At 49.9% G+C, this 57671-nt stretch carries 55 protein-coding genes, 12 tRNA genes and 1 rRNA gene (1 of these 68 running past the window's edge); 4 read left to right on the top strand and 64 right to left on the bottom strand.

The genetic code is table 11. The features are described from left to right. Positions 1-414, top strand: the end of a protein-coding gene (locus tag BN3772_RS01520; RefSeq protein WP_042195919.1) for a KamA family radical SAM protein. It extends 750 nt beyond the left edge of the window; only the last 414 of its 1164 coding nucleotides appear in the window; the start codon falls outside the window, past its left edge; the stop codon is at positions 412-414. A 74-nt stretch (positions 415-488) separates the two neighbouring features. Here BN3772_RS01520 and BN3772_RS01515 read toward each other — a convergent pair whose 3' ends face one another. From BN3772_RS01515 to melA, 9 genes are all read right to left on the bottom strand, one after another. Beyond that, positions 489-1388 carry a DUF6612 family protein gene (locus tag BN3772_RS01515; RefSeq protein WP_042195917.1) on the bottom strand — a complete coding sequence of 300 codons (900 nt, stop codon included), beginning with the start codon at positions 1386-1388 and terminating at the stop codon, positions 489-491. 199 nt (positions 1389-1587) lie between these two features. Beyond that, positions 1588-4641, bottom strand: a complete 3054-nt coding sequence (lacZ, locus tag BN3772_RS01510) for a beta-galactosidase, LacZ type (protein WP_042195915.1) — start codon at positions 4639-4641, stop codon at positions 1588-1590. Positions 4642-4674: 33 nt separating this feature from the next. Next, a complete protein-coding gene (locus BN3772_RS01505; protein WP_039877315.1) occupies positions 4675-5499 on the bottom strand; it encodes a carbohydrate ABC transporter permease in 825 nt (274 codons plus the stop codon). Further along, on the bottom strand, positions 5499-6386 hold the full coding sequence (locus BN3772_RS01500) for a carbohydrate ABC transporter permease (protein ID WP_042183316.1): 888 nt from the start codon (positions 6384-6386) through the stop codon (positions 5499-5501). The genes BN3772_RS01505 and BN3772_RS01500 overlap by 1 nt, the downstream gene beginning before the upstream one ends. Positions 6387-6504: 118 nt before the next feature. Next, positions 6505-7815, bottom strand: coding sequence for an ABC transporter substrate-binding protein (locus BN3772_RS01495; protein WP_042195914.1), 1311 nt, complete (start codon positions 7813-7815; stop codon positions 6505-6507). 277 nt (positions 7816-8092) lie between these two features. Next, a complete protein-coding gene (locus tag BN3772_RS01490; protein WP_086074344.1) occupies positions 8093-9850 on the bottom strand; it encodes a sensor histidine kinase in 1758 nt (585 codons plus the stop codon). 33 nt (positions 9851-9883) lie between these two features. After that, the gene (locus BN3772_RS01485) at positions 9884-11425 is read right to left on the bottom strand and encodes a response regulator transcription factor (protein ID WP_042195908.1); all 1542 of its coding nucleotides are present in this window, start codon (positions 11423-11425) and stop codon (positions 9884-9886) included. Positions 11426-12044: 619 nt separating this feature from the next. Continuing rightward, complete coding sequence (locus BN3772_RS01475; protein ID WP_042195903.1) at positions 12045-12659, bottom strand: sugar O-acetyltransferase; 615 nt, start codon at positions 12657-12659, stop codon at positions 12045-12047. A gap of 12 nt (positions 12660-12671) precedes the next feature. After that, positions 12672-13973, bottom strand: a complete 1302-nt coding sequence (melA, locus tag BN3772_RS01470) for an alpha-glucosidase/alpha-galactosidase (protein WP_042195901.1) — start codon at positions 13971-13973, stop codon at positions 12672-12674. A gap of 164 nt (positions 13974-14137) precedes the next feature. On the opposite strand from melA, the gene BN3772_RS01465 reads away from it, so the two are divergent. Beyond that, positions 14138-15010, top strand: coding sequence for an AraC family transcriptional regulator (locus BN3772_RS01465; protein WP_042195898.1), 873 nt, complete (start codon positions 14138-14140; stop codon positions 15008-15010). 107 nt (positions 15011-15117) lie between these two features. Here the strand turns inward: BN3772_RS01465 and BN3772_RS01460 are convergent, their stop codons facing one another. The 42 genes from BN3772_RS01460 to BN3772_RS01255 form a co-directional block, all read right to left on the bottom strand. Then, complete coding sequence (locus BN3772_RS01460) at positions 15118-15687, bottom strand: histidine phosphatase family protein (RefSeq protein WP_042195896.1); 570 nt, start codon at positions 15685-15687, stop codon at positions 15118-15120. A 306-nt stretch (positions 15688-15993) separates the two neighbouring features. Continuing rightward, positions 15994-17058, bottom strand: coding sequence for a suppressor of fused domain protein (locus BN3772_RS01455; protein WP_042195894.1), 1065 nt, complete (start codon positions 17056-17058; stop codon positions 15994-15996). Positions 17059-17298: 240 nt separating this feature from the next. After that, positions 17299-17808 (bottom strand): DUF1572 family protein, encoded by a 510-nt coding sequence (locus BN3772_RS01450; protein WP_052380327.1) that lies wholly within the window; start codon positions 17806-17808, stop codon positions 17299-17301. Between the two features lie 264 nt (positions 17809-18072). Continuing rightward, positions 18073-20406 carry a histidine kinase gene (locus tag BN3772_RS01445; RefSeq protein WP_042195892.1) on the bottom strand — a complete coding sequence of 778 codons (2334 nt, stop codon included), beginning with the start codon at positions 20404-20406 and terminating at the stop codon, positions 18073-18075. A gap of 4 nt (positions 20407-20410) precedes the next feature. Next, a complete protein-coding gene (kdpC, locus tag BN3772_RS01440) occupies positions 20411-21043 on the bottom strand; it encodes a potassium-transporting ATPase subunit KdpC (RefSeq protein WP_042195889.1) in 633 nt (210 codons plus the stop codon). A gap of 31 nt (positions 21044-21074) precedes the next feature. Beyond that, positions 21075-23108, bottom strand: a complete 2034-nt coding sequence (kdpB, locus tag BN3772_RS01435; RefSeq protein ID WP_042195887.1) for a potassium-transporting ATPase subunit KdpB — start codon at positions 23106-23108, stop codon at positions 21075-21077. A 15-nt stretch (positions 23109-23123) separates the two neighbouring features. Beyond that, entirely contained in the window at positions 23124-24800 is a 1677-nt protein-coding gene (kdpA, locus tag BN3772_RS01430) for a potassium-transporting ATPase subunit KdpA (protein WP_042195885.1), read from the bottom strand. Positions 24801-24839: 39 nt separating this feature from the next. Then, positions 24840-24917 carry a K(+)-transporting ATPase subunit F gene (gene kdpF / locus BN3772_RS31670; RefSeq protein ID WP_086074343.1) on the bottom strand — a complete coding sequence of 26 codons (78 nt, stop codon included), beginning with the start codon at positions 24915-24917 and terminating at the stop codon, positions 24840-24842. 298 nt (positions 24918-25215) lie between these two features. Next, complete coding sequence (locus tag BN3772_RS01420) at positions 25216-25530, bottom strand: DUF1048 domain-containing protein (protein WP_042195883.1); 315 nt, start codon at positions 25528-25530, stop codon at positions 25216-25218. Positions 25531-25539: 9 nt separating this feature from the next. Then, entirely contained in the window at positions 25540-25887 is a 348-nt protein-coding gene (locus BN3772_RS01415; RefSeq protein WP_042195881.1) for a DUF1048 domain-containing protein, read from the bottom strand. After that, on the bottom strand, positions 25884-26192 hold the full coding sequence (locus BN3772_RS01410) for a PadR family transcriptional regulator (protein WP_042196019.1): 309 nt from the start codon (positions 26190-26192) through the stop codon (positions 25884-25886). Before BN3772_RS01410 ends, BN3772_RS01415 begins: the two co-directional genes overlap by 4 nt. Before the next feature lie 163 nt (positions 26193-26355). Then, positions 26356-26982 carry a lysozyme inhibitor LprI family protein gene (locus tag BN3772_RS01405; protein ID WP_042195880.1) on the bottom strand — a complete coding sequence of 209 codons (627 nt, stop codon included), beginning with the start codon at positions 26980-26982 and terminating at the stop codon, positions 26356-26358. A gap of 337 nt (positions 26983-27319) precedes the next feature. Beyond that, positions 27320-29152, bottom strand: coding sequence for a glutamine--fructose-6-phosphate transaminase (isomerizing) (glmS, locus tag BN3772_RS01400; protein WP_042195878.1), 1833 nt, complete (start codon positions 29150-29152; stop codon positions 27320-27322). 606 nt (positions 29153-29758) lie between these two features. Continuing rightward, a complete protein-coding gene (glmM, locus tag BN3772_RS01390; RefSeq protein WP_042195874.1) occupies positions 29759-31099 on the bottom strand; it encodes a phosphoglucosamine mutase in 1341 nt (446 codons plus the stop codon). A 169-nt stretch (positions 31100-31268) separates the two neighbouring features. Next, positions 31269-32717 carry a CdaR family protein gene (locus tag BN3772_RS01385; protein ID WP_042195872.1) on the bottom strand — a complete coding sequence of 483 codons (1449 nt, stop codon included), beginning with the start codon at positions 32715-32717 and terminating at the stop codon, positions 31269-31271. Beyond that, the gene (cdaA, locus tag BN3772_RS01380) at positions 32710-33540 is read right to left on the bottom strand and encodes a diadenylate cyclase CdaA (protein ID WP_042181019.1); all 831 of its coding nucleotides are present in this window, start codon (positions 33538-33540) and stop codon (positions 32710-32712) included. The genes BN3772_RS01385 and cdaA overlap by 8 nt, the downstream gene beginning before the upstream one ends. A 209-nt stretch (positions 33541-33749) precedes the next feature. Further along, positions 33750-34364 carry a zf-HC2 domain-containing protein gene (locus tag BN3772_RS01375; RefSeq protein WP_042195870.1) on the bottom strand — a complete coding sequence of 205 codons (615 nt, stop codon included), beginning with the start codon at positions 34362-34364 and terminating at the stop codon, positions 33750-33752. 120 nt (positions 34365-34484) lie between these two features. After that, a complete protein-coding gene (sigW, locus tag BN3772_RS01370; RefSeq protein WP_042181023.1) occupies positions 34485-35051 on the bottom strand; it encodes an RNA polymerase sigma factor SigW in 567 nt (188 codons plus the stop codon). Between the two features lie 407 nt (positions 35052-35458). Further along, positions 35459-38251: a phosphoenolpyruvate carboxylase gene (gene ppc / locus BN3772_RS01365; protein WP_042195868.1), complete on the bottom strand. Its 2793-nt coding sequence runs from the start codon at positions 38249-38251 to the stop codon at positions 35459-35461. Between the two features lie 353 nt (positions 38252-38604). Then, positions 38605-38886, bottom strand: coding sequence for a holin (locus tag BN3772_RS01360; protein WP_244444650.1), 282 nt, complete (start codon positions 38884-38886; stop codon positions 38605-38607). A 56-nt stretch (positions 38887-38942) separates the two neighbouring features. Further along, positions 38943-39635, bottom strand: a complete 693-nt coding sequence (locus BN3772_RS01355) for a M15 family metallopeptidase (RefSeq protein WP_042195865.1) — start codon at positions 39633-39635, stop codon at positions 38943-38945. After that, positions 39607-39999, bottom strand: a complete 393-nt coding sequence (locus BN3772_RS30475) for a hypothetical protein (RefSeq protein WP_157643522.1) — start codon at positions 39997-39999, stop codon at positions 39607-39609. The genes BN3772_RS01355 and BN3772_RS30475 overlap by 29 nt, the downstream gene beginning before the upstream one ends. Beyond that, positions 39986-40183 (bottom strand): hypothetical protein, encoded by a 198-nt coding sequence (locus tag BN3772_RS01350; protein WP_039877352.1) that lies wholly within the window; start codon positions 40181-40183, stop codon positions 39986-39988. Before BN3772_RS01350 ends, BN3772_RS30475 begins: the two co-directional genes overlap by 14 nt. A 1-nt stretch (position 40184) precedes the next feature. Beyond that, a complete protein-coding gene (locus BN3772_RS01345) occupies positions 40185-40484 on the bottom strand; it encodes a hypothetical protein (RefSeq protein WP_042195863.1) in 300 nt (99 codons plus the stop codon). A gap of 104 nt (positions 40485-40588) precedes the next feature. Beyond that, the gene (locus tag BN3772_RS01340) at positions 40589-40870 is read right to left on the bottom strand and encodes a hypothetical protein (protein ID WP_086074339.1); all 282 of its coding nucleotides are present in this window, start codon (positions 40868-40870) and stop codon (positions 40589-40591) included. Positions 40871-40884: 14 nt separating this feature from the next. Next, positions 40885-42552 carry a pyocin knob domain-containing protein gene (locus tag BN3772_RS01335; RefSeq protein WP_052380326.1) on the bottom strand — a complete coding sequence of 556 codons (1668 nt, stop codon included), beginning with the start codon at positions 42550-42552 and terminating at the stop codon, positions 40885-40887. Positions 42553-42563: 11 nt separating this feature from the next. Continuing rightward, positions 42564-43175, bottom strand: coding sequence for a putative phage tail protein (locus BN3772_RS01330; protein WP_042195861.1), 612 nt, complete (start codon positions 43173-43175; stop codon positions 42564-42566). A 2-nt stretch (positions 43176-43177) separates the two neighbouring features. Then, positions 43178-44077, bottom strand: coding sequence for a hyaluronate lyase N-terminal domain-containing protein (locus BN3772_RS30845; RefSeq protein ID WP_167336646.1), 900 nt, complete (start codon positions 44075-44077; stop codon positions 43178-43180). A 12-nt stretch (positions 44078-44089) separates the two neighbouring features. After that, entirely contained in the window at positions 44090-45112 is a 1023-nt protein-coding gene (locus tag BN3772_RS01320; RefSeq protein ID WP_042195858.1) for a DUF2793 domain-containing protein, read from the bottom strand. A 1-nt stretch (position 45113) separates the two neighbouring features. Next, positions 45114-45527: a hypothetical protein gene (locus tag BN3772_RS01315; protein ID WP_039877357.1), complete on the bottom strand. Its 414-nt coding sequence runs from the start codon at positions 45525-45527 to the stop codon at positions 45114-45116. 3 nt (positions 45528-45530) lie between these two features. Further along, complete coding sequence (locus tag BN3772_RS01310) at positions 45531-46589, bottom strand: baseplate J/gp47 family protein (protein ID WP_042195856.1); 1059 nt, start codon at positions 46587-46589, stop codon at positions 45531-45533. Further along, the gene (locus BN3772_RS01305) at positions 46582-47013 is read right to left on the bottom strand and encodes a DUF2634 domain-containing protein (RefSeq protein ID WP_042195854.1); all 432 of its coding nucleotides are present in this window, start codon (positions 47011-47013) and stop codon (positions 46582-46584) included. The genes BN3772_RS01310 and BN3772_RS01305 overlap by 8 nt, the downstream gene beginning before the upstream one ends. After that, positions 47010-47303 carry a DUF2577 domain-containing protein gene (locus BN3772_RS01300; RefSeq protein ID WP_039877360.1) on the bottom strand — a complete coding sequence of 98 codons (294 nt, stop codon included), beginning with the start codon at positions 47301-47303 and terminating at the stop codon, positions 47010-47012. The genes BN3772_RS01305 and BN3772_RS01300 overlap by 4 nt, the downstream gene beginning before the upstream one ends. Positions 47304-47309: 6 nt before the next feature. Next, positions 47310-48272 carry an XkdQ/YqbQ family protein gene (locus tag BN3772_RS01295; protein WP_042195851.1) on the bottom strand — a complete coding sequence of 321 codons (963 nt, stop codon included), beginning with the start codon at positions 48270-48272 and terminating at the stop codon, positions 47310-47312. An 11-nt stretch (positions 48273-48283) separates the two neighbouring features. After that, the gene (locus BN3772_RS01290; protein WP_042195849.1) at positions 48284-49051 is read right to left on the bottom strand and encodes a LysM peptidoglycan-binding domain-containing protein; all 768 of its coding nucleotides are present in this window, start codon (positions 49049-49051) and stop codon (positions 48284-48286) included. Between the two features lies 1 nt (position 49052). Then, entirely contained in the window at positions 49053-50993 is a 1941-nt protein-coding gene (locus tag BN3772_RS01285; RefSeq protein WP_042195847.1) for an MFS transporter, read from the bottom strand. Between the two features lie 191 nt (positions 50994-51184). Next, a complete protein-coding gene (locus BN3772_RS01275) occupies positions 51185-51607 on the bottom strand; it encodes a phage tail assembly chaperone (protein ID WP_042195844.1) in 423 nt (140 codons plus the stop codon). A gap of 109 nt (positions 51608-51716) precedes the next feature. Further along, a complete protein-coding gene (locus BN3772_RS01270; RefSeq protein ID WP_042195841.1) occupies positions 51717-52187 on the bottom strand; it encodes a phage tail tube protein in 471 nt (156 codons plus the stop codon). Position 52188: 1 nt separating this feature from the next. Further along, positions 52189-53511 (bottom strand): phage tail sheath family protein, encoded by a 1323-nt coding sequence (locus tag BN3772_RS01265; RefSeq protein WP_042195839.1) that lies wholly within the window; start codon positions 53509-53511, stop codon positions 52189-52191. Further along, entirely contained in the window at positions 53511-53687 is a 177-nt protein-coding gene (locus BN3772_RS30470; RefSeq protein WP_157643521.1) for a hypothetical protein, read from the bottom strand. Before BN3772_RS30470 ends, BN3772_RS01265 begins: the two co-directional genes overlap by 1 nt. Next, a complete protein-coding gene (locus BN3772_RS01260) occupies positions 53684-54109 on the bottom strand; it encodes a phage tail terminator family protein (protein ID WP_042195838.1) in 426 nt (141 codons plus the stop codon). The genes BN3772_RS30470 and BN3772_RS01260 overlap by 4 nt, the downstream gene beginning before the upstream one ends. A gap of 439 nt (positions 54110-54548) precedes the next feature. Continuing rightward, positions 54549-55061, bottom strand: coding sequence for an ArpU family phage packaging/lysis transcriptional regulator (locus BN3772_RS01255; RefSeq protein ID WP_042195836.1), 513 nt, complete (start codon positions 55059-55061; stop codon positions 54549-54551). A gap of 294 nt (positions 55062-55355) precedes the next feature. Between BN3772_RS01255 and BN3772_RS01250 the strand changes: the two genes are divergently transcribed. Both BN3772_RS01250 and BN3772_RS01245 read left to right on the top strand, forming a co-directional pair. Next, the gene (locus BN3772_RS01250; protein WP_042195832.1) at positions 55356-55820 is read left to right on the top strand and encodes a helix-turn-helix domain-containing protein; all 465 of its coding nucleotides are present in this window, start codon (positions 55356-55358) and stop codon (positions 55818-55820) included. Between the two features lie 43 nt (positions 55821-55863). Then, on the top strand, positions 55864-56277 hold the full coding sequence (locus BN3772_RS01245; protein WP_042195830.1) for an ImmA/IrrE family metallo-endopeptidase: 414 nt from the start codon (positions 55864-55866) through the stop codon (positions 56275-56277). Positions 56278-56381: 104 nt separating this feature from the next. Here BN3772_RS01245 and BN3772_RS01240 read toward each other — a convergent pair. The 13 genes from BN3772_RS01240 to rrf all read right to left on the bottom strand — a co-directional run bounded on the left by BN3772_RS01240 (position 56382) and on the right by rrf (position 57582). Next, positions 56382-56455, bottom strand: a tRNA-Pro gene (locus BN3772_RS01240). 16 nt (positions 56456-56471) lie between these two features. Continuing rightward, positions 56472-56545 (bottom strand) — tRNA-Gly (locus BN3772_RS01235). Positions 56546-56556: 11 nt separating this feature from the next. Then, positions 56557-56630 (bottom strand) — tRNA-Pro (locus BN3772_RS01230). Positions 56631-56635: 5 nt separating this feature from the next. Continuing rightward, a tRNA-Arg gene (locus BN3772_RS01225) sits at positions 56636-56712 on the bottom strand. 8 nt (positions 56713-56720) lie between these two features. Next, positions 56721-56795 (bottom strand) — tRNA-Gly (locus tag BN3772_RS01220). An 8-nt stretch (positions 56796-56803) separates the two neighbouring features. Then, a tRNA-Leu gene (locus BN3772_RS01215) sits at positions 56804-56887 on the bottom strand. Between the two features lie 20 nt (positions 56888-56907). Further along, positions 56908-56980 (bottom strand) — tRNA-Lys (locus BN3772_RS01210). Between the two features lie 5 nt (positions 56981-56985). Next, a tRNA-Gln gene (locus BN3772_RS01205) sits at positions 56986-57059 on the bottom strand. A gap of 46 nt (positions 57060-57105) precedes the next feature. Then, a tRNA-Val gene (locus tag BN3772_RS01200) sits at positions 57106-57181 on the bottom strand. Between the two features lie 35 nt (positions 57182-57216). Next, positions 57217-57291, bottom strand: a tRNA-Glu gene (locus tag BN3772_RS01195). Between the two features lie 12 nt (positions 57292-57303). Beyond that, positions 57304-57379, bottom strand: a tRNA-Thr gene (locus BN3772_RS01190). A gap of 1 nt (position 57380) precedes the next feature. Next, positions 57381-57456: transfer RNA gene (locus tag BN3772_RS01185), tRNA-Asn, on the bottom strand. A 9-nt stretch (positions 57457-57465) separates the two neighbouring features. Next, positions 57466-57582 (bottom strand): 5S ribosomal RNA (gene rrf / locus BN3772_RS01180). Positions 57583-57671: the final 89 nt, after the last annotated feature.

The following is a 57671-nucleotide window of genomic DNA, read 5'->3' as shown; positions in this document are numbered from 1 at the left end:
CTGGGCGAGCTGCTCGACCGCCTGTCCTGGGCCGGAATTACGCCCTATTATTTCTTCATTAACCGGCCGATTGCCGGCAACCGTGAGTTCGTCCTGCCGCTTGAGCAGGTGTACCGGATCGTTGAAGAAGCCAAAGCCAGAACCTCAGGCCTCGGCAAAAGAGTCCGGCTCTCCATGAGCCACTCCTCCGGCAAAATCGAAATTCTGGCCATCGAGGATGGCAAAGCCTATCTTAAATACCATCAGTCCCGTGATCAGGAATATGGAAAATTTATGATTCTCGACTGCCCGGAAGATGCCGAATGGTTCGATGACCTGCCCGGGAATGAGCAGTATTGGAGCAGACCGGTGAAGAAAAGTGCAGGTGCACTGCCGGCTGATATAACGTTACAAGAGACTGTTACTGCAAAGTAAGGCTGACTATTGAAATAACAACAGCCCCGGGGATCAGACTATCCCGGGGCTGTTCAGTATATCTTGTATAAATTCTACTCAAGCTCAGCCGGCTTAACAATTGCCGGGATCTTATTGTTCTTGGAGTATTTCGCTTCAATCTTAGTGGTGTATGTATCCTTTGCTCCGTCGGCTGCAAGTACATAGCTCAGGTCAACAGTCAGCTTCTCTGTCTGCCATGTCTTGGTGTTGACGAATACCTTCCAGGTTACACTCTTAGGCTGCAGGGTCTCTCCATCCCAAAGATTCTCCTGGTCATATAAGGTAATGACCGCCTTAGCTGCAGCCGGATCAGTCAGTGTAAACTGCATAACAGTCTGCGCTCCGGCAATGCTTACCTTCATGGATTTTTTGTAGGCTTTGACGGAATCCAGCATAGCTGCAGGATCATACTGGCCTTTGGAGTAAAATGTGTCCCACTCTTCCTTCTCCAGGTCAATCCAATACTGCGCGTCCGGATCGATTGGCTCTCCGTCGCCGTCCGTTACAGCATCAGTATTGCTGAACTCTTCACTATCCTCATAGCTTCCTTCAGAATCTGCAATAAGCTCGCTTCCGTCTACCAAATAGTAAGACTCCTTAGCATTAGCGTACAGCTCGTAAGAAGTCTCCAGCAGGCTGACTTTTACACTACCCGCTGCAGCAAAAGCCGGCAGACGGTTGATATCCAGATTCAGCGTGTTGGTATTGCTGATCTTCACGCCGCCGCTCTGCACATCCTGTTTCTTGGTCACATCAATGTGAAAATTCTTTAGTGTCTTCGCTGCAGCAGTTACCTTGCTGATCACCTGATCGGCCGTTAACGCCTTAGCCGCAGGAGCCTTGGCAGCCGCTGCCGATACTGTATCAAAACCGGACACCCCTCCAGTCGCTCCCGACAGCAGCACAGCCCCCGCAACCAGACTTGTGCCGATTGTTTGTAGTACCCTTTTCATCCCGAATCTCCCTCTCGGATTGCAATTCCCGCCACAGCAAGCCTCTCCCAAGACTGCCCCTCCGGGTATCCGATCATATTATAATTGCCATGGGCACTTGTCCCTTCCATAATCTATCATGGAGATAATTTCCTGTAAATGATCAAAAAACAGCCCCTCTCTGAATACCATCAGAACGGGGCCGGCTTCTTTTACAATATTATCTCTCTCCCAATCCCACACTGGACAGGATGAATTCATATTCCAGCGGCTGATCCGCAGGAGTTCTGTATTCCGGATGAACCGGTGCGCCCCAGCTGTCGTCGCCGCCGACGCCCATTTGTCTGCCTGCAACAGTCACTACAGTGTAGTGAACCTGCGGAAGCTCAAACGGATGAGCAGCATGCTCCAGCTCGAATGCAGTGTAAGGCGACAAAGTGCATTCTACAGGCGCGCTTGCCGGAGCTGTAATCTGCAGCCCGACTCCCGCTTTATCGGTGATGCTCACCCGGCGGACGCCGGTACGGTTACCCGATTCCTGCGGTACAAGGTAAGGGGACGGCAGGTCCTGCACCTTCCGGCTGAACACGCCGAGTCTCGCGCCGAACGCACGGTCGATGTAGTTCTCCTCAGGTCCCATCGCGTACCACTCGGACTGCTCATAGTCAGCCGACATTTTGAAGGACAAGGCCACAATCGGCACATCCGGAAGTCCGGCAGCACCGGAATAGCGTGTACGTACTTTTACCGATCCGTCGCCGTATACGGTATAGGCCGTTTTGAACGCCAGCTCTTCATGAATGCTGAACCGGTAGTCAAAGCTTACTGTAACAGAGCCTTCCTGCTTCTCCAGGCTGACCTCTACGCATTTGCGGGCCAGGCTTGCCGCATACCAGGCTCCGCCGTGGTAACCGAGCTGAGTCCCTTTGTCGTTGTCGGTAGTTGCCCGCCAGAACAGCGGAGCTGGAGGAGCCTCAATCATCTCATGTCCGTTATAGTTCAGCGACACCAGTGATCCGACCTGCTTGGAGAAGATTACAGTGAAGCCTTCGCCCATTACGCCGATCTGCACATCTCCTTCTACTACATTCAGTGCGCCTGCCGGCAGTTCTGCCTGCCCGGCTTCCACGTTAAAGATATGCTCGCCAAAGGCAATTTCATATCCGGCTTCGGCCCAAAGCTCAGCTTCCTTCAGCACCAGGGAAGCCTGGATGCTGTATTCGCCCGGCGTTCCTTCTGTCTGCGGAAGCTCAACCGGCACAAGGACTTCGCTTTGCGGAGCAGCGTCAACCTCTTTTGTCCACTTGCCCAGCAGCTCGCCGTCACAGTACAGGCTGTATTCCAGTGCCAGATGATCGGTTCCTGCGAACAGGCTTTCATTAACTACGCGGATGCCTGTCTGATCAGGCGTAAGCTTGTAGTTCTGGTACAGGAACTTAACCTCCTGCATCTTCGGCGTCCACTTGCGGTCTGCGAAGACAATGCCGTTACCGCAGAAGCTGTAATCTGTCGGACGGTCGCCGAAGTCGCCGCCGTATGCGAAGAACTCGTTACCATAGCGGTCCTTCTTGAGAATGGACTGGTCAATGTAATCCCAGATGAAGCCGCCCTGATACATCGGGTACTTGTTCTCAAGCTCGGTATATTTATGCATACCGCCGACAGAGTTACCCATTGCATGCATGTATTCACAGCTCAGATACGGCTTGTCCGGGTTGCTGTTCAAATATTCCTCAATGTCGGCCGGCTTGGCGTACATCCGGCTCTCCATATCGCTTGTATCATTATAATTGCGGTCATAGAACACACCTTCATAGTGCACCAGACGGCTGTTGTCCCGGCTGCGGAACCAGTTCGCCACATCCAGAATGACTTGACCTGCATACGATTCGTTCCCGCAGGACCAGATCAGAATGGACGGATGGTTCTTGTCCCGCTCCACCATATTGACCGCACGGTCCAGCACGATATCATGCCATTGCGGATCATTGTGCGGAATATTCCAGGACGGCTCAACCGCGCCCATCTTCTGCCAGGAGCCGTGGGTTTCCAGGTTCATCTCGTCGATGACATAAACCCCGTATTCATCGCACAGCTCATACCATAACGTCTGGTTCGGATAATGCGAGGTACGGACGGCGTTGATGTTGCTTCTCTTCAGTGTCTCAATATCCCACAGCATATTCTCACGGGTAATATTGCGGCCGCTGCGGCAGTTGAATTCGTGACGGTTAACACCTTTGAAAACAATACGCTTGCCGTTGATGCACATCAGCTTGCTCTTCATCTCGAACCGGCGGAAGCCTGCTTTCTGTACAACAGCTTCCGCAACCGCTCCGTCTGCAACCGTCAAAGTAAGGCATACGGTATAGAGATATGGATTCTCTGCACTCCAGGTCAGAACATCGGCAACGTCTCCTGAGAGCGTAAGCTCCTGCCCGTTAAAGGTGCCTTCAGTGCTCAGGCGAATTTCCCCGTCCCGGTCCTTCAGCTCTAGCTTCGCGCTGACTGTATCCTGCGGCGTGTCCAGCAGGCGCATGGTTACGTTCAGGCTGCCTTGCGTATAAGTATCGTCCAGCTCAGCCCGTACTTCAAGATCACGGATGTGGACCTTTGGAACTGTATATAAGTAGACTTCGCGGAAAATCCCTGAGAAGCGCCAGAAATCCTGATCCTCCAACCAGCCGCCGGTGCTGCGCTGGTATACTTCAACAGCCAGCTTGTTTTTGCCTGCCCGCATAAACGGAGTCAGGTCAAATTCCGATGGAGTGAAGCTGTCCTCGGCATAACCGACGAACTCTCCGTTCAGCCAGACATAGAACGCTGATTCTACACCCTGGAAGGAAATAAACAGCGGCCCGTTCTCCATATTCTCCGGCAGGCGGAACTCCTTAACGTAGCTGCCGACCGGATTATGGTCCGGAGAGATATGCGGCGGACGGAGATCAATCAGCCCGTCCCAAGGATACATTGTATTTACATATTGCGGACGGCCGTAGCCCTGCAGCTGAATATGCCCGGGAACCTGAATATTGTCCCAGCCTGTGCAATTGTATTCTTCCTTATAAAAAGCTTCCACACGGCTTGCCGGATTCGGCGCATAGCTGAATTTCCAGCTTCCGTTCAGGCTGAAGCGCATATCCATCGGCGCTCCGGCCTCCGCCTCAGCCATGTTTGTATAATATCGGTGATCCGAATGAGCTTCCACCCGGTTTACCTTAAAGGTTCCCGGATCTTCCAGCCAGCTCAGGCTTGGGGTAACTGCCAATTTCATTTCCTCCTCAGATAGAAAGTGAATTTTAAATGTTTACTTCACTGATCCCACCATACCGGCAACGAACTGCTTCTGCATCAGGAAGAAGACGAGTGCTGTCGGAAGTGTCGAGATAACGACTGCGGCCATAATAACGCCGAAATCCGGGGAGTAGCTGGAGCCCAGGTTCGAGATCAGCAGCGGAATGGTCCGTTTTTCCGGAGTCTGCAGCACGATCAGCGGCCAGAGGTAGTTGTTCCAGCTGGACATGAACGTGATGATTGCAGCGGCGGAATAGGTCGTCTTCATCGTCGGCATATAGATTTTGAAGAACAGGCCCAGTTCCGATAGTCCGTCAATCCGTCCGGCCTCAAGCAGCTCCCGCGGGAACATCTTTGAGCTCTGCCGGAAGAAGAAGATCAGGAACGCCGTCGTAAAGGTCGGAAGAACCACAGCAGCGACTGTATTAACCCCGATCAGCGGAGCAGCAGCCGACAGCTTGGAGAACATCTGATACAGCGGAACCATCAGCGCGGCAAAAGGGATCATCATGGATAATAATAACAGATTGAAGACCATATCCTTCGCTTTGCTGCGGTAAATTTCAAATCCGTATCCGGCCAGGGAAGCAACCAGCAGGGCCAGAACGGTTGTTGTCAGGGCGATTTTGAGCGTATTCCAGAGCGCAGGCACAAGGTTAATCGATTCCGTCAGCTTTCTGATATTGTCGAACAGGGCTGTACCGGGCAGCATTCTGCCCTGCGTAACGTCAACCGAAAGGTTAGTGGCGCTGATAATCATCCACAGAAACGGGAAAATCGAAACGAAAGCTACAATCGACAGAAAAATATAAATCGGGGCACGGCGTAAGCTTCTCATTATTTATCATCACCTGCCAGTTTAATTTGAAGGAAGGCCAGTACAACAATCATGGCTACGATAGAATACGACACGGTAGCGGCATATCCGAAGTCAGGCGTGTACTTGAACGAAAGATTATAAATATATTGGGAAATGGAGAGCGTCGCGTTGCCGGGACCTCCCTTAGTTATATTCATAATTTCATCGAACAGCTGCAGGGTACCAATCGTCGAGGTAATCGACGTAAACAGAATGATTGGCTTGAGGAGCGGCACGGTAATCGCGAAAAATTGTCTCGGACCCGAGGCACCGTCAATTTTTGCAGCTTCATAAATAGAATTGTCGATGTTCTGCAGTGAGGAGAGGAAGAAAATCATATTGTATCCCGTCCAGCGCCAGGTAATGGCGATAATAATGGTAACCTTCGCCCAGAAGGGATCGGAGATCCACTGGATCGGTTCAGACAGGATGTGCATATTCATTAAAGCCAGGTTAATCAGGCCGTCGTTGCCAAACAGATATTTGAACACGACAGAGTATGCTACCAGTGAGGTAACGCAAGGCAGGAAGATGGCTGTACGGAAAAAGCCTTTGAAGCGGAGCTTGCTGTCATTCAGCAGTACCGAAATCATCATCGCAAACACGATCATCACCGGTACCTGTACAATCAGGAACAAGAAGGTATTCTTTACCGCAGTAAAAAAGGTTTTGTCGCTGAGCAGGCGTTTGTAGTTGGATAAACCATCAAAATGAAGATTAGCCCCTGCACCCGTTTTGAACGAAAGCAGCAAGGCTTGAATCATCGGATAAAAATAAAACAGACAGATCATGAGGACGGCTCCTGCAATAAACAGCCAGCCGGTAAGCTTAGCGCGGTTGCGCATGGTATGGTTCACAGCTCTCATTCCTTTCTCTATAACAGGCATAAATCGTTAAAAAGGAGAAGCCGCTGTCCTCCGTCCTGGCTCTAGACGGCAGGTAGGGAGGACAGCGGATCATTCAGATATTTACAGGTACCGGATATTACTGGATTTGGGATTCAGCCTGGGATTGTGCATCGGCAAGCGCTTTGTCCAGATCCGTACCGTTCAGGAAGTTCTGCATTTCAACCTTGAGAATATCCTCAAGTGCATAAGTGTGCAGGCCGTAGTTTACGTTAGGGATTTCAGCTGTCCATTTTGCAAAGTCAGCGATAACCTTTTGTCCGCCGAAGAATTCATCAGCCGCACCATAGGCTTCGCCTTCAGCAGCAGGCTTGTAAGTACCTACAACGCCTACATCTGTTACAAGCTTCTGGTACAGATCAACATCGGAGCCGAGCGTTGCACCCAGGAATTCAATCGCTGCTTCTTTACCGTCATTGTTCAGCACATACCAGGAGCTGCCCCCGAGGTTAGATGCGTGTACAGAGTTAGCTGCATTCTTCAGTTTCGGGAAAGGTACTACTGCCCATTTGCCGGACTGGTCAGCTGTAGCTTTTACAGAAGGTGTGATCCAGTTACCGGTAGGAACTGAAGCAACGTCACCGCTGTTGAAGCCTGCCAGGAAGGAGCTCCAGTCGGAGTTGACTTTAACGATATTAGCAGTCATCAGCTCTTTGTAGCTTTCGAAGGCTTCCTTCAGAACCGCATTATCTTTCAGGTCAGGTGTAGTGCCGTCTTCCTTCAGATACCAGGAGCCTGCGGATTGGATCATCATGCGGATCAGTCCCAGATCGTTAGGGTCCTGTGTCAGCATATCTTTACCTGTTTTCTCTTTGATTGCTTTACCGATTTCAATGTACTGCTGCCAGTCAATGTCCTGAAGATCGTCAACCGTGTAGCCAGCTTCCTGCAGATAATCGGTACGTACATACAGGCCTACAACACCGGAGTCGAACGGTACGCCGTATTGCTTGCCGTCAAAGCTGGTTGGTCCAAGCTTGTATTCAGCGAAATCAGCAGTGTTAATAGCATCGCCCAGCTCCTGAAAAGCATCTGGATACGTTTGCAAGAAGCTTTGTGCACGGTAATCTTCAATCAGAACGATGTTCGGCAGGCCGGAAGCAGATCCCGAGTTAAGCCCTGTATTCAGCTTCTGGATGATGTCATCCTGGGCATATTCAACAACATCGATTTGAGCATCTGCATTTTTTGCCACATAAGCGTCCTTAGCCAGGTTCATTGCAGCGATATTGAAGTTTTTGTCCCAGGCCCAAACGGTGATTTTTTGGTTTCCTCCGGCTGTATTTCCTTCGGATCCTGTATTGGCTTGGTTATTCGTATTTGCGTTACTCGAGCATGCTGTCAGAAGTGTAAATCCGGCGAGCAGAAGCGCGGTAGCTTTTTTCTTCATGATGTAAATCCCCCTAACATGTATTTGAAAGTGCTTTCTTTATCAAGAATATCATCCCGGATGATCATTTCGTTAGAAATGATTTTAGTTAAAATAGTGATAATATTGTGTTCTGTATCCGCTTCCACGGTCCGCGGATTAGCATTATTTTTCTCCTTTCGCACTTTTTTTAGGTATAACGGGCCGCACAGATGCAAGAAGCCGACGCCGTTATGCGGCGCCGGCTTGCGGCGTAGCTGTTATAGTATGCTGCAAAGGCAGCGGTTCAATGCGTTTTTCAGCAAGGAATTCTGATAGAGACCTTCGTTCCCTGGCCCGGAGTACTGGTGATGGTAACGCCATATGGCTCACCGTACAGCAGCAGCAGACGGTCATGGACATTACGGATGCCGATACCGCTGAACAGCTGACGGCTGCTCATGGACGCGGGAATCGCCTCTTTGTTGTCCAGATCCATCCCGTCGCCTGTATCGACAACCTCACAGTGCAGCATATCCCTGTCCTTCATGATGGTAACATAGATATAACCCGAGGTTTTGATATTGAAGGCGTGGAAGAAGGCATTCTCAATAAACGGCTGCAGAATCAGCTTTGGCACTTTAGCGCTCATACAGTCCGGTGAGACAAAAGTCTCTACCTTGACCCGGCTGCCATTTCGGACCTGATTAATAAAGACGTAATGCTTCAGGTTAATCAGCTCGTCCTCTACCGTAATCGTCTCTTTCACATTGCTGATCGTATTCTGCAGCAGCGAGATCAGGGCATGGATTGTCTCCGTCGCCTGCTCCTTGCTGCCCCGCTGCACCAGAATATTCACTGAAGCCAGTGTATTGTACAGAAAATGCGGATTGATCTGCTGCTGCAGTGCAGCCAGCTCAGCATTCCGCTGCTCCTTTTGCGTCTCCACCAGCTGGGCGACATAGTCATTCAGCTCTTTAAGCATATAGTTGAAGGCCGTGCTTAGCTGCCTTGTTTCATAGCTGCCGGTGACGGACATATAGTTATGAAAATTCTTTTTGGTCACATTGGACATTTTTTTGACCAGAGTGCGCAAGGACAGCGTCAGCCGCTTGGTGAGGAAGTAGATGACGAGTACCGCTACTGCAGCGATGGCTGCACCGATCAGAAAAAGCGTTTTTCTATCGAACAGCGTACCGATGGTCTCATTTTTATCAATCAGGTTCACAATATAAAAGTTGTAGGACGGCAGATAATCAGCCAGCACGATCACTTCACGCCCGTCAATTGTCAGCTCCTGGCTGGCAAGGCCCGCCTCGGCAATCTGCTTGGCACTGTTTAGAAGATCAGGCGAATAGCTTCCGATCTGCTCCGTACGGTTGCTAGACACAATCCGGGACGACGTATCGAGGAACATGACATCATTCCCCTGGCTGGTAAAGCTGGCATAATTTTTGCGGAAGTCACTCTCACGCGTGAACATGTACAGCGTCCCGTAAGGCTCGGCAAGTCCCGGTGCAGTCAGCGTCTTGGCCGCAACCAGCATCCGGTTCTGTGAATTCAGCGGACTTGCATCCATATAGCTGTATACAAGCCGGCCCCCCTGCTCCTGAACCGCCGCTGAAACCGGATTAGCCTTCAGCTCACCGGCAGATCCGGACCAATAGGTGACATCACTGGTATAGCTTCTGCCGTTCCCTCCCAGAATAGACAGGCCTATATTGGCAGCCCCGATTCCGGACTGAATCCGGTCCATCTGGTCGCGCATGCTGTAATACCGCCGGAAATTGGCCAATGAGCTTCCGTCCTGCTCCGTCATGAAGCTGCGGATGACCCCGCTTTGCCCAACGTTGATTGCAGTATTGACTGTAGTGTAGTGAGAGTTATCGAGTGCGCTTTTAATCTGGTTAATGATTTTGGAATTGGTGATACTGAAGGTCTGTACAAACAGCGTCTGCGACATTTGCGCCGTCACTGTGGTAATCAGTACGGTTACAAGCACAATGCTGATGACCATAACGACGAAAATTTTGCTGAACAGGCTCTGGTTCTTGAGCTTACTGAGCCATTTCTCCATTAGTCCCATTGCGGACTCCTTCCTGCTGCTGCATTATCCCTTCCGGTACTGGCTTGGCGATACCGCCATCAGCTTGCGGAACACTCTGGTGAAATAGCTGTGGTCAGAGTAGCCGACAAGGCTGCTGATTTCGGAAATAGACAGGTCCGGACTCTCCTTTAGCAGCAGACAGGCCTTTTCGATCCGTGCCCGGTTCAAATATTCATTGAAGCCCTCTTTGTTATGCAGTGCAAAGTAATTGGATAAATAAGACGGATTAAAATGAAACTCCTTAGCTACCTCGGTCAAGGTAATCTGGCGTGAATAGTTCTCATCGATGTACAGCAGGATCTTCTGCATGGCCGGTGTTCCGCCGCGGTTCTTCATGAAGCATTCTGTTGCATCCTGCAGGAATTGTATCAGCCGCGCCTCTGTCTCGGAGATATGCCGGGCTTCGTGAATGGAGCGGAAATACTCATACTTGCTCTCATCCAGCGCCTTGGCTTCATAATGAAAATGCAGCAGCATCCCGATGACCTGGAAAATGCTGTGGCACAGGAAGGACTTGAACTCGGACACTCCCGTATCGCGGCGGCCGGACATTGAGGATACATAGGCACTCAGCCGGGCAAACGCCTGGTCGAACTCCTGCCGGTTAAGCTCTGCTGCAAAGGCATCCTGGTCAAATGCCGCCCCCTGCTGCACCTCTCCGCCGCTATCAACCAGCAGCGAATGCTCCGGCAGGAAGAACCGGTGGTCCAGCAGCTTCATCAGCTCCTGTGAGTAGACCGTATGCAGCTGCTCAAGGTCCGTAAGACTGCGGCTGACCGCCAGACTCTGAAACATATGGGCTCTGATACCGGCAGCAAAAACCTGCTCTGCCATACGGATCAGCGCTTCCCGCCCGTCCACATTCAGATTAAACAGCAGCCGCACATGCCCCTCTACTGTGGACAGCCTCCGGAAGACCAGCGGCATTCCGCCGCTCTGCAGCAGCGAACGGATACTGTTCTCCAGCCATTCTTCCTTACGGCCTACGGATGCCGCTTCCTCTCCGGTCTCGGCAATGACCAGCGCGAAGTCCGCATACGGGAAAATGCCCTGAAGCACCTCGGCCTCATACTCCACCGGATAGCCGGATATCAGCTTGTCCAGAATATAATCGGCAGACTGCCGCTTGTCATTCCTCCAATCCACCTGCTGCAGCACCGGAATCCGCTGCGCGGTTTTCTTGAGCACTGCAAGCAGCGATGCCGCATCCAGTCTCGGCTTCAGAATATAATCGGCCACCCCGCTCTGGAATGTCGAGCGCACATATTCGAACTCGCTGAAGCTGCTCAGCACAATGACTTCAATGTCCGGGTACATGCCCTTGACGAGCCGGATCAGCTCCTCCCCGTCCATCACCGGCATCACAATATCCGTCAGGATAATATGCGGCCGCTGCGACTCAATCAGCTCAAACGCCTCACGGCCGTTGGATGCCTCCCCGACGATCTGAAAGCCTTCCCCCTCCCAGTCCAGCAGATGAATAATGCCCTGCCGCACCAGCATCTCATCGTCCACCACTACAATTTTACAGAACGTTGTTTCCATGGCTTCTCCTTTTTGGAACAAAAGTACGACAAAAAACAAAATGAAACCCGCTTCAATAAAGGGGTTCCATCTTACGTAAATAGTTTAGCTATCGGAATGTGAAACAGCTTTCATTAATGATTTAAATTATAGGTATGTGGTGGGAGGCTGTCAATTGGGGGATAAAGTGGATTATCTATTCGTAAATACTTCTCTGTAAGTAACTAAAAGACGTGTAGTAACCATGTGCTCTATATGATGCACATGATTACTACACGTCATTAACGGGCATGCTCAATTGGTTTTATGTTGCGCAGTAAGAGGCACCCGCCGAGATTACATCATCTTGATTATGCGTAGTACAGACAGATTCTGCTTCATCCAATATAGTTATTATAGCAAACACACGGTTAATTGACGTCTCGGCTTTTATCACAACACCAGAATGTTTATTAGCTGCAAAATTATTAGCAATGTTCCTTTCCATATGAAACTTCACCTCTTGCATGACTTAAACTAAAATCCTTTGAATACATCTACGAGTTGTGCCGGAGAATTATGACTGCATATACATGTAACGGCCCCGGTCTCTATAATTACAGGAACGGGGCCGCTTAGGCTTAACAAAATTGACAATCTCCTACACCAAATCCTCCCTGACAATCCGCCGCCCTTTAAAATAAAACTGCTCATCCTGTTCATTAATCTCACGCAGCACCTTGCACGGATTACCGACTGCCACAACGTTGGATGGAATATCCTTGGTTACGATACTGCCCGCACCGATCACCGTATTATCGCCGATTGTAATACCCGGGAGAATAATCGCGCCGGCACCAATCCAGCAGTTTGTCCCGATCGTAACGGATGCGTTATATTGATAGGCCTGTTCACGAAGCTCAGGAAGGATGGGATGTCCGGCTGTGGCTACAGTCACGTTCGGGCCGAACATCGTGTAGTCCCCGACGTATATATGGGTATCATCCACCATCGTCAGATTGAAGTTCGCATATATATTTTTGCCAAAATGAACATGTCTCCCGCCCCAGTTCGCATGAAACGGCGGTTCAATGTAGCAGTTCTCGCCAATCTCCGCAAACATCTCCCTCAGCATCGCCATTCTTCTGTCATATTCACTTGGCCGGGTACGGTTGAAGTCATAGAGCAGTTCGAGGCAAAGCGTCTGTGCTTTCATCAGCTCCTCATCTCCGGGCAGGTACAGGCTTACATCATGGAGCTTGTCTTTTATACTCATCTCTTAATCCCCTTAATTAAATTTAGGCAGCCAGCTGCCGTGGGCTTCAATCAGATCATCACACAGTGCCACAATGTCATCCAGTGACAGCTCGGCAGCCGTGTGCGGATCAAGCATCGCCGCATGGTAGATATGCTCTTTTTTGCCGGTTCTGGCGGCTTCTATTGTTAATAGCTGAGTGTTGATATTCGTTCTGTTCAGTGCAGCCAGCTGCGGCGGAAGGTCACCGACATAGGTAGGGCTAATCCCATTCCGGTTAACAAAGCACGGAACCTCGACGCAGGCCTCATCCGGAAGATTCGTGATTAAGCCGGTATTCAGCACATTCCCGCCGATCATGTAAGGGACATCCGTCTCGATGGCTTCAAGGATATAGGATGCGTATTCATGCGACCGCTGATGCTCCAGGTTAACATCCCCCACAAGCTCATCTCTCATCTTGGTCCAGTTGCTGATCTGCTCGCGGCAGCGGCGCGGATATTCATCCAGCGGAATGTTCAACTGGTCAATCAGCTCCGGGTAATTTCTTTTGATAAAATAAGGATGATACTCCGCGCTGTGCTCAGAAGATTCCGTAACATAGTAGCCGAATTTATTCATCAGCTCGAACCGGACCATGTCGGAATGCTTGCCTGCCTTCTGTTTCTCCTGGGCTCTTCTCTTGATCTCAGGATACAGATCGACCCCGTCACGCGAAACCTCCAGCAGCCAGGCCATGTGGTTAATGCCGGCAATCCGCGATTTGACGCCCTGATCATCCATCCCCAGTGATTTGAAAAGCTCCGGCACACACACCTGCACACTATGGCATAACCCGACCGTCTGCACTCCGGCATACCGGCTCATATAGTTGGTCAGTACCGCCATGGGATTAGTGTAATTCAGGAACAGCACATCCGGGCAGACCTCGCGGATATCCGCTGCGAACTCGTCCAGCACAGGAATCGTCCGCAGATTCCGGAAAATCCCGCCGATCCCAATCGTGTCTGCAATAGTCTGACGGAGGCCGTATTTCTTGGGAATTTCAAAGTCGGTAATAGTACACGGATCGTATCCGCCGACCTGAATGGCATTGATGGCATACTTGGCTCCGCGCAGTGCTTCTTTCCGGTCTGAATATGCCTTTATGTTGCATCTGCTTCCAGAAGTTATACGAATATTGTTCAGCATAATTTCTGAGTCGCGCAGGCGCTCGGGATTAATATCAAACAAGGCAATCTCAAAATCCTGCAGTGCCGGCGTGAGCAGACAGTCACCCAGGACATTTTTAGCGAAAACAGTGCTTCCAGCTCCTAAAAATACAATTTTGCTCATCGATCATACGCTCCTTTTGCTCATTACCCTTTGGGTTGATAATGATTTGTATATCCCTTACTATAAAATCACAGCGGCAAAATAGGCATGGAACATTGCCACCTCTACATGGAGATTTGTAGTATCATTCGCTTTCATCCATTTCAACAGCCAGGAGAGCTAATATGGAAAACCCGGAACATTATGAGTACAGGATACAGATTAATCCCTACTTATTGAATGAGGATCTGAATATAACCTTTGCCGGTGCCGCCAGGCCCGAGCCCGGTCATAAAATCGGCCCAGCCGTCCATCCTTACATCCTGATTCATACAGTACAACGCGGATACGGCACCTTTGTCTGGCAAGGGAAGAGCTGCCGGCTAGGTCAGGGTGATACCTTTGTTATTTTTCCCGGAGTATTATTTAGCTACCAGGCAGATCATGCCGAGCCCTGGAGCTACTGCTGGGTAGCTGTTCAAGGCCCCCAGGCTTTAGAATTGCTGAAAAAAACTGGTGTTAGCACTACAGACCCCATTGTCAGAGGCGCTGATCCGGAACATCTGGCGAGCCTCTATGAAACCATCGAGCGGGTGCTGGAGCAGCAGTTAGGTGAAGCTGTAACGGCCTTGGCTACGGACGGCTGGTTCCGACTCCTTCTGGCCGAATTTGCCCGTCTGAATGCCCATAAGCTGCGTTACTCTTCAGCTGAACCCTTAACCGACTCCGAACGTGTAGTGGAGCAGGCGATCCGCTGGTTTCAGACCCAGTACATGCTGCCGGTCTCAATTGAACAATTGGCCGCCTCCCTCGGCTATCACCGGACCCATTTCACCAAAGTATTCAAGCAGCTGACCAGCCTCTCCCCCAAGCAATATATCAATCAGGTGCGCATGGAACGGGCCAAGGAGCTACTAAGGACGAACCTAAGCATCGAACAGGTGGGTAACTCCTGCGGCTTCACCGATCCCCTGTATTTCTCCAAGCAGTTTAAGCACTGGACCGGAGAGTCGCCGAGCCGGTTTCGGGAGGGATTAAGGCGGGGCGCAGACGGGTAGAACCTACGCCAATAAGCCCGAATGAGCCGTAGCGGGCTCTTTCAGGCTTGGATCAGGCACTTACAGATTGTGGGGCAGTAAGCTGGTTCGAGTATGTTCGAGTAATACTAATAACTCTGTTCGCTCCACTCTCTCGTTATCCTCTTTAACTGCAGACTGGTGAACTCCGCCTTATAAATGTCCGGCATGGATGCAGACTGCCAGAAGCCAAAACCATAATGCGGATCAAAATAATTCAGGAGAAGCGTCATTATATCTCCATGCGTTCCGATCACGATGCTGTCTCCGGCATGTTGGATGAGCAGTTGCTCCACTACCCGGACAGCACGTTTCTGTGCTGCTGCAGAAGACTCTCCCTCTGGAAAAGAAAATGTGAAGTCCTGATAGACTGCGCGTTTAGCTTCATAAAAGCCGGTACCGGTTATATCCCCGATTGTCCTTTCCCTAAGGTCATTGATAAGCTGTATAGTCTGTTTTCGTTCCTCCGCCAGCGGCCTAATCGTCGAGACTGCCCTTGCGTACGGGCTGGAGTAGAACTGATTTATTTTTTCATTATGCAGAATTAGTTTTACTCTTTCCGCATCCTCCTGCCCTTTAGGCGAAAGGCCTCTTTCCAGCTCCTCCCCCGCTATATATGGAGATTCAGCGTGACGGATAAGATAAAGGATCGTGTCCAAGGTTACTCCTCCCGGTGCTTTGGCAGAATTCGTTAATGTTTGATCGTGCCAGCCAGTTTAACTGCAGTTTGTGCAATTAAAACCAGTATAGAATTAAATTTTCACTGTTTAAGTGTATTTCGTACAACTATAATGAGGCAAACGGCAGCATTCAGCGCTTTTTCTCACAAATAAGTGTACAGAATACATTTAAATGCTATTTATACAAAAAAAACAGGTGTTTTAGATGTACAAAGTACACTTAAAACACCTTCGAGCTATTGAGAACCTGCGATGCTCCCTGCAACCTGCTCAATAGTCTAGATCTCAGCCAATCGTGTCAACAACCTGACCATCCTGATCCTTAATATACGTTTTATTAACTCTTACAATCAGCCCTTTGTCAGAGGACAGCTTATACTCACCCTCTACAGGCAGAAGTATCGCTGACAGCTCCCCGACAGCCGCCCCACTTAGGCCAATCCGTACAGACTGCTCCTCTTCCTTAAAGGCGGTCTCTGGCGCAGGCTCAAGTATGACCCGCAGCTTCTGGCTGATTAAGGCCAGCTCCTTGCCCTTCGACAAGCGGGCGCTCAGGAGTCTGGCTACCATCTCGGCCTGCTTTGCGCCCATAGTGAGGATAGCCGGCGCTTTCCCGAATAAACGGCTCTTGCCGGGCTCCCATTCCAGCTGGTCCACATAGAAAAAACCTGTGCTGGACCCGTCACGCTCAATCCCTTGCCGCAGCAGATCCCTTATTGCGGGAACCAGCAGCAGTGATTCACGCAAGAGATCAGTAATATAATAGGGAAGCTCTTCCTCAGCCGCATGCAGAAAAGCGTTCGTATTCCACGTAGTCATAGCCTCCAGCTCATCCGCTGTAATTCCGATCATTTGCAGAAACTCCACACGTCCGTTAGGTGTATCGATGGCCGGAAGCTCCGGATCATCCGTAAAAGCAAGCGCCGTCAGCTTGGTATCTGCCCCCAGACAGATCGGGCCGTTCGCATCCAGATAGTGCCCGGACGCAAAAATATTGCCGCTCGAAAACACATATCTCGCCATATTTTGCAGAAGATTAAGCGCCCAGGCCGGCGGCTCCTCCTCATCCGCAGCGCGCACCAACCGGAGGGTCAGCTCAAAGCCGTAGCCGCTGTATTCCGGATCACTGGACTCTTTGGCATACAGCTCCGAGAAACCATACGTTACAAAATGCCAATGGGGATACGGCTTCTCTGCCTTATACGCACTGATTCCCTGCAGCGGGTCCTTACCTCCCAGGCTATAGGGAAGGAGAGCACCATAATGCTTTGGCTCCTGCTCTCCATACAATCTGTTCATCTGAACATCAATGGCATCCCAGCCGGTTGCTTCAATTTCCTCCTGGCTCATGTTGCTCCCTCCCAAAATCAAAAGTTATGTATTTCCAACATTACCCTTATAGCACTTTTATTAAGCAGCTCTGTCCTTATCGTGCGGGTATCCAGTATAAGCTGTACGCTGTTTTCATGTCAGGAGAGGTCTCTCTTAAAATATTCAAGAATCTCAGCATGGATATGTCATTGAATAGACGGTTCTTTGAGGCCTGCAATTCTTTTCTAAAAGCCTGCTCAGTCAGGGTCCCTCTAAGTTTCATGTGTAATCCCACACCAGCTGGCCTTTTCTAATTTTGGCGGCATAAATAATCTGCCCTGTATGAAAATGAATCTCCCGGAACATCGCCATCATAAGATTCAAGGCTGTCGTCTCGTTATCCACCTGACTGTATGTAAGAGGCGGGCGGTGAAGGAAGGGCTGTGACATCAGCAGCTCTGGAGTAGCTTTTAGAAGCTCGAGATACCGGATAAGAATATTAAAGGCGTCTCTTGTTTTGACAAGCGCTTGCTCTTTAGTCATCTGCAGCCCTCTTTCAAATTCCTTATCCCGGTCCCTCGTATCTGAAATATCTAGCAGAATAGTTTCAATACGTGAGTGCACCGCACCGCTGATGTGAGCAACCAGATTGGCAATGCTGTTACTTTCAGTTGATGGCCTGCAAACAATGTCTTCTTCATTTAACTGTTCGATTGCCTGGAGCGTCCATTTCTTCTCTGCCCTAAACTTAATTAACATAATTTCAACAAGCTCTAAAGCGATTTCCATTTCACACCTCCAGTACATATTGTATCATCTTATCCCAGTATCTTATAGTAGAGGAAGAAGATATCTTCCATATGCCTGCCTTCAGGCAAAGACTTAATATTAAGAATTTCCTGAAAAGCTTATACTTCCGCGTCAAATACTACAAGGTGCATGATGATCTCTGTCCCGTTATTGAGCAGACCCTGTATACAGTAGAACCGGTCTACTATACACGATAAGTAACCCCTGGCCCTACAGCAGCAATAGGGCTTCCTCATGGAAACCCTATTGCACTCCATCCCCTATGTCCGGGTCAAAATCAGCGACTATCAGCATATCCATATGGCGGGCGTTCCGGAGCAGATAATGAACGGCACTTTCTTTAAAAAGCGTATACCAGCGCGGTTTACGCGAGTATCCGACAATAAGCTGTGTAGTCTTAAGCTCGTTCATTCTTCTGAGCAAACCGCGATGGACTCTGCGCCGGCCGTTCGTTTCAGCAATCTCCATCCTGCCGCCGAGCCGTTCCGTCAGATGGCGCAGCGCATCCAGCCGCTTCTGCTCCTGCTGTGTCTTCTGTGCACCGCAATGCACATAATGCACGAACCATTCCGCCTTCAGGCGGTGGGCAATACGGAAGCCCCGGCGGATCAGCCTCTCTGAACGGGGGCCCAGGTCCACACAGACAAAGATCACCTCACGCCTGCCCCAAGACCCCCGCAAGGAACCGTCACGGTCCCATGCCTCCAGCCTTTCATCCACATCATCGGCAAGCTCACGCAGTGCCAGCTCTCTTAAGGCAATCAGATTCCCTATTTTGAAAAAAGAGGCCAGTGCCTGATTCACCTTTTCCAGCGCATATATCTTCCCTTCCCGCATCCGTTCCTGCAGCATTGTGGGCGTTACATCAATCAGCTCAACTTCATCCGCCATCCTCAGAACAGCATCGGGAACAGTCTCCCTCACCCGGACGCCTGTCAGCTGCTCGACCGAGTCGTTTAAGCTTTCAAGATGCTGGACATTAACGGTTGTAATGACAGAAATACCACTGTCCAGTAGCCGGATTACATCCTCATACCTTTTCTTTGTCCGGCTTCCAGGCACATTCGTATGGGCCAGCTCATCCACTAATACAACCTCAGGATGACGTTCAATAATAGCATCAGTGTCCATCTCCTCCAGCACGGTATTCTGGTAGCTGATCCTGGCCCGCTGAAGAACAGACAGCTCACCCACCTGCCGGATCGTGTCCTTCCTGCCATGTGTCTCCAGAAGGCCGATTACAACATCTATCCCTTTTTTAAGCAAAATATTGCCCTCTTGCAGCATTTTATAGGTCTTGCCCACACCCGGTGCGGCTCCAATGTATACCTTGAACGTGCCCCGGCGGATGGTTTCCATTCTCTGTTCAATTTCCGTACTGCTCAGCCGGTGAAAAGAATCTTCTGCTCCTTTGGGCTTAGCTTTAACGGGAAGAATGCGTTCCCCCTCCTGCTCGGCACGGTCAGCCATTAGAAATACATCGATATTCCTTGTTCTTCCCAGCACTCTATTTCCGATAGAGCCCTGCCAGAATTCCTGCCAGCGGTTTTTATTGGAGTGGCCCATGATGATCCTTGTCACCTTATTTTGGGTCGCATAACGAACTAGCATGGAGGGCAGCTTGCGCCGATGCGGCAGCAGGATCTCCTCAAACCTGGCATCCACTTTTTTCACCAGCTTTTGAATCGAGCGTCTGAACACCTGCTGATCCTTGGTCAGCTGCTGATTAGACAGCACAAAGGTCACCACCTGCAAATCGCCGTTCAGACGCTTGGCAATCTGCTGGCCTCTGCGGATATAGAGCGAGCCGTTCCAATGATACTGTGCCGATACCAGAATCCGCTCGGTTGCACCGGAAGGGCCGATAAGCCCCTGCTCCGCCCGGTATTTTTCAAGGGAATCGTTGACTCCTTCTGCGACTAGTCTAAGGGATATTTCCCGGAGCACTCCAAGATTGCCGCGGTGTGACAGGGCAGGATGCAGCTGGTCGCCCAGTACCCCTTCACTAATGCGGTTCAGAATCGTTTCCGGCGACACGTCGATCAGCCTGACCTCATCCGCCAGCTCCAGCGTGTGGAGTGGTACAGTCTCTTCGGCCCGCAGACCCGTTTTCTCATAGATAACCATGGCGACTCCGGCCAGCTCATACACATTGATCGTTGTAATGATGCTGATCCCCTGCTCCATTAAATAACGGATATCCTCAAGCCTGGTCGGAAAACGTGCCCCGTTGCGGTTACGGTGAGCCAATCCGTCCACCAGCACCACCTCAGGATTCCGTCTAATTAATGCTTCCAGAGGCAGGTCCTTCTGCTCCCGGCCGTCTTGCTGCCAGCGGATACTAGGCACACGTTCCAGGTCAAGTGACTGCTCTATCGTATCCGCCCGCTGCATGGTCGAGACTGCACTGATGACTACATCGATCCCCTGCTGCTTCAAAAGCTTTCCTTCATGCAGCATCTGATACGTTTTTCCCGAGCCGCTGACAGAGCCGATTATGATCTTCAGCCTTCCGGTGTGCAGGCGCGAGATCGAGTCCAGGATTTCCTCCGGTGTTTTGCGTTTGTACGGCGCCATATTTTTACTTTTCCAGTAGAGCCATATTCAGCTTCAGCACATTAACACGCTTCTCCCCAAACAAACCGAGATCGCGACCCTCCGTATACTCTGCAACCAGAGCCTCAAGCTGCTCCGCCGGAATGCCCGTCAGGTTACTGATCCGGGGAATCTGCACAGCTGCTGCCGCCGGTGAGATATGCGGGTCCAGACCCGAGCCTGAATTGGTGATCAGATCTGCCGGAAGCTCAGTGACAGGTACATCCGGGTTATCCGTCTTCCACTGATTAATAGAGTCGCTCGTACGCTGCAGCATATCCGGATTGGACGGGCCGTAGTTATTCGAGCCGGAACCTGCGGCGTTATATTCAATGCTGGACACACGGCCATGGAACAGGGCCGGATTGGTAAAGCTCTGTCCGATCAGCTCGGAGCCTACCACCTGGCCCGCACTGTTCTTCAGCAGGCTCCCGTTTGCCCGAGAAGGCATAAACGTCTGTGCAATGGCTGTGGAAGCCAGCGGATACGCAATCCCGCAGATAATAATAAAGATGGCGCTTAGCCGGATTACACTGAAAATAAAGGAAGCTTTTGATACATGCCCATGCTCATGATTCTGTTCTTGTATAACTATATGATCATTGCCCACTCTTCTCATCCTCTCTGCCTCTGTTACCGGAATCAATGCTTTAGATCCAAATGCTGACCAGCAGATCAATCAGCTTAATGCCTATGAACGGTACAAGAACTCCCCCGAGGCCGTAGATAACAATATTTTGCCGCAGCAGCTTAATCGAGCTCATCGGTTTATAGGATACACCCTTCATCGCCAGCGGAATGAGCAGCGGAATAATGACCGCATTAAAGACCAGCGCCGAGAGGATTGCCGAGCTTGGAGAGCCCAGGCCCATGATGTTCAGTACCTTCATCTCCGGAATAGCCAGTGTAAACATCGCAGGAATAATGGCAAAGTATTTGGCGATATCATTCGCAATACTAAAGGTTGTCAGCGCTCCGCGTGTCATCAGCAGCTGCTTGCCGATAGATACAACCTCAATGATCTTGGACGGATCTGAATCCAGATCGACCATATTAGCCGCTTCTTTAGCCGCAGAAGTCCCGCTATTCATGGCAAGCCCTACATCCGCCTGCGCCAGAGCCGGGGCATCATTGGTACCGTCTCCGGTCATCGCAACCAGCTTGCCCTCTCTCTGCTCACGGCGGATCACTTCAATCTTATCCTCGGGCGTGCTTTCAGCGATGAAGCCGTCCACTCCCGCCTCGGCGGCAATGGTTGCAGCAGTAAGCGGATTGTCCCCGGTGCACATGATGGTCTTGATGCCCATTTTGCGCAGCTCGTCAAAGCGCTCCTTCATCCCCGGCTTAACGGTATCCTTCAGATAAATAAGCCCATAGATCCGGTTATCCACTGCTACAGCAAGCGGAGTCCCGCCCTTACCGGCAATACTACCCGCGCCCTGCTCCAGATTGTCCGGTATCAATCCGCCCTGTGAAGTAACCCAGCGTTTAATGGAATCTACCGCTCCCTTGCGGACTTTCCGGCCATCGCTCAGATCCATCCCGCTCATCCGTGTCTCCGCGCGGAATTCGATGAACGCTCCGTCTGCCTCCAGACCGGGAGCATAGCTGTAGCCTAACCTTTTGACCAGCTCAATGACAGAACGGCCTTCCGGCGTCTCATCCTTTACCGAGCTGACTGCCGCCCAGACCGCCAGCTCCTCTGTACTCTCCCGGCTCGCCGGAATCAGTTCACTGGCCATCCGGTTACCGAAGGTAATCGTTCCTGTTTTATCGAGAATCATCGTATTGATATCTCCGGCGGCCTCGACCGCTTTTCCCGACATGGCAAGGACGTTGAACTGGGTAACCCGGTCCATCCCGGCAATCCCGATCGCAGACAGCAGCCCGCCGATGGTTGTTGGTATCAGGCAGACCAGCAGGGCAATCAGCACCGGAATATCAAGCTCAATCTCCAGGTAGGCTGCGATAGGACGCAGTGTCACTACCACAATCATAAAGATAATCGTCAGGCTGATCAGAAGTGTATTCAAGGCGATTTCATTCGGTGTTTTTTGGCGCTTCGCTCCCTCCACCAGGGAGATCATCCGGTCAAGAAAGGATTCCCCGGGATCACTTGTAATGCGCACCTTAATTTCATCGCTGACTACTCTAGTTCCTCCAGTGACAGAGTTAAAATCCCCGCCCGCTTCTTTAATGACCGGAGCCGATTCTCCTGTTATAGCTGATTCGTCAACAGAAGCGAGCCCTTCAATAACTTCACCATCGCCGGGAATCAGCTCACCTTGGCTGACGATCACAACATCCCCTTTTTTAAGCTCAGAGGAAGGTACGATCTTGACTGTACCGGCTGTCAGCTTATTGGCGGAGATCTCCTGCTTGGTTTTTTTGAGCGTATCGGCCTGCGCCTTGCCGCGCCCTTCTGCCAATGCCTCTGCAAAGTTCGCGAACAATACGGTAAACAGCAGGATGAAGAACACCGTAATATTGAATCCTACCGTATCCCGGGCATTGAAATAGCCGGGGGCCAGGATCATCAGCAGGACGATAAACGTTCCGAGCTCTACAACGAACATGACCGGATTCTTAATCAGGGTCACGGGATTTAATTTGATGAAGCTTTCCTTAAGCGCATTTTGCAGGATCGGTCCTGTCAGCAGCTTCTTTTTGGACACAGTACTCATTCTATTCTCGCTCCTCTACCGTAGAGTCAAATATTCTGCAACCGGACCAAGCACAATGACCGGAAGGAAGGTCAACGCGCCGATAATCAGTACCGTACCGATCAGGATACCTGTAAACAAACCGTTATCGGTACGGAACGTGCCGATGGTTTCGGGCACTGCCTTTTTACGGATCATGGAGCCGGCAACCGCCAGCATTGCAATAATCGATACATAGCGTCCAAGCAGCATAACAACACCTGTTGTCATATTCCAGAAGGAAGTATTGTCAGCCAAGCCTTCAAAGCCTGAGCCGTTGTTAGCAGCCGAGGAGGTGTACTCATACAAAACCTGTGTCAGCCCGTGGAAGCCCGGATTTGAAATCGAGCCCTGTCCTAAATCCGTCAGGAATGCTCCGGCAGTCGGCACAAGAATAATCAGCGGATGGATCAGGATGGCGATGGCAATCAGCTTCATCTCCCTCGCTTCGATCTTCCGTCCAAGAAACTCCGGTGTTCTGCCGACCATCAGCCCGCATAAGAACACACCAAGAATTGCATACATCAGCATGTTAATCAGCCCGACACCCTTGCCGCCGAATACGTTGTTCAGCATCATCAGCGCAAGCGGCGTGATCTCTCCCAGCGGGGTTAGCGTATCATGCATATTGTTAACACTGCCTGTGGTAGCAGCGGTTGTTACTGTAGTGAACAGCGCAGACTGGGCGATGCCGAAGCGGACCTCCTTACCTTCCATGCTTCCCTGTGAGGCATCAATCCCCATGGCATTAATAGCCGGATTCCCCTGCGATTCCGCATAAAAATTCAGACCGAGCAGCAGTACAAATAGGGTCATCATGGCGCTGAAGATCATCCAGCCCTGGCGTTTATTGCGGGCGAATCTGCCGTACATGTAAGGAAGTGAAGCCGGCAGCAGCCACATGGATAGGATCTCTATAACATTAGTGAGCGGACTCGGATTTTCAAAAGGATGGGCCGAATTAGCCCCGAAAAAGCCGCCGCCGTTCGTACCAATATGCTTTATCGATTCCAGCGAAGCAACCGGTCCAACAGCAATCTGCTGGGTTTGCCCTTCAAGCGTTGTGACCTCTAGTGTCGGCTTCAAGGTCTGCGGCACCTGCAGCCCAATCAGAAGCAGGGTTACCAGCAAGGCCAGCGGAATAAAGACCCGGGTATGTGCTTTGACAAAATCCTCAAAGAAGTTCCCCAGCGACTTACGGCCGGTTATCCCTCTGACAAAAGCAACCGCTACAGAAAACCCGCCCGCCGCCGAGGTGAACATCAGCATGGTCATGACTGCCATCTGCGAGAAGTAGGAAACCCCAGTTTCCCCGCTGTAATGCTGCAGGTTAGTATTGGTTATAAAGCTGATTACCGTGTTAAAAGCCAGCGTCTGCTCCATCTTGCCGATCCCGCCAGGATTAAGCGGCAGTGCCCCCTGGAGACGCAGGATCAGATAGCCGAAGGCCACCAGCACGATATTGGTTGTCAAAAAGCTGACCGCGTATCTTTTCCATGACATATCTTCGCGCTTGCTGAGTCCGCCGAGCCTGAAAATCCCCCGTTCCAGCCCTCCGAATATCCGGTCTGTGCGGTTCGGCTCATTAGAGAATACATGATACAGATAGCTTCCTGCCGGTTTTACCAGCAGCACCAGTATGGCGATAACAATGACAATTTGCAGAATACCCACGAATGTCCCTCCCTAAAATGAATTGCTCTCTCGTAACACTTAAAACTTCTCCGGGTGAATCAGGGCATATATCAGATAGAGAAACAGCAGTACAGCTGCCGCTATAACAACGGTCATCGCTCCGTCCCTCCTTGCTCATCAACAACCTGTCCGCACCATTGTACGAATGCATACACCAGCGTGAATAATATAGCGAGTGCTGCCACCATATACACATCTGTCATCGTCTTTACCGCCTCTCTCCTCTTTTGTAATCAGATTAACATCCCGGCCATTAGATCAGGATTAGAGTATCAGCAGGCCAGTTAAGATTGCGTTAAGAAGCTTATGCACAACAAAAAAGCCGTCAAGGTTACCCTTGCGGCCGTGTGGACTGGTTATTTAGGGAGATAGTGTTCCTTGGGAAGTCACCCCGTCACTTTTTTTGCTCCAGATATTCCTGATAAAGATCAGCATACGTTTTGGAATCTTTGATCAGCTCGTCGCAGAAGGCCGCTACATCCCGTCCGGTCACATCAAGCACATATTGTCCACCAGCCGCTCCCTCTTCAAAAAGGTCCACAATACCCGACAGCAATTCCGTCCCTTCGCTCAGCTCCACCGGGCCAACCTTAATGAGGTATCGTTGGATCTCCTTATACACAATCTGATAATCCTGCGGCAACGCTTTGACACGTGCCATGTGTGCCCGCCACTCTTTTCTGCCTTCGATCATATCCTGGATTCTCATATTAGCCTCCTATTTGCCTAATTTTCGGGCAATATTATTGTTGAGCTGCGCCCGCCACTTATCACGGTAGGTCGGTGTGCCTTCATCACCGGCAACTGCCAGACAGAAGCCTTTAATATCCCCGCCCAATGCCTCCACGACGCTCTGGCCTTCTGCCGCCGTCTCTTCAAGCAGTCCAAGCACCCCGTCAAAAATAGGCATCAGATTACGGCCGGTAAAGTCCGAATGCGCCCAAAGATTCGTATTAATCTGCTCCCAGGCCGCCCGGTAATCCGCAGGGAGCTTTTGGACCCGCTGCTCAAAGGCCTGAAACTCTTTTTTCATATCGCTGCCGGTGATTTTTTCCCAAAAATTCATGTTCTCTGCTCCTTTAACTCGTTAATTTTTGAGGATACGAACGCCCACTTTGCCCAGATCCGCTGCAGCTCTTCCCGCCCCGCATCGTTAATCGCAAAAAATTTCCGCGGCGGCCCCATATCAGAGGGCTTCTTGGTCGTCTCCACCAGCTTGTTTTTCTCAAGCCGCACCAGGATCGTATACACTGTTCCTTCTACAACATCTGAGAAGCCGAGGGCATTCAGCTGCCGGGTAATTTCATATCCGTACGTTTCTTTGCGGCTTATAATCTCCAGAACACAGCCCTCCAGCACGCCTTTGAGCATTTCCGTCAAGTTCTCCAATACATTCACCTCTTACTATTCTGTATGGCTGGTATGCAGTGTCACTTACTACATCTATAAAGTATCACAGAGTAGTGGGGTCCGTCAAGGGCACAACGAGCAAAAACCCGCATACGCTGCGGGTTCCATTACTATGTATTCAAGTTTATTTTTTGCTTTGGTATAAGAACTCAACTTCACCATCTAGTAAATGACGATATTCCAATAATTGCATTGTTCTTTCCCTAATTCTACCCATTATGACCGTCTCCAGGCTTACTAAGCCTTGTGATCCAAGGTAACTATTATCAATAAAGGCCTTCTCTACAAATTCTGTTTCACTTAAGTGATGCTTTAGCCATTCTTTCTGCGATTTAATCAGTGCTTCCTTGGGTTCTTGATCGAGCTTAGAAAGAAGCTTTTTATATACTTGATTCAGCTCTTTATCCCATTCCTCTGTATATTTGCTTACCAGTGCCCTCCATCCAAACGTGGAAAACTCTTTGGAATTCTGAAATTCATTAAATTCCGCTTCATAATCATGATCTATAGGATTTCGAAGCATCTCATCATAAAATTCCCCGGTCAAATCATAGTATCCAATACTCATGGATAACATTTCATTTTGCTCATTTTGCTCAGTATCTGATTGACCCTCAGTTATTTCTTTCGATTCTGTTCGATTATCTGTACTCCTTACATCAGCAGGCAGCTCAGCAGTCGACTGATTAGTGTTTTGACATGCTGATAACACCATCGTTAAAAAAAATAATAAGAGTATCTTACCTTTCATAAACGATCTCCTTTAATATTTTCTTGTATTATATAGCTAAATTGCATATAAATTCGCATATAAATATACCATAAAGTGGAATATTACGTATGTAAAAGCGATCTCCGTTTCTAGTCTAATGCTTTATTTCCCTTAGAATTTACCAGCACAAAGGATCGTTACAACAGTAGCAACCTTATAAGCAGAAAAAACCGCTCAGTAAATGAGCGGCTTAAAAAAGTATAGTGATTATAATCTGTTGTGTCAGGACACATATATTATTGTTAAGTTACTCACATTAATGTCTAGAAACTAACTTTAATGTTACCAGACAGCTCTACAAAAAGCAGTCTGCCTCTTACTCCACAGTAACGCTCTTAGCCAGGTTTCTTGGCTTATCAACATCATGACCCAGGGCCAGGGAAGCATAGTAAGCCAACAGCTGAGTTACAACTACCGACAGGGCAGAAGTCAGCAGCGGCAGGGTCTTCGGAATGACGAAGGCCTGGTCAACGGATTTCAGCAGGTCGGTTACGTGCTCCTGATGAGTGATCGCCAGTACGTCTGCGCCGCGGGCTTTCACTTCCTTGATGTTGCTCACCGTCTTTTCGAGTACAGCTTCCTGAGTCGCCAGGGCGATAACCGGAACGCCTTCTTCGATCAGTGCCAGTGTACCGTGCTTCAGCTCACCTGCAGCATAAGCTTCAGAGTGAATGTAGGAGATCTCCTTCAGCTTCAGCGAACCTTCCTGAGCTACTGCGTAATCTACGCCGCGGCCGATGAAGAACAGGTGCTTGTGGCTGGAGATTTGCTCTGCGTATGCCTTGATAGCATCCTTCTGCGCCAGAATTTCTTCTACCTGCTCAGGCAGAGTGTTCATAGCTGCCAGAATTTCAGCAACCTGTGCATCCGTCTGGGTTCCGCGCACTTCAGCCATGTACAGGCCAAGCAGGGTGAACGCAATGATCTGCGAAGTGTAAGCTTTGGTGGACGCTACTGCAATTTCCGGACCAGCCAGAGTAACCAGTACGTCATTAGCTTCACGGGCAATAGAGCTGCCTACAACATTAGTGATAGCCAGAACGTGCGCACCGTTAGCCTGACCTTCACGCAGGGCAGCCAGGGTATCCGCCGTTTCACCGGATTGGCTCACTACGATAACCAGTGTTTCCGGCGTTACGATCGGTGCACGGTAACGGTATTCGGAAGCAATATCGTTCTCAACCGGAATACGAACCAGCGATTCGATCAGATTACGTCCTACAAGACCAGCGTTGTATGCAGTACCGCAGGCAACGATCTGGATGTTGCGGATGTTCTTGATCTGTTCTACAGTCAGCTTCAGCTCAGGAAGAATTACTTTAGTGCCTTCAGCGTTGATGCGGCCGCGCATAGTATCGCGGTAAGCTTTAGGCTGCTCATGGATTTCCTTCAGCATGAAATGCTCATATCCGGCTTTTTCTGCGGTAACAGCGTCCCAATCGACAGTAATCATTTCCCGAGAAATAAAGTTTCCTTCAATCGTCATCAGTTCGACAGCATCTCTTGTCAGTACAGCCATTTCGCCGTCGTTCAAAATATATACGTTACGGGTATATTCCAGCAATGCCGGAATATCCGACCCGATAAAGTTTTCGCCTTCGCCAAGACCGATAATCAGCGGGCTCGCCTGACGTACAGCTACCAGTTTATCCGGCTCATGCTCAGTCAGAACGCCCAGGGCAAATGCACCGCGCATATGGGTGATTGCCTTCTGTACAGCCTTAACGATGTCTCCTTCGTATTCACGGGCAATCAGGTGGGAAATAACCTCTGTATCCGTCTCCGAAGTAAAGTGGCATCCGCCGGCAATCAGCTCTTCCTTAAGATCCAGGTAGTTTTCGACAATCCCGTTGTGTACAACCGAGAATTTCTGGCTGTCATCTGTGTGCGGATGGGAGTTCTCGTCAGAAGGCTTACCATGAGTAGCCCAGCGCGTGTGCCCGATTCCTGCACTACCGGTCAGCGGAGTGGTTTCAAGTCTGGACTCCAGATTAGCCATACGGCCCTGTGCCTTAACAACCTGCAGTCCGTCCTTCGTAAATACGGCAATACCTGCCGAGTCATAACCGCGATACTCCAGCTTCTTAAGTCCTTCTACCAGGATCCCCTGCGAATTCTGATTACCAATATATCCTACAATACCACACATTATAAAATTCCTCCGTCCAATGATTGTAATATGGGCGGCATAAGGAAACAGACGTGCCGTGCGGCAAGTGTAGAGAAAAAGCATTATTCTGTTGTCAAGCCTGTCACCTGTAAAATGACATGCACAGTCTTCTTCTCTGCCGCAGCAGGACGTACGTATCTTCCGTTAGCGCATACCCATGAATAAATAAATGCTTCATACACCCATACAAGCGTTGTGTGAAAGGTCGCCCTGACATTTTCCGCTTATATTTACGGCTCTGGTGTATCACCGGGAGGTCCCCGCCGAACATTTCGAACACCTCCACCTCGTCAGCTTACATCTGCCGTGATCCGTTTCAGCCTGCCGCCAACCGGCATTTACTGTCCCTTCTCCCCCGCGCAAGATCAAGCTCTGGCGCTTGCTATTGCTGTTAACCTCACGATCCCCGCTTTCCTTCTCGAATGACACTTCATCATTATATGCACCTTACATCACTTTTGGCAATGAAATAATGTTTGAAAGCTTTGGAATTTGCTTGAAAATGATGTCACATTAGCTGAAAAGCCGGCAATCGAAGCTACAAATCCAATCACCGGCTCCATCCGCTAATGATTTTATAATATATTAAACCAGTTCGCGCTGAACAACCTCAACAATCTGCCCTACGAACAGATCCAGCTCCGCCTTATCCGGGCCTTCTGCCATTACACGGATTAAAGGCTCCGTACCCGAAGGACGTACCAGCACACGGCCGTTATCGCCCAGCTTGCCTTCTACCTCTTGAATAGCAGCTTCAATTGCCGGATTGTTCGGGTAGTTCGTTTTGTCCTGCACCCGTACATTTACAAGCACCTGAGGGTATTTAGTCATCATGGACTTCAGTACACTCAGCTTCTTGCTTTCGGCTTTCAAAGTATCTACAAGCTGAATGGCGGTCAGAATACCGTCACCGGTTGTGTTATAATCCAGGAAAATAACATGGCCGGACTGCTCTCCGCCCAGGTTGTAGCCGCCGCGGCGCATTTCTTCCATTACATAACGGTCACCGACTGCCGTCTTGGCTGTATTCAGCGCTAATTTCTCGGTTGCTTTGTAAAAGCCGATGTTGCTCATTACGGTAGAAACGATTGTCGCATCCTTCAGCTTGCCTGCGCGGTTCATCGCATCCCCGCAGATGCAGAGGATAAAGTCACCGTCTACTTCTTCGCCTGTTTCATCGATAGCGATCAGGCGGTCAGCATCCCCGTCAAAAGCAAGTCCCAGATCCGCACCGTGACGCAGCACCTCTTCACGCAGCTTCTCCGGGTGTGTGGAGCCATATCCGTCATTGATGTTAAGTCCGTCAGGCTCCGAACCAATAGCAATGACTTCGGCTCCCAGCTCTCTGAACAGGCGCGGCGCCAGCTCATAGGCTGAACCGTGCGCACAGTCCAGAACGATCTTGATTCCTTCAAAACGGTTAGTAATTGTAGTCTTCAGATACTCCAGGTAGAGATATTTTGCATCGTTGTCAACGGTCAGCTTGCCAAGTCCGGCACCAACAGGGCGTGGAAGCTCATCCTGCTCCGCATCCATCAGCTCTTCAATACGCAGCTCGGTCTCATCAGTCAGCTTAAAGCCGTCTCCGCCAAAAAACTTAATGCCGTTGTCTTCAACCGGATTGTGGGAAGCGGAGATCATTACGCCCGCATCTGCCTTAAGCAATCTGGTGATATACGCTACAGCAGGTGTGCTGACAACACCAATGCGGATAACCTCTGCCCCGATTGACAGCAAGCCTGCCACAAGTGCCGATTCCAGCAGCGGTCCGGATATCCGGGTGTCCATACCGATAACCACTTTTGGCTTCTCTACATTTCCAGCCAGTACATATCCGCCGCAACGGCCAATGCTGTAGGCCATCTCTGCTGTTAATTCCCGGTTCGCGACCCCGCGCACACCGTCAGTTCCAAAATACTTACCCATCTCTTTTCTCCTTTAAATACGCTACATGTCGAATATGAACTTACGAATAGTATATATGGTGCTCCATTCTTAGGCCCATCTTATATAGCTTAATGAATTATTGTATGAATAAATTCGGATTCGTGTAACTAAACCTGCTCAACACATAGACGCTTACCGGCACAAAAAGTTACGTTCCGCCAGTACTGCCAGAATTAGTATCATTCCCGCTACCTTCGGGCGTACTGCTGTTCTCAGCAGTCCCTTCTGTAGGAGCCGGTGTAGCCGTAACGGCTGGCTCAGCGCTATGAGTCGGCTCCACACTGTTCTCCCCGCCGGAAACAGCCTCAGAGCTCGGCTCAGGAGTCGGACCTATACCGGTATCCGGGCTGGCCGTTGCCTCTGGCGTTGCCGGTGTCTGCAGGTCAATGGTAACGGTATGCGGCTGTGAGGAATTGACCAGGGAGATGAACCTCGGCATCGATATCTGCAGAGGGACCTGATGTACACCGGCTGCCAGACCTCCGACATCCGCCACCACACTAATGTTATCCTGATCAAGCTGATCGAGCAGGGTTGGCGCTCCCGATAAAGTCAGTGTAATCACTTTGGCGGGCGGATCTGTGACTACAGCTGTAAGCCCGCTGCCAACGCCTTCAAGCTTGATCGGGATATTCTCCATCGTCCGTTCGGCTACTTCAGCGGCAGAGACCGTAACATTCACCTCAGCCGGTTCAATCTTGGACGTCCCCTCAGGCGGCTTCAGCTCGAGCTTCACCTGCTGAGTTCCTGCAGACTGAACCGTACTGAGATCAAGGGTTGCTTCATAGGAAGATAAGCTGGCGAGCATCTCCTCACTTCCGTACACCGTAACTGTATCCATCTCCGGTGTAACTCTGGATAATGAGAGGGAACCGGGCAGCTGTCCGGTGAATCCGACATCCAGCGGCAGCGTTTTGTTCGGAAGTGAAATGGACATTTGAACAGAAACAGTAGACGGCTCAATCACGGCGCCGCTTATTTCATTACCGTCGCTGTCGTAGGCTGTTAACCTTACTCTCTTCTCCGTAAAGGTTTCCTTCTCCCCTTCAAGCTCAACGGTGCCCTGAACAGTTGCCACTTTACTGAGCTCACTGGCAGGCAGGGTTACCTCTACCTCTGCAGGATCAATTACTGCAACAGCAGCCTGATAACCGTCTGCCGGTGCTCCCGCAATGTTCACATTTACCGGAAAAGTCTTCGTATTGCGCAGTTCAACATGCACATTTACTTCAGACGGTTCCATCGATTCAAACTCTACTCCCTTGGGTAGAGTATAATTCAGCGGAAGTGTTGTATCCCCCGGCCCGACATCGCTTAAATCCAGGGTCACTTTATAGGCATCGGAGAACTTGAAGTTAAGATCGGAATTTTTGCCTGACACTTCAAGCCTTACACTATCGGCGTCAACGGTGTATACATACTTTTCTTCATCCAGACCGGTCTGCTCTATTTTTACATTTTCGATGATTTTCGGCTGCGTACTGACTATTGTCTGATTCGTAGGCTCGGTATCCACGTGAACAATCGTCCACAGGATAATACCAAAGACAAGGGCAAGAATCTTGTTGAAGTTGTTATTCTTCATCCACTTATCCATTGTTTTTGCCTCCTCTCCGTTTCCAGAAAGCAGAGCTCTTCTCCTTCAACGGCGAAGATGCGCTCAGTTCCTGATGAAGCTTGGAGATCAGCGATTCTTCCTTAATATCACGCACGATCTGCCCGTTGATGGCCAGCGAGATCTGACCCGTCTCCTCTGAGACAACAACAGATACGGAGTCAGCAACCTCACTGATCCCTATAGCCGCACGATGACGGGTCCCCAGCTCCTTACTGATGAACGGATTCTCGGACAGCGGGAGATAACAGGCTGCGGCAGCAATCTGCCCGTCCTGCATAATCAGCGCTCCGTCATGAAGCGGCGTATTCGGAATAAAAATATTTATCAGCAGCTCCGAGCTGACGACAGAACGCATAGGTATGCCCGATTCTGTGTATTCGTTGAGGCCGGTTGCCCGTTCAAAGACAATGAGCGCCCCTATTTTGCGCTTGGACAAATAATTCACAGCTTTAATGATTTCGCCGATCAGCCGGCTGATCTCCTCATCATTCTCCGAGGCCCGTCCAAAGAACTTGCCGCGCCCGAGCTGCTCCAGCCCTCTGCGAAGCTCCGGCTGAAAAATAATAAAGATCGCAAACACCCCGAAGGTGTAGATCTGATTCATCAGCCATTTCAGCGTGTACAGATCCAGAACCGTGCTCAGCGCCCAGATAATAACCAGCACCAGAATCCCCTTAAGGAGCTGGACTGCCCGTGTGCCGCGTACCATATTGAGCACTTTGTAGATAATGTAGCTGACGATCAGGATATCGATTATATCTTTAATGGATTCTTTCCATGTTAAGTCGGTAAAATAGCTCATTGCCCAAAACCCCCGTCATTTCATATTAGCTGGGTTTATGTAAATTGTCTGTTAGTTCTGTATCATATCTAGGTTATAACGTTCACGCCCAGGTTGCAAGTTTCACTGGCTGGGGAATTTTGATAATCCGGTTTCAGGCAACAAAAAAGCGCCATCTTTCCGGAAAAAGAGGCGCAAATACTATTTCTGCATAAAGGGCCATTAGCGGATTACCGGTAGGCAACTTCAGAGAACATGTTCGTCACTTTATACCAGAGCCAGCTTACCGCTTGGTCTATGCTTTTGACTTGCCCGGAGATATGGGCTGTAGAGGCCTGATACAGTTGACCGTCAATCACTGTTACGTTACCGTTAACATCTCCGTACACCTGCGTTGTGCCATTCTCCACTGTAAGGTTGCCGGCAATTGTTTTGCCGGACGGTACAATGACGGTGTTGCCCTGAATTATGACCTGATCCAAATTACTGCCTCTGACTACAAGCTGCTGATCCTGCTTCCAGAAGGTTACAGAGCTCATCAGCATGACCAGCAGGAATATAGATGCTGCCGTAAGTGCAGGATGTCTTTTAATCCAGGTAACAAAAGCTCTTTCCCTCTTCGGCTGCGGCAAAGCGTCCATTATCCGGCTTACCATATCGTCCGGGGCCACCGCGTTCTGATGCATCATGGAGAACATCAGCATATCAGTTTGTTCCAGTTCTTTGAACTTTGCACGGCAATCCGGACAGGATAGAAGATGCTCCTTCAATTCCCTCTGCTGCAGCTCGGGCAAGTCGTCATCCAGGTAATCATGCATCAAAGAGACGGCCAGTTTGCATTCCATAGGAGCCAATCCTTTCATGTGTGCTATTTAATTATTTCAAGGCAAAGGGACAGTACATAAGACTTGCTTAACTTACATACGGCACTGCCGGACAGACGTTTCACAAAAAAACATCTATTTTTACATTTTCGGGCCTAATTTTTTACGTAAAAACTCACGTCCGCGATGTACCCGGGTCTTGATCGTCGTCACCGGCATATCCAGCACGTCACTGATCTCCTGCAGCGACAGATCCTGCAAATAGCGCAGTATCATTACAGACCGGTATTTCACGGGCAAACTGTCAATGGCCTCATAGATCAGCCTCTGCGTCTCTGAGAGGAGCAACTCCGTCTCCGGGGTCACATTATCGCTTGGAATCATCGAATATCCGTCAATGCCCTCCTGGTCGTTCATTTCGGCATCCAGTGAATAGGTCGGCTTACGTTTGCGCAGCCTGTCGATACACAGGTTCGTTCCAATCCTGTAAATCCACGTCGAAAATTTCTGTTTGTCATCATATCGGTCTAAATTCCGGTACACACGCAAAAAAGTCTCCTGAACAATATCCTCCGCCTCATGACGGTTGTTCAGCATCCGGTATGCCAGATGATATATTTTGTCTTTATATAGTTCCACAAGCTCGGCAAATGCTCTTTGGTCGCCCTTCAAGGCGAGCTTTGTCAATCTGCCTTCCAAATTCTCCACCTGTTAACTCCCCCAGACTTGCCGCCCCTGGTCTTCCATCACTTTGAATGTCCACGGTACAAGCATATAAATCGTAAATCAAGTTTGGTCAAAAATCAAGGATTGTATTGTTACCTATATGAAATGCGGGCGGGATTAACTGCGCGCAGCAAAACGCGGTGATTACGGCGGCACTCCAAAGAATGTTTGGACTTCCGGCCGCTGTTATTGTCAGATTTCTGTATTATAGGTTTGTTCACAGTTCAAATCTGACAATAAAGGCGGACGCTGATGCTCCTGCAGTTCCAAAATTCTTCTCCGCCCCTCGTGCAATTAAAAGCAGAACGAAAAAAACGGAGATCTGCTGCACAAAGTGCAACAAATCTCCGTTTGCGCTAACCTTCATAAAACAGGCAAGTCTCCGGGCATCAGCCCGTATTCCGCAGTCCTGCAGCAATACCGTTAATGGTAAGCAGTACCTCACGCAGCAGTTCGGCGTCATCGCCCTCAGCATCACGCAATACTCTGAGCTCTGACAGAAGCTGTACCTGCAGATAGCTGAGCGGATCAACGTAAGGGTTGCGCAGACGAATCGATTCCTGAATAACTGGGACATTATCCAGAATTTCATGCTGGCCGGTGATCTTCAGAATCAGCTCAGAGGTCAGCTTGAATTCCGCCTGAATCTGGCCGAAGATCCGCTGGCGGGCTTCGTCGTTTTTGCCCATGGAGGCATACTCCTTGGCAATAACCAGATCCGCCTTCGCAATCGCCATCTGCAGTGTATCAATCAGCGTCGTAAAGAACGAGAAATCGGCATACATCGTCTGCATGATCTTCATGTTCTCTTCTTTGCCTTCATAGAAGCTCTGCAGTCCTGTTCCGGCAGCATACCAGGCCGGCAGCAGATATCGGCTCTGCGTCCAGGCGAATACCCACGGAATCGCACGCAGATCCTCAAAACGGTCGCTGTTCTTCCGCTTGGACGGACGTGAGCCGATGTTCAGTTCGCCCACCTCAGGCAGCGGGGTTGATTCCTTGAAGAAGGACAGGAAGTCCGGATCACGGAAGATCAGGTCCTGATATTTGGTTAAGGACACCTCGGAAATACGGGCTACTATTTCATCCCATTTTGCTTCATACAGGTCAGCCTGAGGCGTTCTCGCATGAATAGCCGCTGTAACCAGCGCAGAGGTAGCCTGCTCCAGACTGCGGTATGCGATTCCCTGCATCGAATACCGGGAGGAGATAACCTCGCCCTGCTCGGTAATCTTGATTCCGCCGCCGATGGTTGAAGCCGGCTGGGCCAGAATGCTGCGGTTCAGCGGCATACCGCCGCGTCCAAGCGCTCCGCCGCGTCCGTGGAAGAACTTAAGCTTGATGCCGAATTCATCGGCAGTAGCTGTAATTTGCTTAAGGGCAACACGCAGCTCCCAGTTCGCCGTCACCACGCCGCCGTCTTTGTTGCTGTCGGAATAACCGAGCATAATCTCCTGCAGATCGTTCATTGCCCGTACCGCCTCACGGTAGATCGGCATGCTGAGCAGTGTCTTCATAATCTGCGGAGCGTTATGCAGGTCATCAATGGTTTCAAACAGCGGTACCGCCTGCAAGGTGCAGACTACTGTTCCATCATTATCCTTACGGAACAAGCCTACTTCTTTGGAGAATACCATAACTTCAAGAATATCACTCGCCGCTTCCGCCATACTGATCAGATAGCTGGTGATACACTGCTTGCCGTATTCCTCCTGTGCCAGATACACCGTACGGTATACCGCAAGGCATTCCTCAGTACTTTCACTGTAAGACTGGTACGGGGAAGTCAGCGGCCGCGGATCGTTCAGAATGGACTCAAGAAGCGTTACCTTCTGGTCTTCCGGCATTTTAGCGTAATCCTGAGTGATGTTCATCTTAGCCAAAATCTCAGCCATTGCGTTCTCATGCTCCTGGCTGTGCTGACGGACATCCAGCGCAGCTGTATGGAAGCCGAACAGCTCTACCTGACGGATCAGCTTCTTAATGTAAGTATCTGCCACGTAGTCGGCAAAGTGATGCCGCAGGCTGCGGTCAATTACGTTCAGATCATCTATGAATTGCTGCGGAGTCGCGTAGCGCTCCGGCGTTCCTTTTCGCTCATCATCCAGCACGTTCTGTGTCTTGGAGATCATGTAGCTCAGCTTAATCCGGTATGGCTCATTGTCATTACGCCAGGCGTCGACACGGTTCAGCTTAATGATCCCGCGGTCTTGCTCAATCGATTCCAGCAGCTCATCCGTAACACTAACGATGCTTGTACTAAAGCTCAGATACTGCATCAGTTCACGCATAATGCGCTGATATTCACGGATAGCGAGCTTACGCTGAAGGCGCAGTGTCTGCATAGTCACAGCCGCGGTTACAGACGGATTACCGTCACGGTCGCCGCCGATCCATGATCCAAAACGCAGATAAGTCGGCACGTGCCAATTCTGCCCCGGATAGTATTTACTTAGACATCGTTCAAGCTCTTGATACACATCCGGCAGCACCTGGAAAATCGTCTCATGGAAGTAATACATCCCGTTGCGCACTTCATCAAGCACTGTCGGCTTGCGGTCACGCAATTCATCCGTCTGCCAAAGGGTAATAACTTCGTTCAGCAGCTTCTCGCGGAGCTGTTCACGTTCGCGGAAGGTCAGCGTCGGATTGTCGAGACCCATCACATCATCGGAGATCCGTTTGTGAATATCAAGAATGGCCCTCCGCATTGCTTCCGTAGGATGAGCGGTCATGACCAGCTCCAAGGACAGGTTATTCATAATATCATGAACATCCTCTTGGGAGAAATCCCGTTCACGGAGCTCCTGAATCGCACTTTCGATAGATCCCGGCTGTACTGTATCCCCGGCTGAGCGTTCATAATCGCGCTTACGGCGAATCCGGTGGTTCTGCTCAGCAATATTCACCAATTGAAAATAAATGGCGAACGCCCGTATCACCTGGTGGCGATTCTCAGGATCCAGTGAACTAATCAGCTCTTTAAATTCATTGTGCAGTTCAGGCAAAAATAATGAGCGCAGCGATTTACTGGTTTCGCGGATCTTCTCCACGACCTCCAGTAGTTCGTTACCGCCTTGATGTACCAAGACTTCGCCCAAGATGTTCCCCAGGAACCGTACGTCACGCCGCAGCAAGTTATTGGAATTGCTTTTGCTGACAGCTGTCGTAAGTTCGGTCATGCTGCTCCCTCCATCCTCTTCCGGATCAATGTCCTAACATTGTCTATTCGAAGCTTTCCTCATATCATACAGTAAAACCCATCGGAAATCTTCAACTTATTACGCTGTAAAGCGCTGCAGTAATTACGATTATACACCAAATTCATTCTTTATACAGTCACAAAATAGTAATGTAGACTATTTTATTAGAATGGCTGGCTTTATACGTATTTATGTGCAAGCTTTACACGGCATGTAGGTATTGATTGCATTATACACGGATTGCGGAAGAATGGAAATTAGGGCTTTTGAAAAATAATCTCTTATGTATTGCAGGCCTGCTCTAATGGGCAGACCCGCGGATTGAATACGATTTACTCTTTTGTATATCCTGTCCGGTAATTAAAAGCCAGTTCAAATAAGCCTGTAGCCGATAAGCCGGCAAGTCCGCCCGCCCATAGCCTGAGGACGATATCCAGCTCAGTAAACGGATATGCGGCAGTACCTATAAGCATTCCTATCGCAAGACCTGCAAACGGAATGGCGTTCCGCGGGAGATTAATATTATTTTTGATCAGCTGCACCAGCGCAAGAACAAATACGGCCAGTACTGACGCAAAGGTCATCACGTTATCCAAAATATCACTGTGTACCATAAGCTCATTCCTTCCATATAAATGTTCACTCTAATTAGAGCAGTAATCTGCTTCATCTACCGGCTGCTTGTAATTTCAACCGTCCGGGTCGCAGCGTTATAACTTACTCTTGCCTCTAACGCTTCTGCTATAGCACGTACAGGCACATAGGTAACCCCTGCCTTTATATATCCCTCGGCAATCTTGCACCCGTTGACGTTCACTATAGCCGATACAGTGTTTTTCACCCCGTGCTCCTCCTCTGTAGTGATTAGCTTGTACACTGCATCAACTGCAGACGGAGCGGGCTGGACCCCTGCCAGCAGGTCTGCAATCGTCAAGCCAAAGCTCATCTGAAAATGAGGATAATCCTTGAAGCTGCTCCAGTCTCCGCCCCATTCGAACCCGAGTGCCTTAGCCTGCTGTACAACCTCCTGCCAATCAGCTGTGCCGTCCCGGTCTCCATCACGCTTCATATCCCATGATGCACTGGAGCCGTCCGGCAGCAGCAGCGCAAAATCAACCGCCAGCCCGTAGTTATGGAAGCTATAGCCGCCCCGGGCATTGGTAACGATATTACCAGCAGAAGTACGTCCCTGGGCGTACAGCCTATCCTGTTCGGTAAAGGTGCGGAGTCCCTGAGTTATCAGAACAGGTACACCGCATGTGTAACAGTGTTCAATCAGCTTATCCGCGGCGGCGGACACAGCCGGATGCAATCCTTTTAGGCGGGCGGCTGATTTAGCTTTGATCTGAGCCAGCGTCAGCATGTATGGCACCTCCCTTTTTCAAATCTGAAAGTACAATGAACAAATCCCTCCGTCTGGTATACATCAGCACAGTCAGAATACTTAAGCCAAGTGTTGTACCCGTCTGGGCAACTGCCCAGGCATAGGATTGGAGCGAAGCCAGCACCGCATCTGTACCTGCTGCACTGCTGAATCTGAGCCAGAAGGCCACAGCCATTTTCGCTGTATATGCCCCCAGGAAAAAGAATGCTGCCAGCATAAATAAGCTGATTACCCTTGCCCGGATTCTCCGGCGGAAATACAAAAAAAGCGCAACCATTAGAAGCAGCGCACAAACAAACGAAATGAAATATGCCATTAATAAAACAACATCAATTATGCCCATCGTCTACACCCCGGTCATAAATTAAAAATTCGGCAAACCCGTTATTTCTGATTTCCTGTTGAATGTCCTGTGAGACATCTTTGTATCTGTGGATGGATAAGGCCACCCGGCCAGCAGCCCGGGCAAGCTCCTTTTCCCTGGCGCGATGCAGGGGTGATAGCCGCTTGATCCATTTGCTCAGCACGTTATCTCCCCCTGTTCTCCTCGTTTACTTCTTCGGCAGCGTGGTCAACCTTCAGTCTTTGCAGCACCTCCAGAGTCGGTGCCATAAAATCAGAGCGCTCCTTGTCGAGTATGTTCTGCAGCCGGTCCCGGTCATCCTCCGCACGCTCCAGCAGCTCCCGCGGTACCAGATTCCCTTTCACAATCGACCTAAGCAGCACCAGAAAAATCACCAGCAGCACCAAAGCCACTATATAGGCCAGCCCGTATTTATCGGCAAGCGGCAGCAGCTTTTCTAAATTAGCGATATCGTTGTTATTCATCCCTCCGCTCCTTTCTAAATCTAATAGAATTTTTTAGATTATCAAACCGCCAACCGTTCATTTATGATTTCTTATTAATTACTTATTGAGAGACCCTAGCGAGGTTAGGAATTCTTTTGCGACTTATTGAAATCTGGATAAGAAAAGAGAGGGGTCCGTTCTGCAGTATTAATTCCCACCAAATGTCCCTCTCTAAAATCATCGGTATAGTCACCAAATTCCAATTCTAAATAACCGACAGTCTCACGAACTCGTTTTGAAAGTTTGCTGTAGAAAATGAAATCCTGGTCAACTGTTGTAATGATAACATCACCAGAACGTTCTCCTGTCTCTTGGATAATCTCTCCTGTTACTTCATCATAATAAATTCTTCTTCCAATATTCATGAGTATTCTCCTTCCTATTCAAAGGCAATCCAGCGCATTGTTGAATCACCATAAGTTGAAGAGTATCTGTACATCTGTACAGTAAAGCTTCCACCTGAGACAGTAACATCATTGCTACCGGTATTAGATCCCCCATATTGCGCCCATAGATTTACATTAAATGATGATGATGACCAGCTATATAAATTTCCGGTTACATCATAAATGGTTATCAAATCACCGTTAACCGGGGCCATTGCTATAATAGTTCTTGGTATAAAAGCAAGACCTCCCACACTTGCTGTCCAGATGGCTCCTGTCCAGCCCATACTTACAGCACCGCTTGCAAATTTTCTCCCTGTATTGATCTGTCCGATCTTTGCCGCCAACGTCCCGAAATCATCGCTTCCTGATGCTGCTACTCCCTTGCCGCTAATGGCGGAGGCGATACTGCTTTTCCCATTAGCGACAGATTGAAAAAGGTCTGCGCTCCAAGCTCCCCAACTAATAGTTCCATTAGTATCCGAACCTGTACGCATAGCAAAAGTGTTGGTGAATAAATTAACTGCAATCTGTTTAACCCACACATTGGTGTTCATCGCCATAACCTGAACATAGTACCAGTTACTTGTAGCTGAGCTACCGTCAGGTGAATTATAAATACCTGTTCCTACAAAGCAACCTGTAGCGCGCAGGTTATTCAAGTTTTGCCCATTGATGTTAATTGTAGTTCCGTCATCTTCAGTCAGCTTGCGCTTTTGCCACGCTTTAGCATCCGTATATACCTTGGCATTACTCTCAGCAGTATTCGCCTTTGTCTGTGCACCTGCTGGCGTTTCCTTTGCATTAAGCTGAGTCTGAATAGCGCTGGTTACACCATCCAAATACGCAAACTCCGCATTGGAGACAACGCCAGTCCCAATCTTCGATGCATCAATTGCTGCTGCTGAGTTAACATCCGCGTTGACAATAGCTCCAGCCGTAATAGCTGCTGTGCCTGCTCCGGCTACCATGGTAATGTCTCCGGAAATTGCCGGAAGTCTTGCTGCGGCGATTGTTCCGCTATTCAGGTCTCCTGCAGATCTTGTTGCCAGATCAGCGAGGGTCGAGCCCGTTTTACTGATCTTTCCCCAGCCGATAGCGGCTGCGCTGTTCACATCAGCGTCAACAATAACCCCAGCCGCAATAGCCGTTACCCCGTCACTAGTGCTCGTAACATCCCCGGTATGATTCGGGTGGGTGTAATTATTGGCTCCTGCAGCCACTCCGTCCAGCTTTGCCTTGTCTGCAGCACTCATTAAACCTGAAGCAGATGAAGTAGCGGCTGAGGTACCGGCTTTAGCATTCCATGCGCTTTTCTCTGTGTCTGTGGCAAAGCGGTGAGTAGCATCTTCAGTGATCATCGTAGCGGGGTGGGTGGCCGGATGCGCATAATTGTTCGCACCGGCAGCCACACCGTCCAGCTTTGCTTTGTCAGCTGCTGCCATAAGGCCAGCAGCACTGGCGGTTGCCGCCGCTGTTGAAGCTTTGGCGTTCCAGACGGTGCGTTCAGCGGCAGTAATATGCTTCACTGCATCAGCTGCATGATCCTGTGCGCCCTTCACCGCAGTATCCAAAATATCCATATTGCCGTTGATATCCGTAATATCAACAATGTCTGTTCCATCTGGCTTTTTCAATCCCAGATTGCCTGTAGTTTTCATAGTTCACGCTCCTATTCGTATACTCTTAACTCGTTCCAGGTCCGCTCATGCGCACCTCTCCAGGTGAGTGCCTTGACTGAATCCCACCAGGTATAGCTGTACACAAACTCGTAGGCCAGATGCGCCGGCTTAATCTCTTCAATGATCTGGATTAGCCCGGACATATTAGCCGGGATACCCAGGGTACCTACGAACCGAACCTGGAAGCTGTACTCTCCCGGTACATCTACAACCTCAACATCCCCGCCTGAAAAAGCGGACGCCGTCCGCCGGATCATCTCCGGTGTAGTCGTTCCGCTTCCGCGCAGCTTCGCCTTGATCATCTCCCGGCGGGCTGCATAGGATTTAGTATTGTCCGTAGTCAAGGCCAACACATTCTCCCAGCGGGCCAGCCCCCAGGTTGCCGATTCTACGTCGGTCTGTAATGCGGAATCTTCTATTAAATAGCGAAGCAGCCCGCATTCTATACCATTGCTTTCCTGAATCTCTTCCATCTCAATGACACCCTGGTAATATTCAGGCAGGTATTTCATCAGGTCCGGCAGGGTGAATCCGGGTCCCTCCTGCAGAGAACGATCCGATGAATAGCTTATTGTTCCGTATAAATGCTCGCCGTAGGCCATTGCTATACCCCCTTGAGCTGATTCCAGCTGATCGGGCCGCTAGGCATATAATCCAGATATTGAAATACTGTAGCAGCTTCCGGATGGCAGAAAAAAATCTCACTAAGGCCAAACCTGCGATTACCGCTTGCATCGGCAGTTCCAACACTGCTGTCATAAATAGTAATCCTGATTTTGGTGAACTGCCCCTGGAAATTGGGATACAGCGGGATCATTAGCTCCTTAGCCGGAGCATCTACCATACTTTGATCTTTGAGCACACGCCACCCGGCAGCGTTATAGGTATCGTATACTTCAACTTTGTATTTGGAGGGATACCAGTATCGGCAGGTCCAGCCGATCACACCGCCAGTTTGGGTATGAGCCTCCGGCAATCCTTCAATAGTAATAACAGTAGGGGTCCCTGCCGGTATACCCAGAGTAGAATAAGTGGGTGTGACTCTGCCGTCAAAGAGCGAATTAGTATCAATTTTGGCTATGCCTGTCTGGGTTATGGTTATTTCCTTACGCTTATGTGCATTCAAAAGGATATTGTACTCGTTCCCCAGCATCGTACTAGAGGTGGAAGGGAATAACCCGTACACTGCACCATTAGTCAGCACCGGATATCTGTCATCATGCGTATGCCCCGTAGGCGGAAACACATCCGGCTTGCCGGCTATTCCGGACCAGGCTACGCTGTCTGCCGTCTGCGCATAATCGACCTTGCCGTTGTTGTTGGTGTCATAGATGCTTTTCAGCATGTCACCGGTGCTCTGTGATGCGACCAGCAGCTTGTTCACGCCGCCTGTTCCGATATACAGCTTGCCGGTATCGGTGCAGTAGCCCAGCTCGCCCGCAGCAAGCACCCCCAGCTCACTTTCCAGCCCGCGGCGGATCTGTATCAATGTCTTCAGTGCCATCTCTGCCGCCTCCTAGAATGTGCCGCCGTCAATGCTGGCTACCGTCAGCTTGTTGCCGTTAGCTGCGTCATATACAATGCTGCTTCCATCGATATTGGCTGCTACCCCGTTTGCATCTACAGTGATCCCTTTACCTGCTGTAACCGCGATCGCGTCGGCTGTAACTGTGATGCCGCTTCCGGCACCGATGTTTAAGGTCACTGAATCCGCCTGTCCTCCGCCGGTTAAACCATTGCCGGCAGTGATTGTCTGCAGCGCGCCGCCCGTACGCACCCAGGCACTGCCGTTCCAGCTGTAGATTTTCTGCTCATCGTCCACATAAGCGGTCCAGCCCACTGCCGGAGGGTAGTACACCCAGGCTGCGGATTGATACTCGGCAATCTGGCTGCTTTTTCCCGCCCATATGCCGGTAGCCGCGGCTGGAATGATATACCGGTCTCCTTCTAATGGAGAAGCAGGCGGAGCCGTCAGATTCTGGTCCTTTACCGAGCTCTGCGGCTCGATATTATGCTTGGCCAGCTCAATCTCGTTTCGGATCTTTTGTGCTGACCACAGGTCTGTAATAGCTATGCCCGTATCATTGATCACACGGTGCTTTGCGGCATCATCGAGATGAGTCTTAATTTCTGCCGCTGTTTTGACATTCGTGCCGTCAGAGACCTTATTTACATGTCCCGAGGTGATATCCGCCTTGAGCACCTTAGCATAGGTTGTACCGTCAACAATATCATCGGCTGTTCCTGTCAGGTCAGTCAGCTTCTGGGCGTTAATCCGGCGCCAGGCTGCCCCGTCGTCAAAATACAAATAACCGCTGTTCGTCCCGCTTGTTACATAATATAATCGCCCGACAGAAGCAGCTGCCGGACGTGAAGCCTCGGGGCCGGATAGCGCCCGTCCGACCATCGAATTGGAAGTGCCGTCACCGATATAGACTTCTTTTGTGTCTGTACAGAAGCCTATTTCACCGGCCTTCAGCACGCCATAAGTGGATAGCTCTGCTTTTGTGCCGCGTTTTACTTGAATCGTCTGTGCCATATTACACCTCTCTTTTAAAGGATCCGCCGTCGATCAGTCCCGCACTTTTATATCGTTCAATCTCGCGCTGGGCGGCGGTCAGCCCCGTTTGCAGAACGTTGATATCATCGGCCTCCACGGTATCACCCGGGGTTTCGTAGGTCACATATACCTCTGGAACCTCCGCAAAAATCTTAATGATCCGTCGCCAGGGCGCTTCATCCGGAAAAGAAACCGAAAAATTACGAAGCTCAGTCCCGCTGAAGCGTGATCCGGTATATACCGTTATGCTTTGGTTATTAATGTTGTCATGGGTAAGCTGTCCACTGTAAACCCCGCTTGTGAGCATGAGCTTTTCTTCCACGACATAGCTGCCGCCGCTGGCTTTTTTATTCAGCTTTTCTTTGAACACATCCACCTGCTCCGGGTACCCCATCTGCTACACCCCCAGCACAGCATTAGCGAATAAGGGTACTTCGTTCTCTGCCAGCGTAATATTACCGGTTCCGCCGTTCAGCTTCAGTCCGCTGTAATCCAGAACCCCCTCTGTATCCAGCAGCAAAGCACCGATGACGGACTGGCTGATGTACGAGGCTTCAAAGGCCTTTTCCTTACGGTACTTCTCCAGCATGATCTGAAAAGCATTGATCACAGCCTGCAGCGTATAGCCTGCAGCCAGGTTAACTGTTGCACTGACTGTGATAGTTTTACCGGCAGCTGAAGCAACTGTCACCACCGCACCCACAGGAGCCTCGCCTTCCCCCAGACCCGGAGCAGGGTCAATATGCTGTTGTACCATTGATACCAGCACTGCTGAGGCCGGCTTCTTCTCAGCATCGACAATAATTACCTTGACCGTCTTGGGTCCGTTCCACAGCGGAAAGACCCGCGCGCCGCCTACGCCTTCAATCTGTGACGCCCATTCCATGTAATGATATTTGTTGCCGCTGGTTGACGGGCGTCTGGCCGAATTAAAATACCGCCGGCGCAGCGCTTCGTCATCCTCTGCTTCCTCGCCGGGTATTAGAAGCGAAGTAATCACCCCGCGTGCAAGCTCCGGAATATAACTCACCGGCAGCAGGCTGCCGGAATACTGATTGCCGGCCGTTCCGGCGGTCTCACTCTCCAGCCGGAACGCTCCCGGGGAGAGCCTTTCAGCCGCCGTGTAATTATAGAGCCCCAGCGAGTATCTGCTGCCCAAAGGGATATCCAGCACCTCATCTTCGTTATTATAAAATTCTCCGCGAAGCTGCGCCTTGGTTGCCGGCTCCCTGGTGATGCCTGTCCAGGAAATGCTACGCTCCAAATACTCACCGGCTGCAGTGTCGGCAAAGTGCAGATTAATGTTCACATCCAGCTCAATATACATCTGTGCCATCTCCGCCGCAGCCGGAGCAAGCGCATCATAAATAATGCTGCCTTCCCGCTTGTCCAGTCCTTCCGGGACCCTATTCAGCATGCGATCAAGCAGCGCTTCATACGTCTGATCCTCATACACTGTCTATCAGCTCCTTTCTGAGCTCAAAATTGCCGTAATACGTGACTACAGTACAATTGAAGCTCGCCTGATCCCCATTAAAAGTAATCTCTGCCTGCTCAAGACCGCGGATCCGTTCGTCCTGCAGCAGGGCTTCACTGACAATCCGCAGCAGCTCAGCGCGGGCCAGCAATCTGTCCTTGCCCAGTACCAGATTCCACTCTGTCCCGTAATCTGTACTGTAGATCAGAAACTCATAACGTTCCGTCTGCAGCACCTTGATGGCAGCCTGTCTGACGGCTTCCAAGGCATCAACAGTGCCGGTAATACGCTTCAGGCCCCAGTCCATCCGGTAGGTAAGACTGGGGCTCATCATACTCTGTCCAGGTGCATCCTCTTCAAGCAATCCCTTGATCGGTCCTGAACTGCCAATAGCCGGAATCATAGATCCACCAGCCGATCCAGCACAACATAGCTCTGTCCGCCCTGCATCCGCAGGAGCAGCACACGGTCACCCGGCTCAAGCCCCCGCCGGATCAGAAGCTGCCTTCCGTCCAGCTCAATCCGGCACTCTGTAACAGCTTCCGGCAGCACCAGTGCGGAACCGGACAGCACAAACCGCTGATCCACCTGAATCTGCAACGGCTCCGCCCCCGTCACCTGCCCATAAGAAAAAGCCACCGGATTCGTATTGGATACGGCTCCGAGGCTCGCTTTTTTAATAATATCCAGCATCTGCTTCTACACCACCTTTATTGTGAGGGACATTGTGTGTTCCCCGCCTGAAATTTTATGGCTGCATTCATCCACGAGAAACAGCTGGGTCTCGAATTCATCCAGCAGCACATAAATGAAGTTTCCGGCTCTTACACGCATATCCCCGATTGCCTGAACGGTCAGACTGAGCTTTTCCCGGTTATGCAGCTTAAGCAGGTTGTCCGCCTTTTCCCGGATCTGCGCCGCAGCCGCCTTGTCGTCGGCCTTCTGATACAGCTGCAATATCCCCCAGCGTGCTACATTCTCCTTGTCCGTAACCGGATAGAATTCACGTTTGCCCGTCTCCTCATTATCCCTATACAAAAAAATAGTATTGTACGTGTCTTCATCAATGCTCCGCTTCAGCGAGTAGTCATAGAGATAGCGGCCTGCCCCCAAAACGATGTTAAGCAGCATGCTCTGCATATTTCGCAGTGACAGCTTCCCGAAATCATCATAAAAAGCCAGCAGCTGTCCGCTGTTCTGCAGCTCACTGCCCACGGCTCCCATAATGATATCGAGCAGCTTTTTATTATCTTCTATAAGCGATGGTATCCTGTACTGGGCCTCATCAAGCACACCGGTCTGCAAACCGTAATCCTCCGCTATTTTTGTGACCAGCTCATTTGCAGTCACATTCTGCAGCACATAGCTTCCGTTGCCCAGCAGATAGCGGATCTGGTCGTAAGCCGTTAATTTGATCTCCCGGTCTGAACCGGTTGCTATCGTAAATACAAACCCGTAAAAGACATCCCTGTCAGCCTTGCTGAACTGTACAATATCCCCGTTGCCGATGTTGAACCTGGGATGCTGATAAATCGCGCTGTCTACAAGCGTTATCTCAAGTGTCGCAGGTTTGCCAGAACGCGAGGTCTTCCAGGTGATGTCGGTCGCTATAGCAGAGATATCCCAGAGCAGACCTTCTTTATTTTTCACCAGCAGCTTCATGCTTCCTCCCCCTATGCCAGCTTGATGACTCTACCGATTTGCAGCTTCTTAAGCTCACTGTCGGAAATACCGTTAAGCTTCTGGAGGGTTTTATACTTTCTTCCGCTGCCCAGCTTTTTCTGGGCAATACTCCAGAGCGAGTCTCCGGCTTGAATGGTATAGGTGGCTGCAGCTGTTTTTTCACTGGCCCGATGCTGCTGTTTTTTCACCTCGTTACCGGCGGTCTTTACTGCGAGTGCCTGATAGAAGACATATTTCTTGAGCGCTAATGTGTATTCAATATCTCCGGAATTTCCGGCACTCAGCTTCCAGGTGAAATTTTCGATGCTGACAGGCATGTTGATGCCCATATCGCCTGTGAAGGTCTGGGCAGCCCGGTCTGCAGCCTCCTTAAGCCAGTCAGCCATATTCCCTGTCTGCCCCGCTCCACTACTTTCCATCTGTTTCAGTCCTGTGAAAACAAACCGGATAGGCCTGCGGCTGACCATCCACCGTTTGATCATCGCCACATATTCGTAGGGCTTAAGCAGCCGGCTTTCTTTTTCCTGAGCCTCACTGGATGGATAGACGACAAACGGATACCACTGGGCCGGAAACATGCTTTCTATGGACAGCTCCGTAAGCTTCGGATAAGTAATCGCATTAATTTCACCAAGCTCGATAATCGAATAGCTTTTTCCGTCTCCCGACTCTTTGATTTCCAGCATCTCCGGGTTAACCGGCAGCCGGATGACCTCTTCATAGTTATTGAAGCTTAAGAAAAAACCGTATTCCTCCACGTTACGTATACACCCCCTGGGCGGTTGAGACAAATTCCTCCTGCAGCACCTGCCCGATCTTGGTAATGATGGAGTCGATGTCTCCGGCATTATTGATGTTACCTGTTGTAACCTGTACCGTCGGCGTCAGCTCCACAAAATTTTGAATCGCCTGAAGCTCCGCCAGCTCACGCAGCATTTTCAGATCATCACTGGAGATGTCTACCGTATCGTTAATCGAGCCGACTTCGTTGACGCGGTTGACGTTGTTAAGATTCGCAGCTTGATTGGCGTTTAAGCTCGTGCCGGATGATTGCATCATATTTCCTGTTGCCGAAGCAACCCATGTCTTATTGCCCTTACCCGCTTCCCTTCCTTTATTAGAGAAGCTATTTACGAAGTCTTCCCCCTTTTGTTTATAGCTGTTATAGCTGTCTTTATAATCAACCATTTCCCATAGCTCTGTCTGACGCTTTGGTGTATTATCCGTTTCAGGTTTTAGAGATTCCAGACCTTTACGGTACATATCAAGCCTGTCGCTGGCAGCATGGGGAATTTCCGGCTCCTGCACGTCTATCTTTATTCTGCTGATTCCTAGCTTATCAAAGAAAGGGACTTGGGCCAGTGCATCAATCATGGAGTTAAATTTATCAAGTACCCAGCTGATCGCCTTAGCCATGACCTTCATAAAACCGCCGGCAAAATTTTCTGCACCGACTGCCATATTATAAAGAACATTCAGTGTACCCATTGCCAGGTTATACATGGATTCCTGCACCCTGTTAACAGCAGTGTTAAATGCATTAATAATGTAGTCACCTACGATAAAAAAGATATTGCGCGCACCGATCCCGAAATTTTGGATTAAGGCTGCCATATATCCAAATGCACCGACAATAGCTCCCACTACATCTGCTGCGGACAGTCCAAGCTGTTGAAAAATCAGGATCAGAGCAGCAATTACAGCTATTACGATTAAGATAGGCCAGTTAGCAACAAGCCACGCAGCTGCGAGCATATAGACTTGAACGATCATGGCGGCAAGGTACACGATAGCGATTGCTTCAAGAATTGGTTTTACATACGACCAATTATCCTGAATCACACCAACCAGCCACAGTAAACCGTCAACCATCATAGAAATAACGTTTGCGATAAACAGGAACCCGTTAGCCATAGCATCAATAATAGGTGCTAACTGGTCTGTGATTAGTGCCTGGTTAATGGTATCCATTACCGGACGCAATGCCCCCATAGCCTTTTCTCCAATTTTACCAAGGGTACTATCAATGTTTTCATTCATTTTATTCCAATCCGCAATATCACCCGGCTTTGCCGCTTCTTTAACTGCCTTTTCGCCAAAGGATTTGATCGCATTAAAGGGTGCTACTACATCTGCGGTTTTCAGGAATTTCAAAACTCTAGAGTCCGCAGAAGGAGGCGGTGTCGGCGGAACTGGCCCCGGATCTTTTTTGAGATTAATCTTGGGCTTAGGCGGATCTATCTTTGTTTCTGCTGTCTTCTCTTCCGGTTTCTTTTCTTCTTTTTCTTTCTTTTTTTCCTTAAGTCCTTTCCACCATTCTACTTTCGTAGCGGCCTCATCCACCCACTTTCCGGTCACGGCCGGACGTGAAGTATTTAATGCACGCAAGGCCAACTGCTGCCCTTGACCCGCCTGCTGACCTTGCATCATCATAAGACCTTTAGATACCTCTACCTTTGGTGGTACATGCTTAAACCCTTCCAGTAAAGTTTCATTGATGTCCTGCAATGCCTGGTGCAGGCTGTCCATAGACCGGCTCATCCCATCTGCTGACCTTTTCACAGCTGCCTGAAAGCCTTTGACAGAACGGTTGACAAGTTCAAGGTTACTGTTCATACGCAGGCACTGCTTTTGAACAGACCTCCAGACCGTAAGAGACTTCACCGGAAGCATTACCGCCTTAGATGAATCCACTTTCATTCGTTCACCTCCTTATCTTTTTCTTGCCCTGCTTCTTGCCTGCTCTTTCTTCTCGTGCTCCACCCGCACAGCAATCATCGCATACACCGCCGCCCGCTCACGCGCAGACAGCTTCATCAGCTCATGCGGCAAAATATGAAGCTCATGGAGGGCGTAGTAGGCCAGATTAGCCTCACTATCGCCCCCGTTAATCAGTTTTTTACTTCGTCCACCAGCTCGTTCATATCCGTACCAAAGCCGTTCAGCGCCTGCACCCGTTCACCGAGCGCAGCGAATTCACCCGGAAGCAGCATTTTCCGCAGCAGCGCCTCCGCGCCCATCACCCCGTAGGAGCGCTGCAGCTCGGCATTTTTCAGATCGGGATGCACGACGCTTGCGGTCATGAGCTTGGCCATGTAATCGTTAGGGTCGATTTCAGAGGTATAGGCGCCGTTTTTCCCCTTCACCTTACGGGTGGCGGCTTTACGGCAATCCTGGTTCTCATCCTCGGTCATACTGCGCAGCTTCCAGGCTACAGCAGTCCCCTCTTTATCCTTAAAACGCTGGGACACGACAAACTCATCTGTTGTGTCACACGCCGCATTTTGCGCAAAAAACATACTTAATTCGCTCATTTTCGTTCCTCCTAATGGTTTGTGCAGAGTAAGCAGAGACCCGCCGCCTGCTATTGCGCCCGGGCCTGTTATGCTTACACCCTGATTAAAATCTGTCCCTGTCCGTCTATTACAGGCTGGAGCCCGCCGGAGGACTAAAGGATTGTGCCAGCTCTACATCCTCAAAGGTAAAGCTCACCTCTTCCTCAAGTGCATCTGATTCGGTATCCAGGGAGGCCATAATTACGCTGTCCAGATTAACGCCCTTCAGAATAATCCGCTGGGCCCCCACACTGGACGAGGGGTCCTCATTCGTGACTTCAATATCGAAATACTGGTCCACGCCTGTTTTCATATATTCCAGCATCATCTGCCGGAAACGGCTGGTCATATAAAAAATCGTCATAGTCCCGCTGCCCGACCAACCGGTCGCCTTATGCTGCACCCCGCGGCGGCCCAGCGTCTTCACTTCTGCCTTCTGCTTCTCCACTGTCGCTTCCAGTGTCTTCACGTAGAACATTTCCTCCACCTGGGAGCCAATCTTGGCATATGCGCGGCCTTCCTGGCCGGAGAGGGTATCACTAGCTTTTAGAAATGCCATCTTAAACCACCTTCACTTTCATATATACTTTTTCTACGGAATCCACCGGCTTCACAGCAACCTCCAGAACAACGCTGTCACTGTCAGCACCTGCAGATACCACAATATCGCTCTGTGAATTGAAGCTGTCGATAGCACCCAGCGCCTGCAGATCATTCATATAGGTGACACACTGGGCCCAGAACAATGCCCGGCCATCCTCATTGTTGGCAACCTTGCCAATAAAGTTTTGTTCGAAAATACGCTTCAAATCACCGGCAATCCCATCAAGCACGCGCACAACACGGTTTTTGGAGAAAACCTTCCCCTTATCCGGTGAAAAAGAAGTGAAGCTGTTGATGTCCTGCTCGACTACCGCACGGCCGCTGCTATACGTAAAGAGCAGTTGCCCTTCTGTCAGCGCCGCTACCGTTCCGGAATGGCTGAGCCGGACATCGGCATCAGCCGCATCATCGTAAGACTGATAAGTCAGCGATTCATTAACTGCCGCACCAGCTACAGCACCGGCCACCCAGGCTACTGCTGTAGTTTTATCAATAACAGTACCATCAGCCAGAACGACACCATTAGCCACACTGATAATGCCTTCATGGTCAGCCGCAGGATAGTCAGACAGAACGGCCTGTACCTTTTTGCCCTCCGTATCCCGCAGACGTTTTACATAAGAGGTATAGAGTGCTTTTAGCGTGTTATCCTGTGACAGCAGCCCGACGGTCTGGAAATCCTGAACCTCAAGCGCAGCGAGAAAATCACTGTGCTGTGCACCATTTACTGTACCGTTCTCACCGCCAGTCAAAGGCATTCCGGCTGAGAGGGTCAGCGTCTCCGGACCGTTGGCCTTAAACAGCAGATACTCATTTTCTTTCAGCTCAGCTGCATCAGCCACTGTCTGCTTATCCACTTCAGCCTTGCCAAGCAGTGTTTTCACATCAAACAGCGCATTGTCTTCAATATTCTTCTCAACAACCACGGTAAGATCATTTCCGCGCTCCCCGCCGAACTTGGCTGTTGCCTGCAGCCCGTTACTGCTCACTCCTGACTTGACCCCTTCATTCAGGCGGTAGAGCAGCAGGGTTCCTGCACGCTTCAGTGCTTCCCTTACCGGGAGCAGTACAGGTTCTGCCAGGTCATAACCCAGCAGCCGGCTGAAATCATCCTGCGGGGTGAGCTTTACAATAGCTCCGGATTGCCCCCAAGGCAGTGTAAGCGCCAGGGCTGTGATGCCGCGGTCCCCCATTTTACCTGTAATGCTTCCGCTTGTGGCTACATTTACGTATACCCCGGGCCGCACCTTATTTTGTGTTGTCCATGTTCCTCCAGCCATTAGAAAACCTCCTTAGTTAAAAAAAGCTTAATACATTCCTTTGCCTCATCCAGCGAGTATCCAATTCCATCCTGCAGTACCACATCAAGCACATCTTTTTCTTGCGGTGAAAATAGGGACGAGCTCATCATCTGCTTTTTGCCGAACCTGCTCAGCTCCGCTTCATTCGAATTCATTTCACATATGCTCCTTCCGATAGCTGCCCCATAAACACGGTATCCGTCTGTCCCTGCTCCTGCTTCTGTAAATAGAGCATGTAGTCAACCGTGAACACGGGCCCGCTGCCGTCTTTCCCGGCTTCCCAGGCTTGTCTCATTACACGGAAAGCAGGTTCATCATGACTCTGAACAGCCAGCGCCTCACAGAGACCGTCAGCCAGTTCCTCTGAATCCAGCTGACCTCCCTGCTCATAGCGGATACCCATCTTGTAGACTGCCATGTACCTGCCCTCCCGCTGCCGGTCATAGACAGCCGAGATCAGCTCCAGCCTAAAGTAGGCTGCCTGAGGTTTTTCCCCGGCAACATGCACAGGCAGCCCGGGATAAGCTGTATTCAGTGCAGCCGTAATATGCTCCCGCAGCCGTTGTACCATTTTCATCTTTGTCACCCTCTTCTGTTAAGCATTGCCGGTACGCTCACTCCTTCTGTCTGCGGAATTAAAAACGGATATTATCCGGTAATGGATAATATCCGCTGCAAAATATGGCCTCTGATCAAAAGAGCTTTCACCGCTTCATTGTCCCTTAAACCGCTAACCGGTAAGGTTTATAGTGGAGCATTCATGCTCCTGCGGTGTCTTTTTGCTTCATTTGCCATGTTATAATCATACTCCCTTTATTTCCGCATGAAGCCGGTATTCCGCCTGATTTAAGGATAGCTTTGAGCTGCCACCGGGAGGTTTCAGGGAGGTTAAAAGCAGGCAGCAAATTTCTCCGTTTTAAGCATCTATAGGTATGGATATCTTCAGCTACCTTTATGTCTTCATACAAAAAAAAGCACCGTCTCTGGAGACGATGCAATTTACACATTTGCTGTACTTACCTGAAGGTCAGTTCTGCATTCTCCGCCGGACCACTGTTAACGGATGCCTCGGATTTCAGCAATGAATCCAAAGACAGCAGCTCAAGGTCTGCTAATGCAAGTGCCATTTTATAAAAAGCTTTGGACCGTATCTTCACGTAGGTGTCCTTGCTGACCGGCGGATCAAATACATGGTTATAGATGGTGTAGTCGTAAACCTCGTCTCTTCTCATATAACGCTCACGTACCAGCCGTTGCTCTCTGGGCGCCAGCCTGTCCACTACACTATCCATTGCATCACAGTAGGCTCTTCTGGCGGCTGGCACATCGACGTTGTGTGCGGCAATCGCCGCAGTCTGGTCAGTGATCTTATTCGTTGCGCCGTGAAATCTCTCGGTGTATGAATAAGTAATTCCTGCTTCCTTTGCTTCAAAAGTCACTGTTCTAAAAATCCGGTACTTCTCCAGCATATCTTCTATAGTAATCTGTGTCCGGCGACGGTTCAATTCAGGTAGCGTAGAAAGGTTCATAGTTGTATGCACTCCTTTGAGGATAAATGATTTTTCAATTAGCGGCTGCAATTTTACGGAAAGTATGCTAAAATTCTTCTTGTTCGTATTTTGTTCGTATTTTCCTATAATATACCATCTTCAGATTCCAACGTAAAATTCCGTATTCGTTCATTTTAAGGTAATAACAGGAGTCATGCTCCCTCTCCCTTGCTTTTTGGCAATGTATTAGACTATGTTGTTTACCTTTTGGCAATAATGGTTTATATTATTAGCAACAAGCTTATGTATTTAGGGGATAAGGAGTGATGTACGATGACTGATACATTTGGAGGATATCTAAAGCAAATCCGTGAAGCAAAGGGATTAAGCATTAATCAGTTGGCTGGCTTAGCCGGTATAAGCGGTTCACAAATTTCAAGGATTGAGAATGGATTACGGGGTGTTCCCAAGCCGGCTACGCTTCGCAAAATTGCAGATGCAACAGGAGTATCCTATGATCAGTTAATGGCTGAGGCCGGTTATCTGCGGGAGCATGGCGCTAGCAGGAATGAGAACCCGGTTCCCGGGTGGGCAACAAGCAAGGATAAGCGGGATTTTCGTATAATGCTGGAGGATGACGGGGAACTGATGTTTGACGGGATTCCGCTGAACAAAGAGGATAAACAGCGGATTAAGGATGTGCTGACCGGCCTGTTCTGGGAGGCCAAGCAGATGAACAAACGGAAGAAATCCGGCTCCGCTTCGGATAACACGGATCACTCAGGTACGAATAACTAGTCAGGGACAATAAACTTACTTTTACATGCTGCGGGTGAACAATATGGATGAGTTAATTAACAATCTGATTAAAAAATATAAGACTAACAACCCGTTCGAGCTGGCTGATGCAATGGGTATTCATATCCGTTTTATGGATCTGGGGACGGGGACAAAGGGATTATATTACCGTAAGCTGAGAAGAAGATTTATCGTCATTCATAACGGGCTTCCTGCAGAGTGGCAGCGGTTTGTTTGTGCACATGAGCTGGGGCATGACCGTCTTCACAAAGGTATTAACCGTTTTTTTCTGGAGGAGCACTCCTTTTTCAGCCCGGGCAAGCTAGAACGCCAGGCTAATTTATTTGCTGTAAAGCTCCTTTCATCAGGTATATTGCCGGATCAGGACGAAGCTGTAACAAGTTATTATTTGCGAATCGGGATTCCGCCTGAGGTTCGCTTTTTTTTAGAGGACTAGAAGAACATATGTTCCATCCTAATATCTCCTCTTAATTGACGGACATTTGGATATAACAAAAAACCCTTACCGGAGTAAGAGTTTCTGTCAGCTAAGCTGAAATATCGGGATGACACGATTTGAACATGCGACCCCCTGGTCCCAAACCAGGTGCTCTACCAAGCTGAGCTACATCCCGAAACAATATACAATTATGGAGCGGGTGATGGGAATCGAACCCACGCTATTAGCTTGGAAGGCTAAAGTTCTACCATTGAACTACACCCGCAAAGGTGAAAATCGGGATGACACGATTTGAACATGCGACCCCCTGGTCCCAAACCAGGTGCTCTACCAAGCTGAGCTACATCCCGAAATATGGCGCGCCCTGAGAGATTCGAACTCCCGACCTTTTGATTCGTAGTCAAACGCTCTATCCAGCTGAGCTAAGGGCGCAAAAATTATGGAGCGGACGACGGGAATCGAACCCGCGACCCTCGCCTTGGCAAGGCGATGCTCTACCGCTGAGCCACGTCCGCATATTAAGTGGTGCGCGTGAAGGGACTTGAACCCCCACGTCTTACGACGCCAGATCCTAAGTCTGGTGCGTCTGCCATTCCGCCACACGCGCAAGGAACTTTATAATCAAAGTGAGCCATGAAGGACTCGAACCTTCGACACCCTGATTAAAAGTCAGGTGCTCTACCAACTGAGCTAATGGCTCGCAATTGGCAGGGGATATAGGATTCGAACCTATGATGACGGAGTCAGAGTCCGTTGCCTTACCACTTGGCGAATCCCCTATAATGTAACATATCTACCACGTTCGCTTCAACATAAAACGATTTATGGTGGAGGCTGAGGGGATCGAACCCCCGACCCTCTGCTTGTAAGGCAGATGCTCTCCCAGCTGAGCTAAGCCTCCATATGTATAACCAAAAGCATTAAAGCTAAAATAAGTGGTGACCCGTAGGGGATTCGAACCCCTGTTACCTCCGTGAAAGGGAGGTGTCTTAACCCCTTGACCAACGGGCCTTAAAAAATTTGTGGAGCTCTCAACCGGATTCGAACCGGTGACCTCTTCCTTACCATGGAAGCACTCTACCTGCTGAGCTATGAGAGCATGGCTCCCCGAACAGGACTCGAACCTGTGACAACTCGATTAACAGTCGAGTGCTCTACCAACTGAGCTATCAGGGAATATTATCCGCTTGGCAGCGTCCTACTCTCCCAGGACCCTTCGGTCCAAGTACCATTGGCGCTGGAGGACTTAACGGTCGTGTTCGGGATGGGTACGCGTGGAACCCCTCCGCCATCGCCACCAAACGGGCATTTACAGCGTAAATGCTTCAGGAACTTGATTCCTGAAAACTGAATCCGAGACGAATCTGCGTCTTAAAGATTGGATAAGCCCT

This window comes from Paenibacillus camerounensis (assembly GCF_000723885.1).
Lineage (GTDB): Bacteria > Bacillota > Bacilli > Paenibacillales > Paenibacillaceae > Paenibacillus_AQ > Paenibacillus_AQ camerounensis.
The sequence above is the reverse complement of the archived record's forward strand: the minus strand, read 5'-3'. Positions and strand labels throughout refer to the sequence as shown.

Coding starts and splice junctions, on each gene's coding strand:
- BN3772_RS01360 (WP_244444650.1), bottom strand. CDS start 38,886: ATGGTACACAGTGATATTTTGGATAACGTGATGACCTTTGCGTCAGTA.
- glmM (WP_042195874.1), bottom strand. CDS start 31,099: ATGGGTAAGTATTTTGGAACTGACGGTGTGCGCGGGGTCGCGAACCGG.
- BN3772_RS01340 (WP_086074339.1), bottom strand. CDS start 40,870: ATGAATATTGGAAGAAGAATTTATTATGATGAAGTAACAGGAGAGATT.
- BN3772_RS30475 (WP_157643522.1), bottom strand. CDS start 39,999: ATGGGCATAATTGATGTTGTTTTATTAATGGCATATTTCATTTCGTTT.
- kdpF (WP_086074343.1), bottom strand. CDS start 24,917: ATGACCGTTGTTATAGCGGCAGCTGTACTGCTGTTTCTCTATCTGATA.
- glmS (WP_042195878.1), bottom strand. CDS start 29,152: ATGTGTGGTATTGTAGGATATATTGGTAATCAGAATTCGCAGGGGATC.
- BN3772_RS01375 (WP_042195870.1), bottom strand. CDS start 34,364: ATGGAATGCAAACTGGCCGTCTCTTTGATGCATGATTACCTGGATGAC.
- BN3772_RS01320 (WP_042195858.1), bottom strand. CDS start 45,112: ATGGCACAGACGATTCAAGTAAAACGCGGCACAAAAGCAGAGCTATCC.
- BN3772_RS01450 (WP_052380327.1), bottom strand. CDS start 17,808: ATGGAAATCGCTTTAGAGCTTGTTGAAATTATGTTAATTAAGTTTAGG.
- BN3772_RS30470 (WP_157643521.1), bottom strand. CDS start 53,687: ATGAATTCGAATGAAGCGGAGCTGAGCAGGTTCGGCAAAAAGCAGATG.
- BN3772_RS01330 (WP_042195861.1), bottom strand. CDS start 43,175: ATGGCCTACGGCGAGCATTTATACGGAACAATAAGCTATTCATCGGAT.
- cdaA (WP_042181019.1), bottom strand. CDS start 33,540: ATGAGCTATTTTACCGACTTAACATGGAAAGAATCCATTAAAGATATA.
- BN3772_RS01420 (WP_042195883.1), bottom strand. CDS start 25,530: ATGAGAATCCAGGATATGATCGAAGGCAGAAAAGAGTGGCGGGCACAC.
- BN3772_RS30845 (WP_167336646.1), bottom strand. CDS start 44,077: ATGGCACTGAAGACATTGATACAGATCCGCCGCGGGCTGGAAAGTGAG.
- lacZ (WP_042195915.1), bottom strand. CDS start 4,641: ATGAAATTGGCAGTTACCCCAAGCCTGAGCTGGCTGGAAGATCCGGGA.
- BN3772_RS01355 (WP_042195865.1), bottom strand. CDS start 39,635: ATGCTGACGCTGGCTCAGATCAAAGCTAAATCAGCCGCCCGCCTAAAA.
- BN3772_RS01500 (WP_042183316.1), bottom strand. CDS start 6,386: ATGAGAGCTGTGAACCATACCATGCGCAACCGCGCTAAGCTTACCGGC.
- BN3772_RS01485 (WP_042195908.1), bottom strand. CDS start 11,425: ATGGAAACAACGTTCTGTAAAATTGTAGTGGTGGACGATGAGATGCTG.
- BN3772_RS01270 (WP_042195841.1), bottom strand. CDS start 52,187: ATGGCATTTCTAAAAGCTAGTGATACCCTCTCCGGCCAGGAAGGCCGC.
- BN3772_RS01305 (WP_042195854.1), bottom strand. CDS start 47,013: ATGATTCCGGCTATTGGCAGTTCAGGACCGATCAAGGGATTGCTTGAA.
- BN3772_RS01245 (WP_042195830.1), top strand. CDS start 55,864: ATGGATGAGTTAATTAACAATCTGATTAAAAAATATAAGACTAACAAC.
- BN3772_RS01315 (WP_039877357.1), bottom strand. CDS start 45,527: ATGGGGTACCCGGAGCAGGTGGATGTGTTCAAAGAAAAGCTGAATAAA.
- BN3772_RS01490 (WP_086074344.1), bottom strand. CDS start 9,850: ATGGAGAAATGGCTCAGTAAGCTCAAGAACCAGAGCCTGTTCAGCAAA.
- BN3772_RS01335 (WP_052380326.1), bottom strand. CDS start 42,552: ATGAAAACTACAGGCAATCTGGGATTGAAAAAGCCAGATGGAACAGAC.
- BN3772_RS01260 (WP_042195838.1), bottom strand. CDS start 54,109: ATGAAAATGGTACAACGGCTGCGGGAGCATATTACGGCTGCACTGAAT.
- BN3772_RS01250 (WP_042195832.1), top strand. CDS start 55,356: ATGACTGATACATTTGGAGGATATCTAAAGCAAATCCGTGAAGCAAAG.
- kdpB (WP_042195887.1), bottom strand. CDS start 23,108: ATGAGTACTGTGTCCAAAAAGAAGCTGCTGACAGGACCGATCCTGCAA.
- kdpC (WP_042195889.1), bottom strand. CDS start 21,043: ATGAGAAGAGTGGGCAATGATCATATAGTTATACAAGAACAGAATCAT.
- BN3772_RS01515 (WP_042195917.1), bottom strand. CDS start 1,388: ATGAAAAGGGTACTACAAACAATCGGCACAAGTCTGGTTGCGGGGGCT.
- ppc (WP_042195868.1), bottom strand. CDS start 38,251: ATGACCGAACTTACGACAGCTGTCAGCAAAAGCAATTCCAATAACTTG.
- BN3772_RS01405 (WP_042195880.1), bottom strand. CDS start 26,982: ATGAAAGGTAAGATACTCTTATTATTTTTTTTAACGATGGTGTTATCA.
- BN3772_RS01275 (WP_042195844.1), bottom strand. CDS start 51,607: ATGAGCGAATTAAGTATGTTTTTTGCGCAAAATGCGGCGTGTGACACA.
- BN3772_RS01445 (WP_042195892.1), bottom strand. CDS start 20,406: ATGGCGCCGTACAAACGCAAAACACCGGAGGAAATCCTGGACTCGATC.
- BN3772_RS01495 (WP_042195914.1), bottom strand. CDS start 7,815: ATGAAGAAAAAAGCTACCGCGCTTCTGCTCGCCGGATTTACACTTCTG.
- melA (WP_042195901.1), bottom strand. CDS start 13,973: ATGAGCAAAATTGTATTTTTAGGAGCTGGAAGCACTGTTTTCGCTAAA.
- BN3772_RS01255 (WP_042195836.1), bottom strand. CDS start 55,061: ATGAACCTTTCTACGCTACCTGAATTGAACCGTCGCCGGACACAGATT.
- BN3772_RS01300 (WP_039877360.1), bottom strand. CDS start 47,303: ATGCTGGATATTATTAAAAAAGCGAGCCTCGGAGCCGTATCCAATACG.
- BN3772_RS01410 (WP_042196019.1), bottom strand. CDS start 26,192: ATGCTCAAAGGCGTGCTGGAGGGCTGTGTTCTGGAGATTATAAGCCGC.
- BN3772_RS01265 (WP_042195839.1), bottom strand. CDS start 53,511: ATGGCTGGAGGAACATGGACAACACAAAATAAGGTGCGGCCCGGGGTA.
- BN3772_RS01475 (WP_042195903.1), bottom strand. CDS start 12,659: ATGAGTATAAAAGACAAGCTCCATGATGTAAGCCTGTACCTGCCCGGA.
- BN3772_RS01505 (WP_039877315.1), bottom strand. CDS start 5,499: ATGAGAAGCTTACGCCGTGCCCCGATTTATATTTTTCTGTCGATTGTA.
- BN3772_RS01295 (WP_042195851.1), bottom strand. CDS start 48,272: ATGAAGCTGCTGGTGAAAAATAAAGAAGGTCTGCTCTGGGATATCTCT.
- BN3772_RS01385 (WP_042195872.1), bottom strand. CDS start 32,717: ATGGATAAGTGGATGAAGAATAACAACTTCAACAAGATTCTTGCCCTT.
- BN3772_RS01415 (WP_042195881.1), bottom strand. CDS start 25,887: ATGAATTTTTGGGAAAAAATCACCGGCAGCGATATGAAAAAAGAGTTT.
- BN3772_RS01285 (WP_042195847.1), bottom strand. CDS start 50,993: ATGAAAGTGGATTCATCTAAGGCGGTAATGCTTCCGGTGAAGTCTCTT.
- BN3772_RS01345 (WP_042195863.1), bottom strand. CDS start 40,484: ATGAATAACAACGATATCGCTAATTTAGAAAAGCTGCTGCCGCTTGCC.
- BN3772_RS01455 (WP_042195894.1), bottom strand. CDS start 17,058: ATGAGCCAGGAGGAAATTGAAGCAACCGGCTGGGATGCCATTGATGTT.
- BN3772_RS01465 (WP_042195898.1), top strand. CDS start 14,138: ATGGAAAACCCGGAACATTATGAGTACAGGATACAGATTAATCCCTAC.